This window comes from Streptomyces sp. NPDC054783 (genome assembly GCF_053611725.1).
This window is the reverse complement of the sequence record NZ_JBSHAY010000026.1, coordinates 1-55,682: the sequence shown is the minus strand read 5'-3', so window position 1 is coordinate 55,682 and position 55,682 is coordinate 1. Positions and strand designations below refer to the sequence as shown.

The window sequence follows — 55,682 nt, the reverse complement described above, 5'->3', positions numbered from 1 at the left end:
GGGACACGATCTTCCGTATCGCGTCCATCACCAAGCCCGTCGCAGCGGCCGCGGTCCTGATGCTGGTCGAAGAAGGGCGACTCGCCCTGGACGCTCCGGCCGAGGAGTGGCTGCCGGAGCTGGCGAAGCCGAGCGTGGTCCGTGCCCCCGACGCACCGGTCGCAGACGTCGTCCCGGCCGCCCGCCCGATCACGGTCGAGGACCTGCTCAGCTCCCGCACCGGCTGGGGCTTCCCCGCCGACTTCTCCCTCCCGGCGGTGCAGTTGCTGTTCACAGTGCAGAAAGACGGCCGCGCCCTGCAGGACTGGCCGGACCCGGACACCTGGTTGGGCCTCCTCGCGCAGGTACCGATGCTGCACCAGCCGGGAGACGCCTGGCTGTACGGCACCTCCTCCGACCTCCAGGGAATCCTGGTCGCCCGGGCGTCGGGCCGCACGCTGCCCGACTTCCTCGCGGAACGGATCTTCGAGCCGCTGGGCATGGAGGACACGGCCTTCGAGGTCCCCGAGTCGAAGCGGCACCGCTTCACCTCCTCCTACACCCCGACCCCCGACGGAACCCTGGAACTGACCGATACCCCCGACGGCCAGTGGAGCCGCCTGCCGCGCTTCCACTCGGGTGGCGGGGGCCTCGTCTCCACGGCCGACGACTGGCTGGCCTTCGCCCGCATGCTGCTGAACGAGGGCGAGGGCAACGGTCACCGCCTCCTCACCCCCGCTTCGGTCAGCCGCATGACCACCAACCACCTCACGGCCGAACAGCGCGCGACCGCCACGCTCTTCCTGGAGGGCCAGGGCTGGGGCTACGGCGGCCAGGTCGACGTCACCCCTGCCGATCCCTGGAACGTCCCCGGCCGCTACGGCTGGGTGGGCGGCACGGGAACGACGGCCCACGTCGTCCCGTCCACGGGCACGGTGGCCATCCTCCTGACACAGGTGGCGATGACGAACCCGACACCGACGCCGCTGATGCGGGACTTCTGGAGGAGCGCGGCGCGCGGCTGAGGGAGCGATCTCCACGACGGTCTGCGCCCTGCGCAGGCGGCGGCGATCCCCACCGGCGCGGGACCGGGTGCGCCCCCGGCTCCGGCCGCCGACGTCAGGCGCGCCGTCTCAAACTCACTTCCGAAGAACTGTTATCCGGGCCGCCTCGAGTGATCTCCCAGGTATCGGACACAATCGTTCGGCCTCGATGACGGGAAGCATGGGTATGAGTACGCACGACGCGGTGGAGACAGCGATACTGGTCACAGCCGCCCGAGAGGGCGACACGCAAGCTCAGGACGCGCTGGTCAACGCCTACCTCCCGCTGGTCTACAACATTGTGGGCCGGGCCCTGAACGGCTCGGTGGATGTCGACGACGTGGTGCAGGAGACCATGTTGCGCGCCCTGGACGGGCTGGGCGAACTGCGTACTCCCGAGCGCTTTCGCTCCTGGCTGGTCGCCATCGCGATGAACCAGGTCCGGGCGCACTGGCACAACCGGCAGTCCGCCCCGGGCACGATGGAGGAAGCCGAGGACCTGGCCGATCCGGGTGCCGACTTCGTTGACCTGACGGTGGTCCAGCTCCAGCTCGCCGGACAGCGCCAGGAGACAGCGCAGGCGACGCGCTGGCTGGAGCCCGATGACCGGGGACTACTGTCACTGTGGTGGCTGGAGTGCGCCGGCGAACTCACCCGGGCCGAGGTGGCCGCGGCTCTGGACCTGTCGCCCGAGCACACAGCGGTCCGGGTGCAGCGGATGAAGGCGCAGCTGGAGGCGGCCCGCGTGGTCGTACGAGCGCTCGACGCACGGCCCCGGTGCGAGGAACTCCGCATCGTGCTGGCTTCCTGGGACGGCAGGCCCTCGGCTCTGTGGCGCAAGCGAATAGCCCGGCACGCGCGCGGCTGTTCCCGCTGCAGCGGACTGTGGAGCGGTCTGATGCCCGCGGAAGGCCTGCTCGCCGGTCTGGCGCTGGTCGCCGTGTCACCCGCGCTGCTGGCAAGGATGTCCGCCTCGGCGGGGAGCACTGTCCCGGCGGGGTCTGCCACACCGCTCGGCGTCATCGGTGACGACACCGGATCGGGCCCGGGCACTGCACGAGGTGACATACGGGGCGGCACTGGCTCGCGCCGCCAGTCCCGCCGGCGTCGGCGCATGCGGCGCCGGGCCGTCGGCGGAGCCGTCGTTGCGGCGTGCGTCGCGGGTAGTGGTCTGTGGTATTTCAGTACGGATTCCCGCACCGGCCACGACAGCGCGAACGCGGAGCGAAGAGCGGCGGCCCCCGTCCCGGACCTCGCCACGCCCAGCGCAAGTGGAGTCTCGCCGTCGGCCTCGCCCTCCCCGACGCCGTCGAAGCCGAAGAAGCCGCGGGCTCCGAAGCCGGCGAACCACGGCAGGAAGAGCGGACCCATCGGCCGGCAGACCACCCCGCCCGCTGCGCCCCCCGTGAGCACAGCGCCGTCTCCCGCGGACCCGGCCGACGTCGCCGGCCAGGTGGTTGCACTGGTGAACAAGGAGCGGGCGAACGTCGGTTGCGGACCCCTCACCGAGGACGCGCAACTTCAAAAGGCCGCCCAGAATCACTCCGACGACATGGCCACTCGGCACTTCTTCGACCACACCAACCCGGACGGCGCGGACCCCGGGCAGCGCATCACGGCCGCCGGCTATCGCTGGTCCACGTACGGCGAGAACATCGCCCAAGGCCAGCAGACCGCCGCAGCTGTCATGGAGTCCTGGATGAACAGCCCCGGTCACAGGGCGAACATTCTCAACTGCTCGTTCAAGGACATCGGTGTGGGTGTTCACAAGGGTGCGGGCGGCCCGTGGTGGACACAGGACTTCGGCGCCAAGCTGTGACGGAGGGCCGGATCGGGTCCCGAGCGGGCACCGGAGGCTGGTCCGGCCAGGTGAACGCGTACCGGGGATCGTCCCCGCGGCTCAGCCGTACGAAGCGCAGGAGTTCGCGGACGATGCCCGCGTTGCCCATCGCCCAGCCGGTGCACGGTTCGAGGCCGCTCGGCGTGGCCCGGTGCTCGACGTTGGACCAGCGGGCGCCGTCGGCATCCCGGATCGCGCGGGCGGCGAGGTCCGCGACGAGGACGTGGGCGAAGTCGTCCCCGTCGTGCTGTTCGGCGATCCGGTCACAGGCCAGGGCGAGCACGCCTGCGGTGCCGCAGCAGCGGCCGCTGTTGTCCCAGAAGCCCGGGCGCAGCCGCTGGGGCAGGCCGGAGCGGGTCACCGTGTGCCAGCAGCGGTCAGCGAGGGAGGGCCAGACCGGGTCGGTTGTGAGGTCCCGCAGCAGCCGGAAGACCTGGGCATCGCCGGCCGGACCGTGGCACCAGCCGTAGCTGATGGGTTCGATCACGTCGGGACGGTACTGCGGGGTGGAATGCGGCACCAGAAACCCCTCCGGCCCCGCATCGTCACGCGCCACGACGTCCGCGGCACCGGCCAGCGCCAGCTCGACCAGGTCCGTACGGCCGGTGGCCCGGCCGACCCGGGCAAGGGCCAGGACGATGCCGAGTGTGCCGTGCGAGATGTGGTGCAGACGGGAGTCGATGCCCGTGCGATGGGCCCACTGCACGCCCGCCGGGGTCTGCTCGACCGTCCGCAGGTACGGCTCCACGGCGAGTACGGCGAGTTCGGCGTCTCCGGCCACGAGCGCGCCGAGGCCGATGCCCGCGTTGCCGCCCATCAGCTCGAACAGCTCGCTCCAGCGCGTCCCGTCGAAGCGTGACCGTACGACTTCCAGCGCGCGGTCCGCGGCGGCGCCGGCGGCGGTGTCACCGAGTTCGTCGCCGACGGCCCGCAGGACGAGGGCCATTCCGGTGCGGCCGAAGTAGAGGGAGTCGTCGTCGAATCCGTCCACGGAGGCGGCGAGGCTGCGGGCCGCGCGCAGGGCGCTGTCGGCGTAGGAGTCGTCGCCGAAGTGCCGCCACGCCTCCAGGAGCACGGGGACGATCCCGGCCGTACCGTTGTAGAGCATCGGGTTGGGCTCGTCGTCCGAGGGCCGGGTCGTCCAGGCAAGGCCTCCGCCGACGGCCTCCCGCGCCGCAGCGGTCAGCCACCGCAGCCCGTCCACCGCGAGTCCCTCGACCTCGTCGATCGCCACGACCGCTGCTTTCGGTGCCGTCATGGGCCAACTCTCGCAGGATCGTGGTGACTTGCCCAGAGGACGGTGGCTCTCGGCGGGGACGAGCGGGGCGGCTGCCTCAGCGATTGGGTGGCGCGGCGCTGATGTCGGCCAGGGCCGAGCGCGGGTCCTCCTCGACAGCCAGGTCGCCGAGGCTGAGGGCGCCTACGAGGTGGCCCTCGTCGACGACCGGCAGCCGTCGCAGGGCGTGCTCGCGCATCAGCCGGACCGCTTCGTCCACCGCATCCTGGGGTGAGCAGGTGATCAGGTCGGTGCTGCACACGTCCGCGACGGTGGTGGCGTCGGGATCACGGTGCTCGGCGATGGCCCGGATCACCAGGTCGCGGTCGGTGACCAGGCCGCGGACATGGTCCGCGTCCCCGACGATGATGTCGCCGATGTTCCGCTCCCGCATGAGCCGTGCCACCTCGGTGATCGGTGTCCGCTCGCTCACCGTCACGGGATCGGACGTCATGATCTCCCGCACGTGCTGAGCCATGGCACCACCTCCGCCTGCCTTCCGGGACGGGCACCGGCCTGTGCCCGCGACGCCGGCCGAGTACCCGGCCGTCACCCCCGCCATGCTCGCCACGCCGAAAGGGGGTGTGAGCCGCATGGCGTCGGCGTCACCACGGATCCGGGCCGCGGCCATTGTGGAACTCTCCGGTGGGGCCGTCGTCGCCGAGGTTCGCGAGTCCGACGACGACGGCCGCGCCTTCGCCGACGGTCCAGGTGCCCTGTCCCCGGTTCATGTCGGTCGCGACATAGCCGGGTGTCACCCGTCTCCGGCCGAGGACAGGCACAGCGGCGGACACCGGTGGTGCACGGGTTCCCGAGAGCCCGCGGGCGGCACTGACGTGTGCGGGATCGCCCTCCATGGGTACGCGGCTGCTCTGTCGGCATCAAGGAGTCGGCACGGTGCTGTCGGCTGCCAGGAGGAGCGGGCATGGCCGGGCTGCTGGAGACGGACCGGTCCGGGCCACGGCGGCTGCGGGAGCTGCTGGGCGGGCGGCGGCCGGTGGTCGCGCCGGGGGCGTACGACGCGATGAGCGCGCTCCTCGTCGAGCAGGCGGGCTTTCCCGCCGTCTACATGACCGGCTTCGGGGCCACGGCCTCCCTGCTGGGCCGGCCCGACATCGGCCTGCTCACCATGAGCTAGGTGACGGACGCCGCCCGTCGCATCGTCTCGGCCGTCGACGTCCCGGTGATCGCCGACGCCGACAACGGCTACGGCAACGCGATCAACGTCGTCCGCACCGTCCGCGAGTACGAGGCCGCGGGCGTCGCCGCGATCCACCTGGAGGACCAGCCCGCCCCTAAGCGCTGCGCCACATGGAGGGCAAGGAGGTCGTCCCGGCGGGCACCATGGCCGGCAAGATCGAGGCCGCCGTCCAGGCCCGTGACGACCCCGAGCTCGTGATCATCGCGCGCACGGACGCCCGTGCCGTGGAGGGCTTCGACGCCGCCGTGGAACGCGGCCGCCGCTACCGCGACGCCGGCGCCGACATGCTGTTCATCGAGGCGCTGACCAGCGACACCGAGATCGAGGCGGCCGCGGCGGCGTTCCCGGACAGCCCGCTGCTGTTCAACTGGGCCGAGGGCGGTAAGACCCCGCCCACCGGCCTGGCCCGCCTCACCGAGCTCGGCTACCGCCTGGTGATCTGCCCCCTCTCCACCCTCCTCGCGGCCACCGCCGCCGTGCGGGACGTACTCGCCGAGATCGCCGAGGCGGGCACCCCCGTCGACGCCGTGCGGCATCTGCCCGCCCTGGGCCACTTCTTCGCCACCGTGGGCCTGCCGGACGCACTCGACCTGGGAAAGCGCTACGACCATGGCTGACAACCTCGCCCGGCAGTTGCTCGTCGCCCACCGCGCGGACGGCGAGCTGCGCCCCGGCACCGAAATCGCCCTGTCCATCGACCAGATCTTCCCGCACGACGCCAACGGCCCCTTGTGTGCACTGCAGTTGGAGGCCATGGACCTGGACGACGTACGGGCCGAGAGTGCCGTCGCCCATGTCGACCACCTCATGCTGGAGGGCGACAGCCGCAGCGCCGCAGCCCATGCTCAGTAACGCAGTGCCGTGCCAACGGCCGCGTGCACTTCACCGTTCAGCTTGCGGTTGCTGCGGGCCGTGCCTTCGCCTGAGGCACCGGCCGCCACGTCCTTGAGCGTCACCACGACGACGTCCAGCAGATTGCCGCTCTTGTCGGTGAAATTGACCTGGACGGCGAAGGACTTGGCCGAGCCGGCTGTGTTCTTGGCGGTCACCTTGGCCGCGGCCCGGCCGTCGCTGTCGATGGCGACGGCGCCGAGCGTCACCTCATTCCTGGCGTTCACCCCGCCCTTGGCCTCTTCGAGCTTGCGCCTGGCCTCCGCCGAGGCCGAGGCCAGCGCGTCGGCTCCCCGGGAGGCAAGGGAAGCGGCGGCGGAGGAGGCTGCCGAAGCCGCCTTGCTGGCGCCGCCGAACGCATTTCCGGAGTGGTCGGAGCACCCGGTAACCGCGACCGCGACCGTAACCACGGCCACCACCGCGCCCGCCGCACCCCCTTTCCCGTGCCCATTCATAGCGCGACTCCCGTCACCTCGGAACGATCTGCTCCTCCCAGTGAAAAGTGCATGGCGGTGGCTCGCACATCGAGTGAGTGGCACGGGTGTCACAGGACCCCGAACGGTCCCCTCGGAGTCCTGTGATCCGAGGGCACTTCATCGCGCCGGGGATGTCCCCCCGAGCGTGGCCGACGCCGTGGCGAACCATGGGCAGCGTGCGGTGGCCGGAACGGGGTGCCGGGTTCTGTTGCTGTGAGTCCCTTGTGCACGGGGCCGTTCGGCGGCATTCTCACTGATCGGTGCATGCCAGGAACACGTCATTCCTCGCACGTCTCACGGGCCCCCACCCCGTAGGGCCTTGCGCTTCCCAAGAGGAGGATCAGTGAGAACCAAGCGCACCCGACTGCTCGCCGTCGCCGCAGGTCTCGTCGCCGCCACCCTGGCGGGAGCCCCCACCGCTGGTGCCGCGGGCAACCCGGCTCGTGGCGCGGCCCAGCTGGCCCGCGTTTCGGACAACGTCGCCCGGGCCGGTGTCGACGGCATGGCCTGGTACGTGGACCAGGCCTCCGGACGCGTCGTCGTCACCACCGACAGCACGGTCACCAAGGCCGGAATCGCCCGCATCGAGAAAGCCGCCGTCGGTGAGCCGGGCGCCGTGCAGATCCGGCACACGGACGGAGTCTTCCGGCCGCTGCTGGGCGCCGGCGACGCCATCTACGGTGGTCAGTACCGCTGTTCGCTCGGTTTCAACGTGGTCAGCGGCAGCACGTACTACTTCCTCACCGCGGGCCACTGCGGCAAGGTTGCGAAGACCTGGTACACCAACCAGGCACACACCACCCTCATCGGCCCGACCATCGGCTACGACTTCCCCGGCAACGACTACGCCCTGGTCCGCTACGACAACACCGCCCTCAGCCACCCCGGCGGCTACAGTGCGGCGAACGCCTACGTCGGCGAGAACGTCAAGCGCACCGGCTCCACCTCCGGCACCCACAGCGGCACGGTGACCGCGCTCAACGTCAGCGTTCGCTACCAGGGCGGCGGCACGGTCAGCGGCATGATCCAGACCACCGTGTGTGCCGAGCCGGGCGACTCGGGCGGCCCCCTGTACGACGGGACGAAGGCGCTGGGCATCACCTCCGGCGGCAGCGGCGACTGCACCACCGGCGGCACGACGTTCTTCCAGCCGGTTCCCGAGGCGCTCAGCGCGTACGGCGTCAGCCTGTACTAGAAAGCCGGTCGCCGGCGTTTGCCGGACACCGCGGGAATGACCGTCGAGCCGTCCTGCCGTGACAGCTGAACGCGCGCAGGCGGCTCGGCGGTTGAGGACTGCAGGAGCGGAAGGCATCCGCCGAGGCACAGACCAGCTCCGCCTTTGACCACTTGCTTGTGCCGGGGCCCGGCCATCAGCATCGGCAGGCTCGCGCCCTCGGCCTCGCCGCGAAGCAGGTGTCGATCAGGGCGTCAAGGCTGTGGTGGGCGAGGTGGGCGAGGTGGGCGAGGGCGGGCGCGCAGGACCGGTCCGGTGCCGGGATAGGGGATCCAGGCGTCCGGGGCGGTGAGTTCCCGGTAGGCCGCCTCCTCCACGCCGCGCAGGAACTCCACCTGTTCCCAGCATCCCCGCATCGCTCGGCGGTGCAGTTCCGAGGACAGGTCCCGCCTTCTGGGAGTGCGACGACGGACGGCAGCCCGAACGCGTCGCGCAACTGGCAGATGGTGTTGCTGAAGTCGAACAACACGCCCTGAACCGTGGGGACGGGCGCGGCCGTCTCGGCCTCGCTGGGCGGCAGGCGCTCGGTGCCTCGAACAGGGTGTGCATCAAGGCGAGGGTTCGTCGGGCTCGATCGTCTCGACGGTCACTCCGAGGCCGCGTATGGCCGCGAGTTCCGTCTCGGGGGTGCCGGTGTCGGTGATGACGGCGTGGTAGTCGGCGACGGTGCCGTACGCGTACGTGGCGGTCTTGCCGAACTTCGAGTGGTCCGCCAGGAGCAGCGCCCGGTCGGCGGACGCGAGCATGGCCAGCTTCACCTCGACGTAGTCGCTCAAGGGGTGGAAGAGGTGGCCTTCCAGGACGGCGGTGGCGGACATCAGGGCGAGGTCGGCCCGGATGCGGGACAGGGCGCGGGTGACGGCGGGCCCGGTGCAGGAGTTGAAGTCGCTGCGGTAGTCGCCACCCAGGAGGGTGACCTTCGCGCCGGGGACGGGCCCGAGACGCTGGGCGAGACCGACCGAGTTGGTGACGACATGGAGCTGTTCCAGCCGGGCCAGTGCGGGAGCCAGCGGGAAGAGAGTGGTCGAGTCGTCCATGAGCAGGGTGCTGCCCGGTCGGATCCGTCCGGCGACGGCCGCGCACAGCGCGTTCTTCGCCGCGAGGGCGCTGCTCTCCCGGAAGCGGGTGGCCGTCTCCATGGTGAGGGCGGGGAAGGCGACGGCCCGCCCGCGCTCCTTGCGCAGCAGATGCCGCCCGGCGAGGTCGTCCAGGTCCCGGTGCATCGTCATCAGGCTGACGCCGAAGTCCCGGGCGAGGTCGTCGATGCGGGTCTCGCCGTGCTCGGCGACGTACTGCAGCACGGCCTGGCGCCGCTCCTCGACAGCCGCCTGTGACAGTCGCGTACGGGCGGTCACAGCGTCCCTCCTTGCCGTTCGCATCGGTCTCGCAGTTTCCCACACCGGCTGGTGGAGGCCTGCTACGGACCGTCCACCGTGACCAGCACCTTGACCTGCCCGGGGTCGACCGATGCGGCGAAGGCCTTGGCGGCGTCCGGCAGCGGGTAGACGGCGGTGACGATCTCGGTGGTGGCCACGGCGCCCGAGGCGATCAGGGACATGGCGGTGCGGTAGTCCTCACCGGTGTACATCAGGGTGCCCTCGATGCGGATCTCCCGGTCCTGGACCAGGTCCAGCCGGATCGGGGTCGTGCCGGGGGCGCCCACGCCCACCACGACGATGTGGCCGCCCTTGGTCACCAGGGCGGTGGCCTGGGCCATGGACTGCTCGCGGGAGACGCAGTCGAAGACGACGTCCACCGGGCCGCCGAGCGCCGCGTGGACCTGCTCGACGAGGTCGGGGGCGTCGGCGGGCAGGGCCGCGTCGGCGCCGAGCCGCATCGCCCTTGCCCGTTTGCCGTCGAGGAGGTCGGTGACGGCGATCCGGGCGGCGCCGGCGTGCCGGGCGGCGAGCAGGGTGAGCAGGCCGATGGGGCCGGCGCCGAGCACGGCGACCGAGCGGCCGGTGAGGTCACCGGCCCTGGCCACGGCGTGCACCGGGGTGGCCAGGGGCTCGATGAGGGCGGCCTCGATGTCGGTCAAGCCGTCGGGGACGCGGTGGACGCGGTCGGCCGGGATGGTGAACAGGTCGGTCATGGCGCCGGGCGTCTGGCAGCCGAAGACCTTCAGCTCCCGGCAGATGTTGTAGCGGCCCGAGCGGCACTGGGGGCATCGGCCGCAGTACAGGTTGGGCTCGACGACCACACGGTCGCCGGGCGTGAAGTCCGCCGCGGCTCCCGACCCGGTTGCGGCGACGACGCCGACCGCCTCGTGCCCGGGGTGGTAGGGCAGGTCGATGAAGGGATGGTGGCCGGCCGCAGCGTGGGTGTCGGAGCCGCACACGCCGACGACCGTGGTGCGCACCAGGAGCTCGTCGTCCCCGGGTACGGGGGCGGGCACCTGCTCGAGGCTGATGTCGTCGAGGGAGCGGACGAGGACACGACGGACCTGGGGAGTCCGGTGGCTCTGGTGGCTCTGCTGGTCGTGCTGGGGCATGGTGACGGGGTTCCGTTCAGGTCGGGGGTTCACGCGGTGGCGAGGCCGGGCTGGATCTGGATCTTGCGTCCGGCGCCCGCCTGGCAGCGGGCGATCGCACGGCCATGCCGCGGCCGCTGGAGTTCGTCGGCGGTCATGGCGCTGGACGAGTGACCCAACGGCCGTGCCATTGCCAGTCGTTCGGTGCCGATGCTCGCGTCGCCGGTGGTCTTGGCGAGCTGGAGCATCATCAGTCCCGTGGTTACGGCGTCGTAGACGAGCACATGGGAGGCGAGCAGGCTGCGCAGGACGTCGGGGAGGTTCGGATCCGCGGCGACGCGGGCGCCCACCGCCACCTCGGTCACCCGGGAGCCGACGGCCGGGTCGTCGACGGTGGCGAGTTCCGCCGTGCCCGGTGCGGCGATGGCAGCGGACCTCATTTGACGGCTCCCAGGGACAGGCCGCGTACGAGCTTGTCCTGCGCGGCGAAACCGGCGACCAGGACGGGCAGTGACACCATGGTGGCCGTGGCGCAGAGCCGGGCCAGGAACAGGCCCTCGTTGGCGAGCAGGGCGGTCGCGGCGGCGCCGGCGATGAGGGCGGATCCGGCCGTGCAGATGCCGGCGTAATTGGTCGTGCGCATGACCGGGACCTCTCGTGCGGGCGGTTCGGGGAACGGCGTAGGGGACTCCCGCGGCGGCTCCGCTTGCCGGTGGCGGCCGCTCAGCGTGGTTCGTGGAATTATTATCAGCAGACAGCGCTATTGTTAACACATTTTGCGAGAAGATCTGCGACTACCTATCACGAGGTCGTCGCTGGGTGACGCTGAACGGCGGTCGCGGGACGGTCGCCGTACCGCGGTGGCAACGGGGCGCTCGGCAGTAAGGGGCGACTCACGGCGAGGGCGACTCGGGGCAAGCGCGCGTACGGCACCCGAGGGGGGAGGGAAGCTGGGCCGGATTGACGTAGACGTCGGTGGGCAGGCGTGCCGCGAACCCGCGGCCGGGCGCCGCGCCGGGCGTCGGCGTGGGTGTTGCTGTCGACCGATGGTGACCGAAATCTGTACATTTGCCTGACAGCGCCTTGACTGTCAGCTGTGCGACGGTCGCAACCACGCTCGCGAACCTCGCAGGCGAGGACAACATGTTCCACTTGAGCGCGCCGATCGTGGCCACCTTCCTCGTGTACGTGGCCGTGATGATCGGAACAGGAGTCTGGGCCTACGGCCGCACTCACACGTTGGCCGACTTCGCCCTGGGGGGCCGCAGGCTCAGCGCATTCGTGGCCGCCCTGTCCGCAGGGGCCAGTGACATGTCCGGCTGGCTGTTCCTCGCGTTTCCGGGAGCGGTGTACGCGGCCGGCGTCGGCGCCAGCTGGATCGCGGCCGGCCTGGTGGTCGGCACCTATCTCAACTGGCTGTTCGTCGCGCCGAGGCTGCGCACCTACACCGAGCGCGCGGGCAATGCCGTAAGCCTGGCGGCCTATCTGGAGGAGCGGTTCGAGGACCGCACCCGGATGCTCCGGATGGTCTCGGCGGCGGTCACCCTTGTGTTCTTCACGGTCTATGTGGCCAGCGGGCTGGTGGCCGGCGGGCTGCTGTTCGAAGATGTGTTCGGCCTCAGGTTCGGGCTCGGGGTGACCCTGACCGCCCTGGTGGTCGTCATCTACTCGTGCCTGGGCGGCTTCCTCGCCGTGAGCCTGACGCACGTGATGCAGGCCACGCTGATGTTCCTCGCCCTGCTCGTGGTCCCGGTCGTCGGTATCGGCGCGCTGGGCGGGTTGGGGGAACTGCGCGACACCCTCAACAGCAAGACCCCCGGCCTGCTGGACATGGGCGCCAGGGTCTCCTACGCGAACGGACAGTGGTCGGCAGACGGGTCGCTCGGCGCCGTCGCGATCATCTCGCTGCTCGCCTGGGGCCTCGGCTACTTCGGCCAGCCGCACATCCTGGCCCGCTTCATGGGCATCTGCAGCACCGACGCCGTGCCCGCGGCCCGGCGTATCGAAACGGGGTGGGTCGTGGTCGTGCTCGCCGGGGCCACGCTCGTCGGCCTGGTGGGCATCGCGCAGCCCGGAGTGTCGCTGCACGACCCGCAGTCGGTGTACGTCAGCCTCTGCCGGATCCTGCTCAATCCCTGGAGCGCCGGGGTGATGCTGATCGCCGTACTCGCCGCGATCATCTCCACCGCGGACAGCCAGCTGCTGGTGTCGTCCGTCGCTCTCACGGAGGACTTCTACCGCGCCTTCCTCAACCGGCGCGCCCCCGACAAAGCACTGGTGTGGGTCGGGCGCGCGACCGTCGTCGTCGTGACCCTGGTGGCCTTCGTGATCGCGCTCAGGGGCGGGGGACTGCTGGGCATCGTCGCCTACGCGTGGGCGGGCTTCGGAGCCGCCTTCGGGCCGGTCGTCGTCCTCTCGTTGTACTGGCCACGCATGACCTGGGCGGGGGCCATGGCCGGGATCGTGTCGGGTGCGGCCACGGTGCTGCTGTGGAAGAAGATCGATCCACTGCTCGGTCCCCTCCAGTCGGGCATCTACGCGATGGTCCCGGGCGTCCTGGTGGCCACGGTTGCCGCACTGGTCTTCGGCAGATTCGTCGGCCGGCCTCCGAGACGGGCCTTCTGGCGGATGCCGGGCGGCGGGGTGAGCCAGCTGATGCTCACTCCCTTCCTCACGCACGCGCCGGTCGGCATCGCCGTCCTCGACACGGATCTGCGGTACGTCTGGGTGAACGAGACCTTGGACCGCCGGGTCCCGCACGAACGACGGCTGGGGCGACGCACGGCGGACGTGCTGCCGAAGGAGGAGGCCGATGCCTTCGAGGAGAAGATGCGCGAGGTTCTGGAGACCGGTGCTCCGGTGATGGACTACGAGTACCGGGGCGTCGGTTACCAGGACCCCGAGCGCAGCCGCGCGATCTCCGCGTCCTTCTTCGCCATGAAGGACCGGCACGGTCAGAACGTGGGTGTCTGGTACATGGTCATCGACGTCACCGAGCGCTGGCGGGCCCAGGAACGCCTGGCCCTGCTCAATGACGCCGCTGCCCGGATCGGCAGCACCCTGGACGTGGCACGGACCGCGCAGGAACTCGCCGACGACGCCGTGCCGTCCGTCGCGGACTTCGTCGCCGTGGACCTGCTGGACTCGGTCATGAGGGGCGAGGAACCGGCACCCGGGCCGGTCGGCATGTCGCCCGTCATCCGGCGTGCGGGGCAGCAGTCGGTGCGTGAGGGCTGCCCCGAGGCGTCGCTGGCCGTGGGGGAGACGGTACGGCGTGCCCCCGCGTCGCCCGTGACCCGCTGTCTGCTGGAGAGCAGGACGCTCGTGGAACGGATCCTGGACCGGACCAACAGCCCGTGGGTGACCGAGGACGAGACGCTGGGTGCCTCCCTCCTCGACTACGACTTCCGCTCGGTGATGGTGATCCCGGTGCGCGCACGCGGCGTCACCCTGGGCGCCGCGACGTTCGCCCGCTCCCGGCGGCTGGGCCCCTTCGAGGACGACGACGTCCGCCTGGCCGAGGAACTCGTCTCCCGTGCGGCGGTGTGCATCGACAACGCGCGCCGTTTCACCCGCGAGCGCACCGCGGCCCGTTCCATGCAGCGCTTCCTGCTGCCGCAGGAACTGACGGGAGGATCCGCTCTGGACGTCGCCTCGTGGTACCTCCCGGCCGATGCCCCGAGCGGCGTGGGCGGCGACTGGTTCGACGTGATCCCGCTCTCCGGGGCACGGGTCGCGCTGGTCATCGGGGACGTGGTCGGGCACGGCATCAACGCGGCGGCAACCATGGGGCGCCTGCGCACCGCGGTACGCACGCTCGCCAACCTCGATCTCTCCCCGGACGAACTGCTGGCCCATCTGGACGACCTGGTCATCGGACTGATGGGAGCGCACGGTGACGACGCCTCGACGGCGGCCGAGAGCGAGGCCCCGGGTACCGCGTTCATGGGCGCCACCTGCCTCTACGCCGTCTACGACCCGGTCAGCAGGCGCTGCACACTCGCCCGTGCCGGTCACCTCCCGCCGCTGATCGTCGGTCCCGACGGCGGCGCCGACATCCTGGACCTCCCCGCCGGCCCGCCGCTCGGCCTCGGATACCTCCCCTTCCAGTCCGTCGACCTGGAGCTGGCCGAGGGCAGCCTCATCGCGCTCTACACCGACGGCCTGATCGAGTCCTACGACCGGGACCTCGACGTCGGGCTGACCCGGCTGAGCGACATCCTCGCCGCGCCCCGGCCGACACTGGAGGAGACCGGCCGCAGGGTGATCGACGAACTGCTGGCCGGTCCGGCGTCCGACGACGCGGCCCTGCTCCTCGCGCGGACTCGCGTCCTGGCACAGGACCATGTCGTCTCCTGGAACCTGCCCACCGATCCAGCGGTCGTCGCGCACGCCCGCACCGTCGCCGCCCAGCAGCTGACGCAGTGGGGCCTGCCCGATCTGACGTTCACCACGGAGCTCATCGTCAGTGAACTGGTCACGAACGCCATCCGCCATGCGACCGGGCCGGTCTGTCTCCGTCTGATCAGGGACCGCGGCCTGATCTGCGAGGTCTCCGACACCAGCAGCACCTCGCCACGCCTGCGCCATGCCCGGACCACCGACGAAGGCGGACGGGGCCTGCTGATCATCGCCCAGCTCGCCGGCCGGTGGGGCACCCGCTACACGACGACCGGCAAGATCATCTGGACGGAGCAGGCCATTCCGACGGCCCCCCCGACCCGGGGCCACAGGTGACGTCCCCGATCGTGCCGTGCGCGACGCCGAGTTCGGCCGGCACCCGGCTGCCGACGGCGGCACGCCGCTCGGACGCCTCCGCCGAGTCCGGCTCGGCGACGATGCGAGAAGGCACGTCACGTCGTTCCGCCTTGCTCCCCTTCCCCCACTTGGGCAGCGCGCGAGCGGAAGACGTCCGCCGACCTGGCCACAGGTGGGAGGACGGCGGCGACGTTCGGGGCCTGGCTGGTGTTTGAAACGGAACGCGCTCGAGGTCAGCAGGCGTCCGGGTGGGCGGAAGCAGCGCGATCGGGCTTTGCGACGGCTGCTCCGGCGGTCCGCTCGATCATCGCGCGCCGGGCTTCCCAGAAGGCCGTGTCGCGCTGCGGAGTCGCGTATGCGGCTGTGGTCCCCGTCGATTCGTCGAGTTGTTCGCGCAGGATGTCGGCGTGTCCGGCATGCCGGTTGGTCTCGGTCAGCATATGGACCAGGATGTTGAACAGCTTCACGTCGGGGCGTGGCCACCAGGGCACGTAGCCGGGGGAGTCGATGGCGAGGGCGGTGATGGTCGCGTCCGAGTGCTCCCATACGCGACGGTAGCGGTCGATGATCTCCTCGCGCGTCTCGTGCTCGGTCGCCCACATGTCGGCGCCACGTTCCCCGGCGTCGTCCCAGCGGGGCAGAGGTTCGGGGAACGGCCGGTCGAAGACCTCGCCGAAGTACCTGGACTCCCAGACCGACAGGTGCTTGACCAGACCGAGCAGGTTGGTGCCCGTCGAGGTCAGTGGGCGGCGGATGTCGTACTCGCAGAGCCCGTCGAGCTTCCAGAGCATCGCCTCGCGTATCTCTCGCAGATCGCTGTGCAGGTACTCTTTCGCGAAATCGTCGATCATGGCCGTGAGCCTGGCATGCGCGGCTGGTGAGCTCAACCTGCGGCCAGAGCTACTGCCCTGTGGGCCACCTGTACGGGGAAGTCACCGCGGAACGGGCTGATGCGAATGGCCAGTTCGAGATCGACTGGGACGAGGCCGAGGAAGACTGGTCGGTCGACGAGGCGTCGGTGAAGGCGCCGACGGATGGCACCTTCCAGCAGGCCGCATGCGCGCACAGCGTCCTCAGGCGACGGCGAGCTGCTGGAGCTCCACGCTCGACCGGGATCAGGACCGGGCTTCCTTGAGCGCGGTGACGAGCTCATTCGTGGCGACGATGGCATGGGCGAAGGTGGGGCCGTTCAGCTCATGTGCGGCGTGCATCATCTCGGGGAGAAAGGCCGCGGTGGCGTCGCGGACCAGCGTCACGTGGTAGCCGAGTTCCATGGCGAAGCGGCTGGTGGATTCGATGCAGGTGTTCGCCAGCACGCCGACGACCACCACGTGGGTGATTCCGTGCTGCTTGAGCTGGAAGTCCAGGTCGGTGTTGGCGAACCCGCTCTGCGCCCAGTGCTCCCGGGCCACGATGTCGCCCTGCTGCGGCTGGAAGTCGGGGTGGAACTCCCCGCCCCAGGTACCGCGGGCGAACGTGTGCCGCTCCTGGATGCTCCGCTGGGTGGGATTCGGGTGTGCCCAGGTCTCGTAGTCGCCCGGTTCCCAGCGGCGGTGTGGGACGAACACCACTTGGATGCCGGCGTCGCGGGCGGAGCCGATCACGGAACGCAGGTTGTCCAGCAGGCCCACCTCCTTCGCCACGGGCTCCAGGCGGGGCCAGTTCTTGCCGCCCTCGGAGAGGAAGTCGTTGTACGGGTCGACCAGCAGCACCGCGGTATGGCGGGGGTCGTGGGTCTCGGTGTCGGCCATGGGATCTCCTCGGATCCGGATGTCGGGCGTCGTTCGGATCATGGATTGCCTCCATCGTCGCGCGACCTTGCTCACCGCGCGCGAAAGGGAGCGCCGAAAGGACGACGGACATGAATGCCTGAACGCTGCTCGTCACCTCTCGAACGGGTGACGAGCTGCCGCGCGCTGGCTGGATGTGTCGGCCAGGCCTGACGCCGACGAGATGGGCCCGGTCGCTTCACCACCGGCCGAACGCCACTCCGACTGGAAATGTCGGGGCGGAGGTCAATGAGAGGTTGCCGCAGGTGCGGTCCTCTTGCGGGCGCGGTATGCGGCTGCCTTGATCTTGTTGCCGCAGGAGTCCATGCCGCACCAGTGCCGGCGTGTGCCCCGCGAGCGATCGATGTAGACGCGGGTGCACTCCGGGTTGCCGCACTCCTTGAGCAGGGGCACATCCGGCCCGCTCAGGAGCTCGATGGCGAGCCGTGCCACCGTGGACAGCGCCTCTTCGGGCGTGGCCGCCGTCCATCGCCCGGCCGGAGTGAGCTGGGGTACCGCGGGAGGTTTGCGTGCCGCGCTGTTCACCACGGCGAGTGCCCCATTGTCGTACTCCTCGCCGAGTCGGCGAGCCGTGACCAGCCGGTACACGGCTTCCCGTACGGCCTTTGCCTGCTCGACGTCGGTCTCCCGGCTGGGGGAGACCGCGTCGACGATCCCGGACTCCACGTACCACGCGTCCAGCCTGTCCGGCGTCGGGAACATGTCGAAACGTGCCGAACGTCGCGCTCGGAGCGTCGCGGCGAAGTCGAGGGCCGGGTTTCCGCAGACGAAGGCGTGGTCGAGATTCACGTCACCATTTTGGCGGGTGACTGCTCAACCAGCCAAGGCGTCACGCCGGTCTCACAGGCCCAGGTCGGCGGCCAGGCAGGAGAAGGACATCCATGATCCTTCCGGGTCATGGGCGTCCCTCGCTGCGTCGCGGGGCGTGGCCGCCTTCTCCTCGACCATGTCCTCGTACCGGATGCGCTCCGGCAACGCGCCGAAACGTGCGCGGCGTACGGCCGCAGCGCTGTCCGGGGTGCTCTGACTTTCCACAGTCGGCCTCCGCTGAATCGGTGGCGGATCGAGCCCTCTGGCTCTGTGATGTCAGATTCCCCCAGCATGCGTCACCTGTCAAGGTGGTGACGAGATGCCCCTGATACTCATCCAGTGCTCCGACCGGGCCTGACGTGAGAGGTCGCGAAATCGGTGTGAGACTGGGCGCGGAAGGGGTGATCCCGTGTCGGACCCACCGCACGTGTCCGCCGGCTCCGACGCCGCCGTCGACGAGAGTCGGCTGGAAGAACTGCTCGTCGAGGCACAGACGGCCCTGCCGTTCGAACTGTCCGATCTGGCGAACCGGTGCGCTTCGGCTCTCGGCCTGGACACCGCGCTGATCTACGTCGTCGACCTGCAGCAACGGGTGCTCATCCCACTCGACGAGACCTTGGAGCCGCTGTCGGTGGTCGACTCGTCGGCCGGCTGGGCATACCGCACCATCACCCCACGTGTGGTCGACGCCGACGGTGGCCTGATCATCTGGATGCCTCTCGTCGACGGTGCGGAGCGGCTGGGCGTGCTGGCGGTGGGGACCGCCACGCCCGACGCGGTACGGATGCGCCGGATCAGGATGCTGGCTCATCTGTTCGCCATGCTGATCACCTCCAAGCGCGCCTACAGCGACTGGCTCGCCGCCCGCACCCGCACCACGGCCATGCGGTTGCCGGCCGAGATGCTGCGGGCGTTCCTGCCGCCCCACACCGTCGGCAGCAGGAGATGCGTCTCGACCGCGGTCCTGGAACCGGCCTACGACGTCGCCGGCGACGCCTTCGACCACTCAGTGGTCAAGAACGTGCTGCACACCATGATCCTCGACTCCATGGGTCACGATCTCGTCTCCGGCCTGACCACGTCGGTCGCCATGGCGGCGGCGCGGAACACCCGCCGCAGCGGCGGCGACCTGGCCGACGTGGTCGCCGCCGTCGACGAGGCGCTCACCCATTGGCTCCCCGACCATTTCTGCACCGGCGTGCTGTGCCGGCTCGATGCGGAAACCGGGGTGCTGCGCTGGGTCAACTGCGGTCACCCTCCGCCGCTGCTGATCCGTTCCGAGCGGGTGGTCGAGGGGGCGCTGGACAGCCCCCCGCAGCCCCCGATCGGCCTGGCGGGCGAACTCGCCCCGGCAGCCCGGCAGGTCCATGAGACGGCACTGCAGCCGGGCGACCACGTCCTGCTCTACACCGACGGGGTCGTGGAGGCACGCGACGCGAACGGAGCGGAGTTCGGCCTCGACCGGTTCACCGACTTCATCATCCGCTCCTCGGCCGCCGGGCAGCGCCCGGCCGAGGTGCTGCGGCTGCTCATCCACGACCTCCTCGACCATCAGCGCAACGAACTGCGGGACGACGTGACCATCCTGCTCTTCGAATGGCGCCCGCAGTGCCGGTGAAACGAGTCACGGGCGGGAGGAGGGCTGGTGGCACCACGAAGTCGGCTGCGGCACCGACGACTGGTGGAACGCCGAGGCCGAGGGCGGGAACGCACCCCCGTGCGGTACCGAGCACCGATGAGTGTTCGTGGGTGAAGCAGTCCGCGACGAAGAGGAGCGCCCGTTTGTTGTTGTCTTGACAAGTGTTGTCATGACAACAATGATGGATCCGTGAGCAGCACCAGCGGACTCCACGACCACCTCGGCTACTGGCTTCGCCGTCTGTCCGACGAGGTCCACGGCCGGTTCGAGGCCGAACTCGGCAGGCACGACGTCACGGTGTCCCAGTGGGGCGTGATGGTCAGTGTCTTCCACGGCCACGACACCACCAAGGCGGTGGCGGCGCACATGGACATCGATCCGGGAGCCGTCTCCCGCCTGGTCGACAGGCTGGTGGCCAAGGGCCTGATCCGGCGCGAGCCCGACCCCGCCTCCCGGCGCTCGGTCCGGCTCGTACTGACCGAGCAAGGGCAGGCCCTCGTACCCGAACTGGCCGAGATCGCCGACCGCAACGACGCCCACTACTTCGGCTCGCTCGACGCCGGTCAGCGGCGGCAGCTGGAGGAATGGATCCGGCGTCTGGTGGGCGCGGCCCACCCCGCCCAGCCTCCCGGTAACCCTTGAAAGAAGCGCAAGATGAGCGTCCAAGCCTCCATCACCAAGACCGTCAGCATCGACTGCCCTTACGAGCAGGTCTACGCCTTCCTCGCCGACCCCGCGAACTGGCCCACCTGGGCCGTGGTCAACGTCCGGTCGATCGAGCCCACCGACGACCCGGACTGGTGGCGCATGTCCACCCCGCTGGGCCCGGCCAGGCTGCGCCTGCGCGCCAACGCCGAGTTCGGCATCCTCGACCACGACTACGTCGACGACACCGCCTCCTGGTGCGTACCCGCCCGCGTGGTCCCCAACGGCGACGGCGCCGAGTTCATGATCACCTTCCATCGGCCGCCGGCCTTCACCGACTCCTTCTTCAAGGAGCAGACCGACCTGGTCGACACCGAACTGGCCACCCTGAAGAAGGTTCTGGAGACCGGGCGGGCAGGCGTCACAGCATGACGTGCTTGACCTGGGTGTAGTCGAGCAGGCCCGTGAGGGAGAGGTCGCTTCCGTAACCGGAGTGCCGCACGCCGCCGTGCGGCATCTCCGACACGGTCGTGCCATGGGTGTTGACCCAGACGATGCCGGTGTCCAGGGCCCGGCTCGCGCGCATCGCGCGGTCGTGGTCGCGGGTCCACACACTCGCGGCCAGCCCCTGGGGCACGGCGTTCGCCATGCGCAGAGCCTCCGCCTCGTCGGTGAAGGACTGGACGGTGACGACCGGCCCGAACACCTCGCTGCGTACGATCTCGTCCTCCTGCCGGGCCCCGGCCACCACTGTGGCCTCGTGGAAGTATCCGGGGCGCGGGACACGCGAGCCCCCGGCGACGACCTCGGCATGCGCCGGCAGGCGCTCCAGCAGACCGCGCACGGACGCGAGCTGGGCGGCGTTGGCCAGTGGGCCGAAGTCGGCGCGGGCGTCGGCGGACGTGCCGGGCACGCGCTGCGCGGCCCGCTCGGCGAAGGCGTCCAGGAAGGTGTCGTGGACGCGCCGGTGGACCAGGATCCGCCCGGCGGCCGTACAGTCCTGCCCCGCGTTGTAGAAGGACAGGTACGACAACTGCTCGGCAGCCTCGTCGAGATCGGCGTCCTCGTGGATCAACACCGGTGCGTTTCCGCCGAGTTCGAGGTGAAGCCGCTTCAGGTCGGCCGCCGCGGCGGCGGCGATCTCCTGTCCGGCGCGGACGCTGCCGGTGACGGCGACCAGCCGGACGTGGGGATGGGCGACGAGCAGGCGCCCGGTGTCCCGGTCGCCGCACACGACGTTCAGCACGCCGGGCGGCAGGTGCTCGGCGGCCAGCCGGGCGAGGAGCGTGGCCGTGGAGGGCGTGGAGTCGGACGGTTTCAGGACGACGGTGTTGCCGGCGGCCAGCGCCGGAGCAACCTTCCACACGGCCATCATCAGCGGGTAGTTCCACGGCGTGATCTGGGCGCAGACGCCCACCGGCTCGCGGCGCAGGAGGGAGGTGCGCCCCGGTGAGTACTCCGCGGCCGCGGCGCCCGGCAGGTTCCGGGCGGCCCCGGCGAAGTACCGCAGCACATCCACGATCGCGGGCAGCTCGTCCGCCAGGAACAGGGCACGCGGCTTGCCCGTGTCGGTCACCTCGGCGCTCGCCAGGGCGTCCGCCTCCCGTTCCAGGGTGTCGGCGATGCGCAGCAGCGCGGTCTGCCGGTGCGCCGGGGTCGTGGCCGACCAGCCTTCGAAGGCGTCCTGCGCCGCCCGGCAGGCCCGGTCCACGTCCTCGGGGCCGGAGAGGGGGGCCAGTGCGTGGGGGAGTGCGGTCGCGGGGTCGACCAGTCGCAGCGTGGCTCCGGAGACGGCCGGTACGTCCTTGCCGCCCACGTGGTTCGGAACCGCCGTCGAGGGAGCGGTGTCAGCCACGGCGCAGTGCCTCCTCGGCGGCGGCACGGCCGGTGCGGACGGCGCCCTCCATGTATCCGGCGACCCACTGGTCCGAGCCGCAGACGTAGAACGGCGGTTCGTGGGTGCCGTGCAGCGGACCGACCGCCATCACCTCACCCGGCGGCCACTGGGTGACGTAACCCTGCGTCCACGGGTCGGTGCCCCACAGCCGCAGGTGACAGGCGGTGGGCCGCAGTGCCTCGTCGCCGAACATGGCGGCCGTCTCGGCGAGCAGCTCCGGTATGCGCAGGTGCGGCGGGGTGCCCAGCAGGACGCCGTAGCGCTCGGGGGGAACGAGCGCCGACAGCACGCCCTCGTTCTGCGGCCAGGTGCTGCCCAGGACCCCCTCCGCCTCGGACAGGCCGCTGAGGCCGTCGGCGCGCCAGAAGGGACGGTCGTAGACGGCAGCGAACTTCGCGGCCGTCGCCTGGCGTTGCCGGTGCAGCGAGGCCAGGCGGGCGTCGCTCACCCCGGTGACGTGGACCGACCGCAGCGGTCCCACCGGCAGAGCGCTCACCACGGTCGCCGCGGTGAGGACCTCGCCGGTGACCAGGCGCACGGTGCAGCGGCCGGGGCGCACGTCCAGCGCGGCAACGGGCGCGCCGAGGCGGATGCGCGGGCCCAGCTCGCGGCCCATGACCTCGGCGAGGGTCGCCGAGCCCTCCGCCGGCCGCAGCCCCTCCCAGTTGTCGTAGTCGTAGTCGCCGCCACCGGGCACCGCCGCGCTCTTGCGCAACGCGGCGAGCAGGGAGATCCGCTCGTACGACCCGCCCGCCAGGGCCAGTTGGCCGATGTCCCACAGCCGTACCACCGCGGGCGTGGCGTGGCGGGAGCGCAGCCAGTCGGCCACGGACAGCCGGTCCAGGGCGGCCGCCTCCGGGTGCGACCAGGGGTCTTCGGGATCGAGCGTGGCGGCGAGCTCGCCGAAATCCCCGCCGAGTTGCTCGTGTTGGGCCATGTCGCCGGGGCCGAACCAGTGCGGTGGATCGCCGGCCGAGAGGCCCTCGGGTGTGGAACGGGTGATGCGGCCGGGTTCGGCCACGTAGCTGGGAACCAGTTCCAGGCCCAGTTCCTTGGCGAGTTGCAGGTAGGCGGTGTGGGCATGGCCGACCACCTCGCCGCCCAGCTGGACCGTGCGGCCGTCGGGCGTGCGGGTCTGTTCGACCCTGCCGCCGACGCGGTCCCGGGCCTCCAGGACGAGCACGTCGGTGCCGGCGGTGGCCAGGTCCCGGGCGGCGGAGAGTCCGGCAAGACCCGCGCCGAGCACGATCACGTCGTGATGCATCGCAGTCGCTTTCGTCATGGGGCGGGGTCAGGCCAGGACCAGGCAGTGTTCGGGCCGCCAGCCGAACTCCACCGTCTCGCCGCCGCTCCAGCGGTCCTCCATGCGGGCGCGGGCCGTGTTCTGCTCCAGCACGGACAGCGTGACACCCGGGGCGAGTTCGATCAGGTAGGTGGTCGTCGGGCCGCTGTAGACCGTCTCGCGGATCACCCCGGAGAGCACCGACATGCCCGGTTCGAAGTCGGACAGCCAGATCTTCTCGGGGCGCACGGACACGCTGACGGCGGTGCCGTCCGCGAGGCCCCCGCGGGAGCCCACCGCCAGGGCGGGGCCCTGGTCCAGGGCGACCTCACCGCCCCGGTAGGTGCCGGTCATCAGGTTGGACGTGCCCATGAAGGAGGCCACGAAGCGGCTGGCGGGGTGCTCGTAGACGTCCTCGGGCGTGCCGCACTGCTCGATGCGGCCCTCGCTCATCACGGCGATCCGGTCGGACATGGTCAGCGCCTCGTCCTGGTCGTGGGTGACGAACACGAAGGTGATGCCGACCTCGCGCTGGATCTGCTTCAGCTCCACCTGCATCTGCCGGCGCAGCTTCAGGTCGAGGGCGGCCAGCGGCTCGTCGAGGAGCAGCACGGCCGGACGGTTGACCAGCGCACGGGCCAGGGCGACGCGCTGGCGCTGGCCGCCCGAGAGGGTGCGCGGCTTGCGGTCGGCGAGGCCGGCGAGCTGGACCAGCTCCAGCATCTCGCCGACGCGCTGCCGCATCTCGGCCTTGCCGACGCCCTTGCGCTTGAGGCCGAAGGCCACGTTGTCGGCGACGCTCAGATGGTCGAAGAGCGCGTAGCTCTGGAAGACCGTGTTGACGTTGCGCCGGTTCGGCGGCAGCGCGGTCACGTCCTCTCCGGCGAGCAGCACCGAACCCTCGGTCGGGTCGCTGAACCCGCCGATCATGCGCAGCGTGGTGGTCTTGCCGCAGCCGGAGGGGCCCAGCAGCGAGAAGAAGTGGCCGGCCTCGATGTCGAGGTCGAGACGGTGAACGGCGTAGGAGTCCGCGAACTGCTTGGAGACGCCGTCGAGCCGGACGGCCGGGATCACGTCCATGGGTCACTCTCCGGAGAGGATGTCGAGGCCGCCGCGGCGGCCGAAGAGGCGCGGGATGAACAGGGCCAGGGCGATCAGGACGACGGAGCCGGCGAGCATCAGGGTGCCGACGGCGTTGATGGTGGGCTTCACCCCGAAGCGGATCGCCGAGTAGATCCGCACCGACAGCGGCTGGGGGTCCACGCCGGTGGTGAAGTAGGCGAGGACGAAGTCGTCGAAGACGAGCGCGAAGATCAGTACCGCGCTGGCCAGCACGGCGGGCAGCAGGGCGGGCAGGGTGACCAGGCGCACCGCCTGCCAGCGGCTGGCGCCGAGGTCCATGGCGGCCTCCTCCACCTCAGGGTTCAGCGCGGCGACCCGGGAGCGGAGGATGACGGTGACGTAGGAGATGGAGAAGGTGATCTCGGCGAGCATCACCGTGCCGGTGGACAGCGCCACGCCCAGTCCCTTGAAGAGCAGCATCGAGGCGACGCCGGTGACGATCTCCGGTGTGATCAGCGGCACCAGCATGATCAGGCCGGCCAGCGAGCCGAGCCGGGTGCGGCAGCGGACCAGGCCGAGCGCGAGCGCCACGCCGAGCACGACCGAACCGGCCATCGCCACCAGGGAGATGCGCAGGCTGGTGCCGAGGGAGGAGATCAGGACGTCGTCGTGGACGAAGGCGCGGTACCAGCGCAGGCTGAACCCGCCGAAGACGGTCAGGGACTTCTTGGAGTTGAAGGAGAACAGGGCCACGACCGCGATGGGCAGGTAGAGCAGCGCGAAGAAGAGCGCGGTGACGGCGATGAGGAACCGGGGCTTGCGGTCGGCGCGGCCGCGTCGCGCGCGGCTCCGGGCGGCCGGGCGGGCGGGTGTGGTGGCGGAGGGCATGCGCAGCAGGGTCATCGGCGGGCCTCCGCCTCGTCCTTGCGGGTGCGGCGCAGATAGCCGAACATCCCGATCAGCAGGACCAGCATCAGCAGCATCGTGAGCGCGGAGCCCAGCGGCCAGTTCTGGCCCTGGAAGAACTTGTCCTGGATGAGGTTGCCGATCATGATCTGGTCCGGTCCTCCCATGAGCTGTGCGCTGACGAAGTCGCCCATGGCGGGCAGGAAGACCAGGACCAGCCCGGCCGCCGCGCCCTGCCGGGTGGCGGGCAGGGTGACGAAGAAGAAGGTGCGGACCGGGCCGCCGTACAGGTCGCGGCCGGCCTCGATGAGGGAGACGTCGAGCCGCTCCAGGGCTGCGTACAGCGGGATGATCATGAAGACGACGAAGCCGTAGACGAGTCCCGCGACCACCCCGGTACCGGTGTTGAGGATCTTCGTGTTGCCGTCGGCGAATCCCACCGCGCGCAGGGCACGCAGCACGGGGCCGTCGTCCGACAGCACCACCGACCAGCCGTACATGCGGACCAGGTAGTTGGCGAAGAACGGCACCACGATCGCGGCGATCAGCGCGTGCTTGTAGCGTCCGCCGTGCAGGGCGATGGTGTACGCCACCGGGTAGGCGATCACCAGGCAGATCAGACAGGTCAGCACGGCGTAGCCGAGGGAGCGGGCGAGGACCTCGGTGTAGGCGGGGTCGGCGAGGGCGCGCACGGCGGACAGGTCGAAGCCGAAGCGCGGGTTGCCGAGGTCGTCGGTGGTGCCCACGGCGAGGACGGCGACCAGGACCAGCGAGGCGATCATGAACCCGGTCATCCACAGGGTGCCGGGCAGCATGAGCCAGGTCCAGATGCGGCCCTCGTCGGCCCCGCGCCGGCGGGTGCGGGAGGAGGAGCGGAGCAGTGCCATGTCAGCCCGCCTTCACATGGGTCCAGGCGGTGTCGCGGGCGTCCTCCGCCGCGCGGCTGCCGTTGCGGAAGAACAGGCCCCCCTTCAGGTCGTCCTGGGTGACGAGGCACTCGGGGAAGGGCCTGACCAGCTCGGCGTACGTCTTCTCGGTGCCGGCCACCGGCATCGGGTAGCCGATGTACTCGATGTTCTTCTTCACGTTCTCCGGCCGCAGCATGTAGTCGATGAACAGCATCGCGGTGCCGGGGTGCGGGGCGTTCCAGGGGATGGCGTAGCAGTCGGAGTTGATCGGCGTGCCCTCCTTCGGGGCCTCGAAGCCGAACACCGAGGGGTCCTTGGCCTGGTTGAGCATGGCGGCCATGTCACCGCTCCAGGCCTGGGTCATGACGGCGTTGCCGTTGAGGAGGTTGTTGTAGCTGTCGCTGGAGAAGCCGCGCAGCCGGGGGCGCAGGCTGCTCAGCAGGGAGGTGATGCGGTCGAGGTCGTGGCGGTCGCCGGTGCTCACGCCCAGACCCAGTGCGAGGGCGCCCATGCCGAGGACCTCGTCGCGGTCGTCCAGCAGGAAGACCCTGCCCCTGACCTTGTCGCTCCACAGGTCCCGCCAGGAACCGGTCAGTTCGCCGATCCTGTCGCGGCGCCAGCCGATGCCCGTCTTGTACGCGGTGAACGGCACGGTGTGCGCGGAGCCGGGGTCGTACCAGGGGTCGGAGAAGTAGGTGTACGTGCCGAAGATCGCATGGGCGTTGGGGAGTTGGGAGTGGTCGACGCGGCGCAGCCGGCCTCCGCGCACCAGGCGCTGGGCCCATTTGGCGCTCGGGAAAATGATGTCGTAGCGGTTGCCCGCGTTGAGCTTGGCGACCATGCCTTCCATCGAGTCGAAGTTCGACTGGACGACCTTGACGCCGTACTCCTTCTCGAAGCCCTTGAACACGGACGGGTCTACGTAGTCGGCCCAGTTGAAGTAGACGAGATCGCCGTCGACGCGCGCCTTGACGGGGGCGAGCTGCTGGGCGCTGGGCGTTTTGGCGGGCATGAAACCGCAGCCGCCGGCCGCGGCACCGAGCAGGCCGCAGGCGCCTGCCCGCAACACGGCGCGCCGGGTCGGTGGAAGTACCTCGGGGGACACGGGACGTCCTCTTTCGTCGAGGAACGGCACAACTCCAGGGCTGGACCGGCTGGTCGGCTCACGGAGGCCCTGACTCCGTAGGAAAGACCGGTCTGGGGAGGGTGCGAGCGTGCGTCAGCGGGGGAGGGGTAAGCCCGTGCGGAGGCGTACGGTGCGGGGTGCGCGGGAGGACGTCACTGCGGGTCCCCCTCCAGGTCGTCCCGGATCCGGCGGGCGAACCAGCCGACGGCCGCCTCGCGTTGTGAAAGCGGTCCCGGCTCGAAACCGGGCGTGCTCAGGCCGGCCTGTACGCGCTCCACCAGCTCGGCGTCCTCGTCGTTGGTGACCCAGCCGATGTGAATGTTCAGCCGGCGGGCCAGCCGGGTGCGGACACTCTCCCCGTGCTTCGTGTAGAAGGCGCCGGGGATCGCCGCCCGGTCCTGGGCGGTGGGCAGGGCGGTCCAGGCCAGCACGTGGTCAGGGTAGAAGTCGATGAGGGTGTTCGGGTAGATCACGGCGTACCGCCACACCCGCCGGTCGGCCTCGGTGAGCCCCGGCATGGGGGTGGCCAGCCGCTGGTAGAGCCGCTCGGTCCAGTTCGAGGACGGCTTGTCGCGCAGCGGTGACTCGAACAGGACGTAGTTCTCCTGAACGTCCACCGTGTACGCCTGGTAGTCCAGCAGTCGCATGAGCGCGGGGTGCGCGACCGGGACGTGGTAGCCCTCCAGATAGTTGTCGACGATCACCTTCCAGTTGGCGTTCTGCTCCTCGCCGCCCGCCGGATCGTGGATGCGGTGCCTGCCGACGGGTACGAGGCCGGGCCCGGCGTAGCGGCCGACGGCCTCGGCGAGCCCGGCACAGGTCTCGGCGAGCGGGGTGGCCTCCATGTCGAGGTTGACGAAGACGAATCCGAGGAAGGACTCCACATTGACCGGGTGCAGGCCGAGACGCGGCTTGTCCAGGCAGGGGATCCGGCGCGCCTCGGGGGCACCGACGAGGCGTCCGTCCAGCTTGTAGGTCCAGCCGTGGTACGGGCAGCGGATCGCCTTCTGCGCGGGTTCGGGTCCGGTGACCAGGCGGGTACCGCGGTGCCGGCAGACGTTGAGGTGGGCGGCGAGGCTGCCGTCCTCGGTCCGGACGACCAGCACCTCCCGGCCGGCCGCGGTCGCGGTGAGACGTGCGCCGGGGCCGGGGAGGTCGGATTCGTGGCAGACGAGCTGCCAGGACTTGGCGAAGATGCGTTCGGTCTCGGCGTCGGCGACGGCCGGATCCGTGTAGTAGCGGGCGGGCAGTGCGTCCCCGGGGCGCTCGGCCGGCGGCCCCGGTGGGGCAGCAGGGAGAGCGGCTTCCCGCGTGGTCGAGGGGTTCATCGGGTCCTCCTCCGCGCCGCGGCGGCGGCGATGGGCGGTGAGGCTGTGCCGGGAAAGGGTGGCGGGCCGGGCAGCGCACTGTCGCGCCGGACCAGCCGCTTCGGCTGACTAATTGGTTAGTCAGAGTGCGACCGGTCGTCCGGCAAGTCAAGACTTGTGAGCTGACTAATTAGTTAGTTAGTGTCGTGACAGGCGGACAGCCAGGGCATACGGCCCGGCCGCACGCCTCGCACCGATACGGACACCGCTGGTCCCCCTGCGCACGGCCCCGAGGACCTGCCCCCCCACACGCTCCCCGCCCCCGTCTCGTCCGGCGCCGGAGCACCTCCCGTCCACGCCATCGCCGCGCCACCCCGTTCCCGGGCCGTCCGGGAACGGCGCGACCCCGGAGGCACGCATGAGCGCTCGCCGAAGTCTGGTATGGCTCGGCCTCACGCCGGAGCCCGAACAGGAACTGCCCGCCGCGGTGGCCGCCCTGCGGTCCCCTGCGGCCGGCCGGCCACCGGCGGCCCTGGTCACCGCCGAGCGACGCCGTGTCCAGCGGCTGGTCCTGCGCGGCACCCAGCGCGGCTGGCTGCGCTACCTGAGCGAGGTCACCGACCTGGTGGTCGAGGCCGCGGCGCGATCGCCGGCCTCCGACCCCGGTCCGGCGCTGGTGGCCGGCGAGGTCGTCCTCGACCACCACCGCATGCTGATCGGCCTGCCCGGCGCCGCCTACACGCGCACCGCCACACAACGCCGCGACCTCGAACGGGCGCTGGCCCGCCTGCGGGACCGTCGCCACCCCGCCCTCTCCGCCCTCTCCGGCCACTCTGGCCACTCCGGCCACTCCGAGCCCAGGAGCACCGCATGACCGGCGTCTACTCCCTCCTCCCCGGCGGACAGCCCGGCCTCCTCGTATCGCCGGTGTTCGGTGCCGAGCCGTGCCACGGGGCCGAGGACCTCGCCCGATACCTCGCCGCAGGCGGGTACGCGCCGCTGAGCCCGCGCGACCGGCTGCCCGACCGGATCGCCGCCGTCGGGCTGCGCGGCCGCGGCGGTGCCGGATTCCCCACGGCCGTGAAGCTGCATGCCGTCCGCGACGCCCCCGGCCGTCCCGTCGTCGTCGCCAACGGCGAGGAGGGCGAGCCCGGCTCCGTCAAGGACCGCTGGCTGCTGCGCCACCGACCGCACCTGATCCTGGACGGCCTGCGCCTGACCGCGGCCATGACCGGCGCGCTACGCGGTGTCGTCTACCTCTCGGACGCCCTCGCCGAGCAGGCCGTCCGTTGGGCCCTCGCCGAGCGTCCCGTCGGCCTGCCCGTCGACGTCGTACGCACCGAGCACACGTACGTGGCGGGGGAGGAGACCGCCGTCGTACGGCGCATCGACGGCGGTCCGGCCCTGCCCACGGCCAAACCCCCGCGCGCCTTCGAGGCGGGAGTCGGCGGCGCGCCCACGCTCGTCAGCAACGTGGAGACGCTGGCGCGGATCGCGGTGATCCACGCGTGCCCCGACGCGGCGGCCGCCGTCGCCGGTGCTCATCTGGTGACTCTCTCGGGGCCGGCCGCTGCTGCGGCCGCGCTGGTCGAGGTGCCCGCCGGCACGCACCTGAAGATCCTCGCCGACCTGGTCGGACTCGGCAGGGCCGCGGCGGTCCTGCTGGGCGGCCTGTTCGGCGGGCTGTACGGCGCCGGGTGGACGGACCTCCGGCTCGACCACGACCGTCTGACGGCAGCCGGCGGTGCGCTCGGCTGCGGAGCGCTGCACTTCCTGCACCCCGAGGAGTGCCCGGTCGCCGTGGCCGCCGAGGCCACCGCCTACCTCGCGGCACAAAGTGCCCGGCAGTGCGGGGTGTGCGTCTCCGGCACCGGCGCGCTGGCCCGGACCCTCACCGCCGCCGCACACGGCGGGGCGGCCCACGACACCACCGACAAGCTGCGCCGCTGGTCGGTGCAACTGCCCGGCCGCGGGGCCTGCGGGCTGCTCGATGCCGCCGCCCGCATCGTCGCCACCCTGCTCGCCCACTTCCCCGACCGGATCGATGCCCACCGCGGCGCCGGCTGCCCCGCGTGCCACGGCGAGCGGCCCGAGGACGGCCGCCGGTTCACGGTGCCGGTGCCCTGACCCGTAATCCCTGCCCCCCTTGCCCTCCTTTGCCCCCCTTGCCCCGTTTCCCCTCGCCCCCGTCGCCCCTCACCTCCGTCGCCCCCCACCTCCGTCGAGCCGCCCGAACCCGGCGCACCGAAAGGACCGCACCATGAAACTGCTGCTGGACTCCACCCGCTGCCAGGGCTACGGCCTCTGCCAGGAACCCGCCCCGGAACTGATCGACGTCGACGAGTGGGGCTATGCGCAGGTGCGGGAGCACGACGTGCCGCCGGGCACCGAGGACGTCGCCGAGGCCGCCGTCGCCGCCTGCCCCAACTCGGCTCTTCGGCTGGTGAAATGAGATGGGACGCGACCTCTCCGCACTCTTCGACCCCGTCTCCGTCGCCGTCGTGGGAGCCAGCGACGACCCGGCCAAGTACGGCCACGCCATCGCCGCCCAGGCCCTGCGGGCGAACGGCCGCCGCCCCGTCCACCTGGTCAACCGCCGCGGTGGCACGGTGCTCGGCCGGACCGCGGCCACCAGCCTGGTCGCCATCGGCGAACCCGTGGACCTGGCGGTGGTCTCCGTGCCCGCCGGCGGCTTCGAGGACGCCGTGGAGGAGGCCCTGCGCTGCGGGGCCCGGGCGATCGTCGCGATCACCGCGGGGTTCGCGGAGACCGGGGACGCGGGACGCACCCGCCAGCACGCCGTCGCCGAACGCGTACGCGCCGCGGGCGCTGTGATGGTCGGGCCCAACTGCCTCGGGTTGGCCGACAACACCACGGATCTCTTCCTGGCCTCCGACACCTTCACCCCGGGCGGTGTGGCCCTCCTCAGCCAGAGCGGCAACCTGGCCCTGGAACTCCAGCTCCGCTTCCGGCCGCACGGCCTCGGCTTCTCCCGCTTCGTCTCCCTGGGGAACCAGGCCGACGTGACCCTCGTCGACCTGCTCACCGACTGCGCCCGGCACGACGGCACCCAGGCCATCGCCGTCTACGCGGAGGACTTCACCGACGGACGCGCCTTCGCCGAGGCCGCCGCAGGGGCCGGGAAACCCGTGGTGCTCCTCACCGGCGGACGCGGCGACGCCTCCGCGCGCAGCGCCCAGTCGCACACCGGGGCACTGACCACCTCGGCCGACGTGGTGTCCGCGGCATGCCGGGACGCTGGCGTGGAACTGGTCGCCACCCCACGCGAACTCACCGTCGCCCTGGCCGCGTTGACGAGCGGACGCAGGGCGGCCGGCCGCCGGGTCGCCGTGCTCACGGACGGCGGCGGCCACGGCGTCATCGCCGCCGACGCCGTCGAGGCCGCCGGGCTGACCGTGCCCGAACTCCACACGTCGACCCGCGCACGCCTTCGCGCGGGTCTGTGGGAACAGTCGGCCGTCGCCAACCCGGTCGACCTCGCCGGAATGGGGGAGCAGAACCCCGGCTCGTACGCACAGACCGTCGCCGCTCTGCTGGCGGCCGAGGAGGTCGACTCCGTCCTGATGACCGGCTACTTCGGCGGCTACGCGGCCGCAGGCGGCGGGCTCGGGGGAGGAGGTACGGCGCTCGCGCACGGGGAACAGGAAGCAGCGCGCCTGATCGCGACCCGGCACCGCGCCACCGCGAAGCCCCTCGTGGTGCAGTCGATGTATCCCGAGTCGCCCAGCTGCCGCACCCTCGCCGCAGCCGGCATCCCGGTCTTCGCCGCCACCGAGGACGCCGCTCGCGCCCTCGCCGCCACGGCACCCGACGCACCGCGCACCGGCGTCGCACCCCTTCCCTCGCCCGCGGCTCCCCTGCACGAAAGCGGCTACCTGCAGACCCGCAGCGCCCTCGAAGCCGCAGGTCTCCCGTTCCCGGCCGCCCGGGAGGTCCACGACGAGACCGAACTGCTCGCCGCCGCCGGGGAGTTCGACGGACAATACGTCCTCAAAGCCCTCCACCTGCTGCACAAGTCCGACGCGGGCGGGGTGGCACTGGGCCTGGCCGGGCCCGGTGAACTCCTTGCCGCCTTCCGCGAGATGCACGCCCGGCTCGGCGCCCCCTCCTACTCCGTCGAGGCCATGGCGGACCTGACCGACGGCGTCGAGCTGATCGTCGGCGTCAATCGCGACCCCCGATTCGGCCCCGTCGCCATGGTGGGGCTGGGTGGAGTGCTGGCCGAGGCCCTGCGCGACACCGTCTTCGCCCTCGCCCCGGTACGCGCCGACCGTGCCCTGCGGCTGCTGCGCGGCCTGCGCACCGCCGCCCTGCTCGACGGGGTGCGCGGAAGGCCCGCCGTGGACATCACCGCGGCCGCGGCGGCCGTGGAGACGATCACGGCGTTCGCCGCCGCCCACCCGGAGATCGCCGAGATCGAGGTCAACCCCTTGCTCGTGAGCCTTCACGGAGTCCTCGCCCTCGACTCCCGCGCCGTACTCGCCTGACCCACCCCTTTGCGACACCACCGAAGAGGCCCCATGGACATGCGCTACACCCCTGAGCAGGCCGACCTCAAGCGCCGCGCCGCCGACTACGCACGCCTGCTGATGCGGTACGAAGACCAGTCCGAGCAGGCCGGCGGCCCACTGCCGCAGCAACTCGTCAGCGAACTGACCCGGGCCGCCATGGACGCCGGCGTCTACGCCATCAACATGCCCGCCGAATGGGGCGGAGCCGGCCTCGGCCTCCTCGACCAGGTCATCGTGGAGGAGGAGTTCGGCAAGGTGACCAACTGCCTGTGGGACATCCCCTGGCGGCCCGCCAACGTGCTGGCGTACGGCGACGAGCGGCAGCGCGAGACGTACCTGCTGCCCGTGATCCGGGGCGAGAAGTTCGACGCGTTCGCCGTCACCGAGCCGGGCGCCGGTTCGGACCCGTCCTCCGGCACCGCCACCGCCACCCGCACCGACGGCGGCTGGCTTCTCAACGGCGAGAAGTGGTTCGTCACCTGCGGCGACATCGCCGACTTCCTGCTGGTGCAGGCGGACGCCGGGCCCGAGCGGCTGCCCACCCTCTTCTTCGTCGACAAGGCCGCGCCGGGCGTCGAGATGACACGCGTCCCGCGCTTCATGCACTCCGCGGTCAACGGGCACCCCGAGTTCACCTTCAGCGACGTCCTCGTGGCCGACGAGGACGTGCTCGGCGGCGTCGGCAACGGCTACGAGCTGACCAAGGAATGGTTCACCGACGAACGCCTGATGATCGCGGCACGCACCGTCGGAGCCGCCGAGCGCGCCCTGCAGCTCGCCCGTGACTGGGCGGTGGAGCGGGAGCAGTTCGGGGCGCCGATCGCCTCCTACCAGCTGATCCAGGGCATGCTCGCCGACTGCGCCGTCGACGTCGCCGTCAACCGCGCCTACACCCACCAGGTCGCCTGGGAGGCCGACCAGCCGGACACCGACCGCAAGACGCTGCACGCCAAGGCCTCCACCGCCAAGCTCGCCGCCAGCGAGGCCGCCGGCCGGGTCGCCGACCGCTGTCTGCAGATCTTCGGCGGCCGCGGCTACGACCGGAGCCACCCCGTCGAGCGCATGTACCGCGAGCTGCGGGTCGACCGGATCTGGGAGGGCACCTCCGAGATCCAGCGGCTGATCATCGCCAACGAGCTGATCAAGCGCGGCACCCGCGCCCTGGCCCTGCCCACGCACTGAACCCGCCCCTTCATCACCGCACAGCGAGGACATCCATGGACTTCCGTCTCACCCCGCGCCAGGCACAGCTCAAGGCCGACGCGCGCGCCCTCACCGACTTCATCGCCGCCTACGAGCTCCCGTGCGAGGAGAACAACGGCCTGCCCGCCGACGCGCACGCCAAGATCCGCGACGCGGTCCTCGACGCGGGGCTCCAGGCCGTCAACATGCCGGCCGAGTGGGGCGGCGCCGGACTCACCATCGCCGAGCAGGCCACCGTGCAGGAGGAGCTGGGACGGCTCACCGGCGCCCTGTGGGACACGGTGTGGCGTCCGGCCAACGCCCTGCGCTTCTGCACTCCGGAGCAGCGCGAGCGCTTCCTCGTCCCGGTGATCAGGGGCGAGCGGCGCGACTGCTACGCCGTCACCGAGCCCGGCGCCGGCTCGGACCCGCAGAACCTGGCCACCACGGCGACGAAGACCGACCACGGCTGGGTGATCAACGGCGAGAAGTGGTTCGTGACCGTCGGCGACCACGCCGACTTCATGATCGTGCTCGCCGCCGCGGGACCCGAGCGCGCGCCGACGCTGTTCCTCGTCGACAAGGACACCCCCGGCATCGAGATGACGCGCGTCCCGCGCTTCATGCACACCTTCGTCTACGAGCACCCCGAGTTCACCTTCAGCGACGTCCAGGTCGGCGAGGACGCCGTGCTCGGCGGCATCGGCGAGGGGTACGACATCACGCGCTCGTGGTTCACCGAGGAGCGCCTGATGATCGCCGCGCGCACCACCGGCGCCGCCGAACGCGCCCTGGAACTGGCCCGTGACTGGGCGGTGGAGCGGGAGCAGTTCGGGGCGCCGATCGCCTCGTACCAGCTGATCCAGGGCATGCTCGCGGACTGCGCGGTGGACATCGCGGTCAACCGCGCCTACACCCATCAGGTCGCCTGGGAGGTCGACCGGGCCACGGCCGGCGACCGCAAGACGCTGCACGCCAAGGCGGCCATCGCCAAGCTCGCGGCGAGCGAGGCCGCCGGCCGGGTGATCGACCGGTGCCTGCAGATCCACGGCGGCCGGGGATACGACCGCACGTACGCCGTCGAGCGGCTCTACCGGGAACTGCGGGTCGACCGGATCTGGGAGGGCACCTCCGAGATCCAGCGACTGATCATCGCGGGCGAGCTGATCAAGCGCGGCTCGGGCGTCCTGGACCTGCCCACCGCCTGACGACACCGGCCGACACGGACCGAAGGGAACCTTGCATGACCGCCATCGAACGCGTCGGAGTGGTCGGCTGCGGCCTGATGGGTGCGGGCATCGCCGAGGTCTGTGCGCGGGCCGGCCTGCCGGTGACCGTGGTGGAACGCGACGCGCAGGCGGCCCGCTCGGGCCGCCTGCGCATCGCCCGCTCACTCGACCGGGCCACCGCGCACGGCAGACTCACCGCCGAACGGCGCGAGACCGCCGCCGCCCTGATCACCGTCGCCGACGAGATCGAGGCCGTGCACGACCGCGACCTGGTGATCGAGGCCGTGGCGGAGGACGAGCGCCTCAAGACCGACGTCCTCACCCGCCTCGACGCCGTGGTCACCGGTGACGACGCCATCCTCGCGACGAACACCTCCTCCATCCCGGTCATCCGGCTCGCCGCCGCGACCGGACGTCCCGGACACGTCGTGGGGGTGCACTTCTTCAACCCCGTACCGGTACTGCGGCTGGTCGAACTCATACCGTCCCTGCTCACCTCGGACACCACCGTGACCCGGGCCGAGACCTTCGTGACGCACAGGCTCGGCAAGGAGGTCGTGCGCACCCGGGACCGAGCCGGATTCGTCGTCAACGCGCTGCTCGTCCCTTACCTGCTGGCCGCCATCCGCATGGTGGAGTCGGGCGGCGCGAGCGTCGAGGACATCGACCGCGGCATGGTCCTCGGCTGCGCGCACCCGCTCGGCCCGCTGGCCCTGACGGACCTCATCGGCCTGGACACCACCCGGGCCATCGCCGAGTCGCTGTACGCCGAGTTCCGCGAGCCGCAGTTCTCACCGCCCCCGCTGCTGTCCCGGATGGTGGAGGCCGGACTGCTGGGCCGCAAGTCCGGGCGCGGCTTCCACGCGTACGACGCGGAGCCGCAGCGTGCGGCGGCGGCACCGGGGACGACGCGGTGAGGGAGAATGGCCACGGCGTACGACCACCGGACGAGGGGAGCGGCAGGGTGTCCACCAAGGTGCGCACGGCAGACACGCGCGAGCGCATCCTGACCGCGGCGTGCGAGGTCATCGCCGAGATCGGCTTCGAGAAGATCCGCATGCGCATGGTCGCCGAGCGCGCCGGCGTGTCGACCGCGCTGCTGCACTACCACTTCGACACGCGGGAGAAGCTGTTCACCGAGGCGATGACGCACTCCTTCGCCCACACCGCCGTCGACGTCGAACGCGACGCGGAGACTGCGCCGGCCGCGGTCGTCCTGGCCCGGATCCTGCGCAGCCTGCTGCCCAGTGATCCCGAACTGCGCCAGGACTGGCGGCTGTGGCAGGAACTGTGGGCCCGGGCCCTGCGCGACGAGACCACCCGGGCCTTCGCCGTGGACCTGTACGCGCAGCTGCACGCCTGGGTGTCCGGAGCGGTACGGCGTGGCGTCGCGTCCGGCGAGTTCACGCCGACCGACGTGGACGAACTGAGCACGCTGGTCCTGTCGCTGAGCGACGGCTACGGCATCCGGCTGATGCTCCGCGACCCGACGGTCACCCTGGACACGGCCCTCACCGCCATCTGGCGCCAGGTGTCCGCCGCACTGGACCTGCCGGACACGCTGCCGCCGGAGTGAATGCCGGCCGAGCGCGACTGCGCGGCGGTCCGGTCGCACCGCTGTACTGGTACGCCGGTCACGCCGATGCCGTGGTGTGTGGCAGTCGGCCTCATGAACCGGCTGCCCCGGGGCGGGGCAGCTGCCCCGGCGTCGGGCGGCAGTGCTCGACGAGGCGGCCTTACCAGGGGAGTTCGTGGTCGTCCTCGTGGAAGGTGCCGGTGGGGCCGTCCTCGCCGATGGTCGCCATGCGCACGACGACCTCGGCGCTCTCTTCAGGTCGGCATCAGGTGCTACCTCAGGAGCCACCTCCGGGTCAGCTCCATCACTTCCGCGCGGCTGCGACCGCCGTGGTCGGCGGCGATGAAGTGGCTGGCGATCCGCACCGAGTAGGTGATCAGGGAGCGGACTTCGACGTCGTCCTCGTCGTCGCAGAAGGAGCCGAACAGCGAGCGCAGATAGTCCATGCGCCGGTTGTCGACGCGTCGGAGTCGGTCCGCCACGGCCTCGTCGCGGCGGGCCCAGTCGCGGATCGCGAGGTCGATCGCGGTGCCGGTCACCGGTCCGTCGGCGAATGAGGCGACGAGCGTGAACAGCCGGTCCAGCTTGGCGCGCGCGTCTCCTCCGCCGCTCTCGACCTCCTCGATCACCGCTTCGGTGACCTCACGCTCCCATGTGTCGAGCATCTCGCCGAGCAAGGCGTCCCGGTTACGGAAGTAGCCGTAGAAGCCGCCCTTGCTGACCCCGAGCGACTGCGCCAGCGACTCGATCCGTACGGCCTCCGGGCCACCGACGGCGAGTTCGCGCAAGCCCTCCTCGATCCATCTGCCGCGGGGCGTACGGGCCTTGGCCATGGTGTGGCTCCCCTCACGTCTCCCCCTATCTATACGGTGCCGTATAGGAGGGTCTAGTCTTGTCTATACGGCATCGTATAGACAGGAGCCGGCTCATGAGACTCCCCAGTACCGCACACACGTCCCGCCCCTGGCGGATCCACGAGATCACCGGCGACTTCCACCTCGAGGACGTGTGGGCACTTCCGACACCAGGCGGTCCCGACGATCTCGCGCACCTCGTGCGCCAGATCGCGCACGAGGGAGGTGACGAGACAACGATCTCCTCCCCCGGGTACCGCGGGCTGTTCGCGATCCGCCGGAAGCTCGGGAGGCTGCTCGGCTGGGACGAGTCCGCCAGCGGCATCGGTGCCCGGGTGCCGAGTCTGCGTGACCGGTTGCCGGCGGACCTCCGTGAGGGTCCCCAGGGGCCGGACTCCCGCTCGCTTCCGTTCACCTCCGTGTACCAACTGCACGACGAGTGGGCGGCCGAGGTAGCCAACCGCACCGTGCACGCGGTGATGCACATCGGCTGGGTCCCGGACGCGGCCGGCGGCCACCGCGGACAGATGGCCGTCCTGGTGAAGCCCAACGGGCTGTTCGGCGTCCTCTATATGGCTGCCATCAAGCCGTTCCGGTACCTGGGGGTGTATCCGGCCCTTTTCCGGGCGATGGGACGCAAGTGGCAGGTAGACGCCGCCGAAAGAAGGGCCGGATGACCGGACCCGGGGGAGCGCGTGACCGCCGCCACGGCGAGCGCGCACGGCGGCACGCTCTCAGCCTTCCGTCGTTGTGCTTGCCGTGGCGCTGCCGGACGGCGGCGTCCGGTCGGGCCCTCCGGTGCGGAAGACCGGCCAGCAGACTTCGGTCCGCCAGAGTGTGCTGTCACGGGTCTGGCGCTGGCCGACCAGGTAGTACTCGCGGATGGGGCCGTCGATGGCGAGGGCGTGCCGTGAGACGTAGGTGGCCAGCGCGCCGTAAGCGCGGTCGACCTCCGAGGGCGGGCCGCAGTGCTCGATCACGGCGAGTTCCGCCGATGGCACGTGGAGCGGCTCGACCCGGCCGAGCGGTCGGAGGGGGCCGTTGCAGGGCACGAACACGGTGGCCTGCCCCCGGTGCAGGGTGAACAACTCGTCGGCGTACATGCCGCCGGCAGGACCGGTCTCGCTCAGCCCCTGGCCGGCCAGGGTCGCGAACAGTTCGCCGAGGGCGCCTTGGAACCAGGTCCCCACGTCCTGGGCCTCGACCGTGGCGGTGACGGCCGCGGCAGGTACGGCGTCGACGCTGCGCAGTTCGATCCGGGGTGCGTCCCCCGCCACGGGTGGGGCCAGCAGGTCGTGCAGCGCGGCGACCGCGCGCCGGGTGCGGTCGAGCCGTTGCTCCAACCGGCGCAGGTGCGCGCTGATGTGCCGGTTGCGGGTTGCCACGTCCGAGGCTGCCAGGATGGTCCTGATCTCCTCCAAGGGCATGCCGAGGTCCCGGAAGCGGCGCACCACCTGGGCCGTGGGGATCTGCTCGGCCGAGTAGCGCCGGTACCCGGTGTGCGGATCCACGTCGGCCGGTTCCAGCAGGCGGATCTCGTGGTAGTGGCGCAGGGTCTTGACGGTCATGTGGGTGGCGCGCGAGAAGTCGCCGATCGACAGGTAGCTCGTCACTCCTCGATTGTGCGGCCTCCCCCAGGGGGAGGGTTCGGCCGAGCAGTTGTCCTTGACCCTCCCGCGACGGTAGCCCGCAGCGTGGTGCCCACGGCCGGATCCCGGCCGTGCACGCGCCGAGTGAGGGAGTTGACCGATCATGCCGCAGACCACCGTCACGGACGTCGACCAGATCGTGCAGCGATATGTGGCCGTCTGGAGCGAGCCGGACGTCGCCGCACGCAAGCGCGCCGTCGCCGAGCTGTGGACCCCGGACGGCGTCGAGTTCGTCGAAGGCACCCAATTCCGCGGACATCAGGGGATGTTGGAACGGTTGACGGAGGCGTACGGGCTCTTCGTTGCCTCCGGGGAGTACCACGTCACGCACGACGACCACGTCACCGTGCACGACGACGTCGTCATGTTCACCATCCAGTTGACGTACGCCACGGGCCCACACCTGGGCGAAGTGGCCTGGGCGGCCCGGGTCTTCCTCGTGCTGGACGACGACGGCCGGATCGTGCAGGACTACCAGCTGACCGTGCAGCCACTGCCCGATGCGTAGGGTTTCCTCCGGCCACACCGCCTCCGGTATCAGCGGAGTACCGTTCCTCTCCACCGCGTGGGTCCCCATGAGTTCCGCGTCCCTCGGCCATCGCCGGCCCGGTCGATCGCATCGCGGGTCGGCGAGCGGAGGGTGTGTCTCCTCGCCCGCTGCATGGGGCCGACCACCCGCTAGCAGCCGGGGGCGACGGCGTTGCGTCGGGTCTGCGCGAGGTGAACGTCGATGTACCGGGTGAGGGCCAGCGCGTCCTGGGGCTCGTCGGCCTGGAAGGCGACGCGGCGCAGCAGGCTGACCCCGTCGAGTGCGACACCTTCGCGGGCGAGGACGAAGACGAGGGCGAGGAGGGCGGATCGGGCGTTTCCGTCGTCGAAGGGATGGAAGAAGCAGACGTCGAGGTAGGCACGTGCGGCCCGGGCGGTGAGGGGGAGAGGCCGCTCGGCGTCCTGCACGCTCTCCGCCAGGCAGGCGTCGAGGCGGGCGCGGGTGTCCGGGCCGATGCCGTAGCGTTCCCGGCCTTGCTTGGCGAAGGCCGGCAGATCGCGGAACGGCGGCGGCTGCGGTGTGCCCAGGACGTGTTGCTGCCAGCTCCGGAGCAACTCGAAGTCGAGGCAGGCGCCGCGCGTCGCGTCGGCCCGCAGCAGCTCCAGGGCGGCGAGCAGGCCCTGGGCGCGGGCGGGGTCCAGGGCCCCGTCGAAGGTTCGGATGTCCTCCGCCACCCCGTCGCGCGACGGGGTCACCGGTCCGTCCCCGCCGCCTTCGGGAGCCTCCTGCCACGGCACGGTCCGGCGCACCGCGAGCCAACGCTCGAGATGGTCCGGCGCGGGTCCGGTGGCCGGCCGTATGCCGTCGTCCGGCCGCAGCGACAGCGCGAGCCGTTCCGCGACGTCTTCCACCAGCACCGGGTCGGGCCCGGTCCAGCTGGCGAACCGCCCGCCGATCGCCTCGTCGACCAGCTCCCTCGCGAGGTCGGGTGCGACGCCCCAGTGGCTGAGGAACCAGCTGAGCACCTGATGACAGTGTCCGTGCCAGCCGCTGCCGCAGCCGGTGCGGTCGGTCACCTGCAGGATCAGGTTTCGGGCGGCGCGCTCCCACAGGATCCGCTGCTCCTCGACGTCGGCCAGGTCCAACGGGTACGCCTCGAACCACCTGGCAAGACTCTCCAGCCACCCGCGCCACTCGCACAACGCCGCGACGACGCGGTCGAGCGTCTCCTCCGGGATGGTGATCGAGTCCCGCGGGCAGCACCAGTTCCCGACCGGTCCTCCGTCGAAGTCCCCTTCGTCGTGCGCCCAGCGCCAGCCCACGCTCCAGCGGCCGTAGTGTTCGGCGAGGGCGTGCGACATGGCGTCGGCCCAGGGCTTGCCCTCGTCCCAGCTCCAGGCACTCATCGCCGGGTCGGCGAAGGGGACATCGGGGCGGCTGGGCACCCTACGGGCGGGACCGAGTGACCGCACCACCTGCGGCGCCGACACCCCGTCGAAGGGATGACGGTCGGGATCCACATCGGCCCAGGCCAGAAAACGGGGGGACAGCTCGACAATCACCGCGCAAGCCTGCCACGTCCACCCGACTGTCGTTCAAGCGGATTTCCGCGGGACCGCACTCCCAGTCTCGTTCGTGTCCTTGGACCGCGCCCGAGCTGTACGGGAGGGTGACTCATGCCGCGTCGGGGTTGAGGAGGACGATTTTGCCGATGTGGTGGGCGTCCAGGATGCGATGCGCTTCCGCTGCCTGGTCCATGGGCAGGGTGCGGTCGATGACGACCTGCACCGTTCCGTTCTCGATCAACGGCCACACGTGTTCCTGGACTTCGGCCACGATGGCTGCCTTCTGCCCGGCTTGGCGCGAGCGCAGGGTGGTGCCGTGCACGGATGCGCGCTTGGCGAGGAGTTCGACGAGGTTGAGTTCCGCCGTCAGGCCGCTCTGCAGCCCGATGACGACCAGGCGCCCGTCGAGGGCCAGGGATGTGACGTTGCGCGGAAGGTAGTCGCCGCCGATGACGTCGAGGATCACGTCGTAGGGGCCGTGCTCGACGAAGTCCTCGGTGCGGTAGTTGATCGCGAGGTCGGCGCCGAGTTCTCGGACCCTGGCGGCCTGCTCGGGGCCGCCGACGGTGGTGACGACGCGAGCGCCGTGGGCCTTGGCGATCTGAACGGCTGCCGTGCCGATGCCGCCGGCTCCGCCGTGCATGAGGAAGGTCTCGCCTGCCTTCAGCCCGCCGGTCATGAAGACGTTGGACCACACCGTTGCGGTGGCCTCCGGCAACGCTGCCGCCTGGACCAGGCTGACGCCCTTGGGCACCGTCAGCAGCTGCCCTGCGGGGACAGCGACCTTCTGTGCGTATCCGCCTCCCGTCAGCAGTGCGCACACCTCGTCGCCGGACCGCCAGCTCGTCACCCCCTCGCCGACAGCGCTGATCCGTCCGGAGACCTCCAGGCCCGGATAGGCCGATGCTCCCTCCGGAACCGGGTACAACCCCAGCCGCTGTGCCACGTCGGCCCGGTTGACGGCGCCCGCAACGACATCGATGACCACTTCACCCGCTGCGGGGACGGGGTCCTCCACATCGATCCACCGCAGGACTTCCGGCCCCCCGGGTTCCTTGATCGATATTGCTTTCATGATGTTCCTCCAACGGTTTGAGCGACGCTTGGTCAAAGGCGGTGCAGCGTCTCGATGATCTTTGCCGTGACGGCCTTGGTGGAGTACGGATTCTGTCCCGTCACGAGCCTGCCGTCGGCGGTGGCGAAGGGGGTCATCGGAATGGTGTTCCTGGCATAGTGCGCGCCCCGTTTGCGGAGTTCGTCCTCCAGCAGGAACGGCACCCGGTTCTTCACCATGGCGACTCGCTCCTCCGCGGTGGAGAATCCGGTGACCGTGCGGCCGGCGACGAGCAGGGATCCGTCGGAGAGCGTGATGTCCAGCAGCCCAGAGGCACCGTGGCAGACCGAGGAGACCACGCCGCCGTGCTCGTAGATCTGCCGCGCGGCCTGCTGGAGCGCGGCATTGGAGGGGAAGTCCCACAGCACGCCGTGCCCGCCGGTGTAGAAGATCGCGGCATACCTGGCCGGGTCGACGTCGGCGGCCTTGCCGGTGCGGTCCAGGCCTGACATGAACGCGTGATCGTTCATGTAGTCGCGCACCGCTTTGCCGGCCCATCTGGTGCTGCGGGGATCCAGCGGTACCTGTCCCCCTGCTGGACTGACAATGTCGACCTCGAAGCCGGCCTGGCGGACCCCGTCGTAGAAGTGAACCAGCTCTGCGATCCACAGTCCGGTCCGGTGTGGATTCGTTCCATAGGTCGCCTGGTTGGTGACCACGGCGAGGATCCTGCTCATCTGTGTCCTTCCGACGGCAAGGGACCGGTTCCGGTTGACGAACGCGGTGTCCAGTCCCCCCGTTCGATCGGTGCTGCGGGTGTCAGGCCAGCTTCCTCAGGAGCTCCGCGGCCAGCGGTGCGGAGGAGGAGGGGTTCTGACCGGTCAACAGGTTGCGGTCCGCGACGATGTTGGGGACCCAGGGCTCGCCTACCTGAACCTGCACGCCCGCCTCGGTGAGGCGATCTTGCAGCAGCCACTTCGCCTTGTCCGCAAGACCCGACTGGGCCTCCTCCGTATTGGTGAACGCGGCCACCTTGTACCCGGCGAAGGAGTTGGTGCCGTCCTGCTCGATCGCGGCGAGGAGAGCAGCCGGGGCATGGCAGACCACGCCGAGAGGCTTGCCGGACTTCAGCGCCGAGGTGAGCAGACGGCCGGACTCGGCGTTGACCGCCAGGTCCTCCATCGGGCCGTGGCCGCCGGGGTAGAAGACGGCGGCGTAGTCGTCGAGGTCGACGTCCTGCAGGCTGATGGGGTGCCGGATCTCGCTGATCGAGGCGACGGCGTCCGCCATCTTGCTCGCGCCCTCCTCGCCGCCGTTGAACTGTGGCGCCAGGCTGCCCTGGTCCAGAGGCGGGACGACGCCGCCCGGCGTGGCGACGACGATCTCGTGACCTGCGGCCGTGAACGCCTGGTACGGGGCGACGGCCTCCTCGGCCCAGAAGCCGGTGGGGTGCTTGGTGCCGTCCGCCAGTGTCCAGTGGTCGGCGCCGGTCATCACAAAAAGGATCTTCGACATTGGTGCGGTCTCCGAAAGCTGGGGTTCACGCTCTGACGCTCAGAGCCTCAATGCTTCGGATCTCGAAATTAAAGGCACTGAAGTATCGGCGCCAATGAAGAGACCGATATCAGGTATCGATGAACCGATGTCCGTCCGGGCGCTGAGCGCACGTGGCTGCCGCAAGTACCTCGTAGGCTCGACGCCGTGAGCGATCATGACACTCATGGATCCGGTCCGCTGGACCTGAACCTGTTGCGCACCTTCCTGGCGGTGCACCGCCTGGGCTCCTTCACGGCCGCCGCCCGTCGGCTCGGCCTGTCGCAGTCCACGGTCACCATGCAGATCCGAGCGCTGGAGAACCGCCTGGGCCACGAGCTGTTCGAACGCCGGGCCCAGGGCGTGACCCCGCTGCCCCACGCGGACGAACTCGCCACACAGCTGTCGGCCCCTCTCGACCAACTGGCCGCGATCACCGGCGAGGAGCCCAGCAGCACCGTGGCGCCGGTGCATCTGGCCGGGCCCGCAGAGTTCATGAGCGTCGCCGGCCTCCACGTGCTGGCCCCGCTCGTCGCCCAGGGCGTCCGGCTACGGGTGGCCATCGGACTCACCGAACCGCTGCTCGACGAACTGCGGGCCGGACGCCACGACCTCGTCGTCGCCACCCGCCGCCCCCGCGGCCGTACTCTCCACGCCGAACTCCTCGCCGACGAGGAATTCGTCCTGGTCGCCGCACCTGTATGGGCCGAACGGCTCAAGGGCCAGGATCTGCCCACTGCCCTGGAGAGCCTGCCACTGATCACCTATGCCGAGGACCTGCCCATCGCCCGCCGCTACTGGCGCCACGTCTTCCACCGCCGCCTGCATGCCCAGGCCGCGATCACCGTCCCGGACCTGCGCAGCGTCCTCACCGCCGTCACCGCCGGCGCCGGCTGGAGCGTCCTGCCCAGCTACCTGTGCCGCACCGAACTCGCCTCCGGCGCCCTCCGGCTACTCCACCAGCCGGAGGACCCCCCGATCAACACCGCCTACCTCGTCCAACGACCGGGCAGCTCCACCAACCCCCACGTGACACTCGTCCGCGAGCGCCTCCTCGCCGCCGCCAAGACCTGGTGAGCCCACCCCCCGCCCCGCGGTCGCGTCGGTTTGCCGGGAGGTCGAGACTGGCGACGAGAGGTGACCACGACGCCGAGTTCAACCAGAGAGGCCTGTACGGGGGCGAGCGCGGGGCGGAGATGCACGAGGAGGTACCACGGGTCGAGGTCTGCGCCTCAGCCGGATGGGTTGCCCTGGTCCGGGGCCCGGGGCCCGGGGTCCGGTGTGCGGGGCAACCCTCCGGCAGGTGAATACGAGGAACGGAACAGCCGCCGGCTGCCAACGCCTGTTCGACGGGTCTTCATTGCCGGACACCTGAAGGCCGCGGCGGCGCACCCCTACTCTCCTAACGCCTGATCAGAAAGGACCTGATCAGTGGAGAACCTCCCCGCTCACCGCACCCACAGGAGGTCCACCGTGTCCTTGCTGTCCCGCGTCAAGCGCTCGCGCCGGGCGCTCTCCCTCGCCGTCGCCCTCCCCGCCTCTCTGGTCGGGGTCTGGGCCGCCGCCCCGGCTGCACAGGCCGCCGCTCTGCCCACCCCCGACCACGTGGTCGTGGTGGTGTTCGAGAACCACTCCTACGAGCAGGTCATCGGCAGTACGAGTGCCCCGTACCTGAACAACACGCTGAAGGCCGGCGGCGGCAACCTCACCAACTCGTTCGCCGTCACCCACCCCAGCCAGCCGAACTACCTGGACCTGTTCTCCGGCAACAACCAGGGCATCACCAACGACAACTGCTACACCCCGCAGTTCAGCAGCGCCGCGAACCTCGGCTCCGAGCTCATCGCCGCGGGCAAGACCTGGGGCAGCTACAACGAGGGTCTGCCCTCCCAAGGCTCCACGGTCTGCACCAACTCCGCCACCAAGTACGCCCGGAAACACAATCCGTGGTTCGCCTTCAGCAACGTCCCGCTGAACACGGCACACACCTTCACGCAGTTCCCGACGGACTACACCACCCTGCCCAAGGTCTCGTTCGTCGTTCCGAACCTGTGCAACGACATGCACGACTGCTCCATCACGACCGGTGACAACTGGCTGAAGAACAACCTCAGCGCCTACGCCACCTGGGCCCGGACGCACAACAGCATCCTGGCCGTCACCTTCGACGAGGACGACAGCTCGCACAGCAACCACATCGCCACCGTGTTCTACGGCGCGCACGTCGCGCCGGGCAGTTCGACCTCGACGCGCTACAACCACTACAACACGCTGCGCACCCTCGAGGACCTGGCCGGACTGACCACCCACGCCGGGGCCGCGGCAAACGCCTCCGACATCACCGGCATCTGGAACTGACCTCACGTCAGGCTCCGCACACGGCCGGCCAGCGGCGGTGAAACCGCGGCAGGACCGCAGCCCCGCACGAGGCTGCGGTCCTGCCAACCGCCGCACGGGACCTCGGCAGGTCTGGGCGCCCCGCCGGACCTCCGCGCCCCGTTCACCGGTTTGCGGCAGCCAGCGCCGGGACGGCGTCGACCGTCAAGGTGACGGCGCCGACCAGGGCCGTCGCGGCGACGGCCGGTCCCATGACCACGGAGCGGGGTGGCGTCTGCATGCCTGCGCCCGCCGTTGCTCCAGCCCAGCACGGCTGATGAAGCACGCTCGCCAAGAGTTTCCGAAATGTCGGGCGAAATTACGCCCGCCATCCCTGGGACTACGGTCGAAAGTTTCGAGCCGCCAGACCCCGGAAGGCGGACGGAGTACTTCGGCTCACAAGGCTGCATCGTCGAACTGGTCGAGGTCGAACTGGTCGAGGAGCAGGTCGACCGGTGCGAGGCCCGAGGCGACGGACGTGCCGTCGTGAAGAACCAGTTCCGCCCAGATGACCTTGCCGCCAGTCGTGTACCGCGTTCCCCATCGCTGGGCGAACTGCGCCACCAGGAACAGCCCCCGTCCGCCCTCGTCCGTGGTCGTCGCCCGCCGCAGGCGCGGCGAGGTACCGCTGCCGTCCGACACCTCGCAGATCAGACAGCGTCCGTGCAGCAGCCGTACGCCGACCGGCGGTGAGCCGTACCGGATCGCGTTCGTGACCAACTCGCTGACGATCAGTTCCGTGGCGAATGCGATCTCCTCGAGCCCCCACTGAAGCAGCGTCTCCCGGCAGCGCGCCCGCACCGAGGGCACCAGCGCCGGATCGGCCGGCACGTCCCACTCGGCCACGCGCGAGGGCGGGAACATCCGGGTACGTGCCGTCAGCAGAGCGATGTCGTCGGAGGAGTGCGACGGCTCCAGCGCGTCGATCACCGCCTGACACGTCTCCTCCGGAGTGCGGCCCCCGGAGCCGCCCAACGCCCCACGCAGCCTCTCCATCCCGGCGTCGATGTCCTGGGTGCGGTTCGCCAGCAGGCCGTTGGTGTACAGCACCAGTTGTGAACCCTCCGGCAGGGCCACCTCCGCGGTCTCGAAGGGGTAGCCGCCCAGACCGAGGGGCGCCGAGGCCGGCACACCAGGACTCGTGACCGTCCCGTCCGGGCGTACCACCACCGGTTCCGGGTGTCCGGCACGAGCCATCGTGCAGGCCCCCGCAACCGGGTCGTAGACCGCGTACAGACAGGTCGCTCCGGTCACCCCCTCTCCCTCGTGGCTGTCCGCGGCATCGCCCGTGTTCTCCTCGTTGTCCATGCGGCAGACGAGGTCGTCCAGATTCCCGAGCACCTCGTCCACGGGCAGGTCCAGGGTGGAGAAGTTGTGCACCGCAGTGCGCAGCCGGCCCATGGTCGCCGCCGCGTGGAGCCCGTGACCGACGACGTCCCCCATCACCAGGGCCACGCGCGCCCCCGGAAGCGCGATGACGTCGAACCAGTCCCCGCCCACCCCCGCTTCCGCGGGCAGATACCGCCAGGCCACCTCCAGCGCGTCCTGCTCCGGCTGCCCCCGCGGCAGCAGACTCCGTTGCAGGGTCACCGCCATCGCGTGCTCCCGGGTGAACCTCCGGGCGTTGTCGAGGGCCACCGCCGCCCGCGCGGCCAGTTCCTCCGCGAAGGTGAGATCCTCCGGATCGAAAGCCGGGGAATCCACCGTCCGGTAGAAGTTCGCCACGCCCAGCGCTACGTTCCGCGCCCGCAGCGGCACGGTCACCAGCGACTGCAGCCCGCACTCCAGGGCCTTCAGCGCGCGCTCCGGATCCTGTGCCCGCCAGCCGTGGGCCTGCCGCAGGTCGGCCTCCAGTACGGCCCGCCCTTCCTGCAGCGTGCGCATCTGCGGGGTGCCGGCCGAGAAGGTGATCACTTCGCCCAGTGGATACACCGGCATCATCCGCTGTCCTCCGCCGATCGCCGCCCGGCGCAGATGCCGCCAGCCCTCCGCCGTCGGCTCCCACCCCCGCAGCACCGAGTCCAGCAGATCCACCGTCACGAGGTCGGCGAACTGCGGCGCCGCCACGTCGGCCAGCTCCTGGGCCGTACGCCCCACGTCCAGCGTCGTCCCGATCCCCACACCGGCCTCGTACAGCAGCTTCAGCCGCTCCAGTGCGACCTCGGCCCGCCCCGAGACCGCCGCCAGCTCCGTGGTGTCCCGGAGGGTCACCACGCTGCCTCCCCGGTCGGCCTGCGGGAAGGTCGGCCGCTTGTTCACCGCGAGCAATCGGTCCCCTGCGAGATGCACCTCATCGGTGACCGCCCCCGGCGACGACAGCAGGCGCATGACCGGTTCCGGCAGCCCCAGCTCCCGCACCGGGCGTCCCTGCACGTCTGCCGGCAGTCCGAGCAGCCGCGCCGCCTCGTCGTTCGCCAGCAGCAGTCGCGCGTCGGCGCTGGTGATCAGTACCCCTTCCCGCACCGCGTGCAGAACCGCGTCGTGGTGCTCGTACAACTGCGCCAGATCCACCGGGGCCAGTCCGTGCGTCTGCCGCCGCAGCCGCCGGGACACCAGCGTCGTTCCCGTCACGGCCAGTGCAAGCGAGGCCGCGCCGCTGGCCACGATGATCGGCAGCTGCGGCAGCCACAGTCCGGCCACGGCCCTGACCGTGATTCCGGCGGAGACCAGACCGACCACCTTGCCGCGCGAGTCGGTCACGGGGACCACCGCCTGCACGTCCGTCCCCTTGCCCGCGGGCAGCGGCGGCCCGCCGGCCTGCTCGACGACGGTATGGCCCCGCAGTGCCGGTGCGATGGTGCCGACGAACTTCTTCCCGATCTCCTGCGGATAGGGGTACGTGTAGCGAATCCCTTTCGTGCTCATGACGACGATGAAATCCACACCCGCGCGCCGGCGCGCCGCCTCGGCCCGCGGCTGGAGCACCGCTGACGGGTCCCGGCTCTGCAGCGCCGCCGCCACGCCGGGGGCACTCGCGAACGAGTGGGCCGCGACGACCGACACCCGTCGCCCCTGCTGCAGAGCGTCACTCGCCGCCTGGAGCACCATGCCCACCACCGCGGCCACGACCAGCAGGACCACTATGACGACCTGGAGAAGGAACACCTGACCGGCCGCACTGTGCAGGTCCAGCAAGGAGGCGCGACGTTCGCGCGAGCGTCCGCCGGGCGGATGATGTTCCGGGCTCCGAGAGTGCCCGGAAAATACCTCCATACACCCTTGATAGCACCAGTGCGGGGAAGCCGACGCTGATCAAGCCCGTCGCGCGGCCGCCGCGTCACTGCCAGCCGCAGGGCCTTCGTCGTCGCGCCTCGTCCACGACCGGGCACAGGGCCCGCACCCGCGGCTGCTGTGGCTCCAGGCGCTGGTCGGGCGTGCTCTGGAGGCGTTCTTCCGGTTCGGGGCAGTACTCGGCGTTCGGCAGGGCGGACTGTGCCGTTCCGCGCGCCGATTCGCTGACCTCGGCTTTCAGGTTCGCTGGTGGATCACCGCCGTGAGGAACGGCCGTGACTGTCATCGGGGCGATCGGCCCTGCGCTTTGCGGTACGGGCAGCAAGCAGTTTGTCGGCGGCTGCGGGCATGCCTTCGTCCCTGAGGATGTCGGCGAGGCCGGTGACTTCCCAGGCGGATGCCTGGCGTGCGACGTGGAGGAGCAGCGCGTGGAGGTGGTGGTCGCGGCCGGCCGTGCTGAGGGCGCGTGCCAGATCGGGCACGACGTCGCCCGCGACAGTAGGGGCTGGGGCCCGAGGCCCAGACAAGCGCTGGACGCACGGGCGCGGGCTCGGCGTCCGGCCGGCGCTGAAGCACCGCACTCCGCATTGGGCGCGGTGCGGCCATCGGGGAGGCAGGCGTCGTCGCACTTCGCGTTCTCGTACGTGTCCTTCGGCCTTTGGTGGTGCGTCCAGCGACTTCCGAGGCGTCAGAGCATCAGCAGCAGCCGCGTGTTCGGGACGAGCTTCCGGTTCACGCTGGTGCTCTGCACGAAGATCGTGAAGTCGTCGTTGTGGTCCGGCTTGATGCGAACTTCCACGTCCGGCAGGCCGAGCAGGACTCGGGCCTCGGGCCCCGTGTACACCCGGTCGGTCTTCTTCTCCAGCACCGCAATCTGCTTCTGCGCCTGGATCTTCTCCGACTTGCTCAGCTGGTAGAACGCACCACCGGTACGGTAGGTGTGCCCGCATTCGATGACCCAGTCCCGGATCGCCGCGTCACGAGCCACCGGGATCAGCTCGTACTGCGAGGGATCCACCGGGGTGAGGCCGACCGCCTCGATGGTGTCCTTGTTGACCGCCTCGGCACCCGTGGAGAACACCGCCCGCGATCCCCGGATGCCCTGGGAGCGACCCACCATGAATTTCTCGGTGGCCTGCCGGATCACCTGCCCGGCCTCCTCCAGCCCCTGTGTGCTCGTGGCGTCCCAGATGGCGATGTTGTCCTTCGGGAAACCGCACTGCATGGCCTCCCGCTTGCCCATCTGGTCCGGCACGAGGACGGCCAGCGTCCAGTTGTCCCCCTGTGTCTCGATCATCTCCGCCACGGCCTCAACCAGTTCACGCTGGTCCCTGGCAGGGGCATCCGGGCAGCGATGACTTGCGTTCTCCTGCCCGTCGGTGAGTATGAACGTCAGGAAGCTGTGGTCGCCGTACAGTTGAGCCGTCTGCGCCAGTTCCTGCTGTGACTTCAGCGCGGCCGCCAGCAGAGCCGTCATGCCACCGACCCGGTACAGCTGCTTCAGCGACGGCATCCGCAGCACGTCCTTGTCGTAGATGACGCACTCCACCTTGTCGGCGAAGACATACACCGTGACGCGGGTTTCCTGGTCCAGTTCCCCCGATCGGCGGGCAAGATATGCAATCTGCTGGTCGGCGACCTCGACGACCTTGCGGCTCAGATGCGACATGGACGAACTGGCATCCAGCACAAGAGCAACGTGATTGATGTAGTTCTGGTTTCCGGACATGAGCAGCGCCCCCTCTTTCCGACTCGATGCTCCTATCGTCTCACCCACCACTGACAATCGATCTTGGCTCCAGCTTGGAGAGCCCACCCGACCAGCAACGCAGCCGTGACGCAGCACGAGACCCCGGGTGCGGTCACGGCCCGGAGCCGGTTGTCATGCCACCGGCCCTCGGGCATCGGACGAGCGTCGACCAACAGCCGACCAACTGGGCTGACGGCGCAGCCCGTCGCTCGTGGGGGCGGCACGCCCCTCGGCCGGGGGGGGACAGCCATCAGGCGGCAGGCGGGGTGAGGACGGTGCGGTCGAACGGCCCGCCATGAGCGGCGGCGCACTCGGCGGCGTCGTTGACAGAGTCGAGGTTGACAGAGTCGAGGAGGAAGGTCCGGACCCGTTCGGGACCGGCGTCGAGCGCATGTGACGCGACGAGTCGGATCATGCCGACGTTCGCCGTGCGTGGTTACATCCACTGCCCGCGCACGGTGACCGAGTTGCGCATGATCCACGGGTAGGGAAGGGCGAGGTCGGCGCCGCCGAGCATGCCGACGCCGCCCATGAGGACGACGCGGCCGTACTCGCGGACGGTCATGGCCGTCGCGCGCACCGCCGAGCTGGGGGCGGCGGGCGGGAGCAGGTCGAGCACCATGTCGATCGGGCCCTGGGCAGCGGCGGACACAGCCGCGCGGTCGGTGTCCTCGTCGCCGGTCAGTTCGAGCGGGCGCACACGCGGGCCGCATTGGATGTGCCTCGATGCCACCTTGCCGACTCCCGTGAACAGAGCCACCGACCCCCACCCCGGCACAGTGGACGCTCGACTTCAGCTGAGCTTGCTCTTCGACCTCTGAAGCCGGTTGAGCCGGGCGGCTCGAGACCCGCGGCCCTGAGCGTCCCGCCTCCACGGAAGGATGCTCGGCCGGGCCGACGTACCGACCGTCACCCTGCCTCGGACGGACATGGCATACCGGCCCCGTCGTCATCATCCGGCGTCAGCGCTCGGCGGAGCGGAAGGGCCGTGACCAAGACGAAGATACCGAAGAGCGTGATCGGCAAGAGCCCTACTGGACGGAGAAACGCGGTGGGATGCGTCAGGACGGCGCTCCATGCGGCGCTCCAGTTGCCGAGCACGTCCGCGAGCATGACCGCGGCGGCGAGCAACGGTGCACCAGGTTGAGCACGCGTGATCAATACGGCGACGAGCGGATCGAGCAGCAAGAGCACGTGGAAGAGCAGCTGGACGAGTATGGGTGCGTAGCTGTAGGCGTTCAGCCCGCCGGTCACCAGAAAGTACGCGTGCGCTCCCGTCCCTTCCAGAAATCCGATCACGTACACCACCACCGTGCACCGGATCCATACCGGACGATCCCCCCATCGCATAGTGCCCACCCTAGCTCGTCCTGGAACGGCATCCCCGAACGGGCCGACTCCCGCTCATCGAGGGCACGTTGACCGGCCGAGGGCCGAGTACTTGCCCAGCTGATCACCGTCGAGGTCGGGTCAGATCAGATCAGACGTGGCCGCCCACGATGTCCCAACAGTCGGGGAGGGGCCGCCGGCCGGGGCTGCGTCTCTGGGCGTAGGCCAGCCCCTCCCGGTCGAGAATCACCCCGCCCACCGCCCACAGCTCGCCGTCGGCGGGGACGGGCCTCTCGACGCCGCTGCTGATGACGACATCCGGGTGCCGGGCTGCTGACACGGCACCACTGTACGGGCCCGTCCGATCACTGTCCTGGCGCGTTGACCGGAGCGCGTCGGGACGAGGAGAGCTGTCGAACGGAGTCGGGCGGGGGAGGGCCTGGCTGCTCACGCGGCGGGTCAGCACCAAGCCGCAGCTGAGCGCGGACGGCTCCGGCCGGCCCTTGTGCGGGATCGTCTCGCTGAAGCAGATCTGCACCTGCCTGCGTCGTCGCGGTATCCGACACGTCATCCCGGAGGACAAGAACCACAAGGACGCCCGCTTACGCCGTTGTTCACGGTGTGGCAGGCCGCCGGGCCTTTGACAGCGAACGCTGCAGAAGGCACCTGCGGCCGTATCAGGGGCCGACTGGGGTGTGGGCATGACAGGACGGCCATGAGCCGGCGGACGAAGCTGGGCGGCAGTCGTAGAGGCTTCGCTCAAGGAGCCGGTGCCGCCGGGCACTTGGAGTTGTCGGCCGGGAGGCGTCCGGTGAGCAGGTAGCGGCTGCCGTGCTGGTCCATGCAGGTGTTGCCGTCGAACAGGTACTGGCCGTGGTTGCCGCCACCCGCGACGACGAGGCGGGAACCGGCCAGCACCCGGTGCATGCGCCGCGCGCCCTCGACCGGGGTCGCCGGGTCGTCCTTGGCCTGGAGCAGAAGGATCGGCGGCACCTTGGCCGAGCCGATCTTCACGGGCCGGGCCGTCGGCGCCTTCCAGAACGCGCACGGCGCGCTGTACCAGGTGTTCAGCCACGCGAACAGCGGAGACTTGGGGGCCGCCGCCCCGGTGTCCCGGTGCCACGTCGCCCAGTCGCGGGGCCAGGCGTCGTCCACGCAGTTGTAGGCGAGCTGGGCCGGGTCGACGCCGCCGAGGGCGAGCTGGTCGGTCGCGCCGAGCAGTGTGCTCGCGTCCCCGCGCCGGTAATCCGAGACGGCCTGGGCCACATCGCCCCAGTCCAGATCGGTGTACATGGCGGAGGCGAGCAGATCGTCGATCTCCGCGCTGCCCGCCCTGCCCCCGGCGGGACGGGCGTCCAGCTTCTGGCGGACGGCGTCCCACGCGGCCGACACCTTCGACGCACTGGTGCCCAGGTGATAGGTCCCGTCCTTCTCGGCCGCCCAGGCGAAGAACTGGTCGGCCCGGTGCTGGAGCGCCGGATCCTGCTCGTACTGCGAGGCGTATGTGGTCACGGTCGGATCGACGACACTGTCGAGGATCATGCGGCCGGTGTGCGTGGGGAACAGTGTCGCGTAGGTGGCGCCGAGTCTCGAGCCGTACGAATACCCGAGGTAGTCGAGTTTGTCGCGGTGGAACGCGGTACGGATCCGGTCCATGTCACGGGCCGCGTTCTCGGTCGTGATGTACGGCAGCAGGTCCTTGGAGTTCGCACGGCACTGGTCGGCGACCTCGCGGGCCACGGTCAGCCGCGCCTGCTCGTGGGCGTCCGTCGTCGGGGTGTACGGCGCGGCCGGATGTCTGAGCAGCTTGGTCGTGTCCCCGCAGGAAACCGGGGTGCTGGCGCCGACGCCCCGCGGGTCGAAGCTGACAACGTTGTACTGCGCGGCGACATCCTGGGGCAGCGAGCTCCACACCAGCTTGGCCGTGCCGATACCCGGTTCGCCCGGACCACCCGGGTTGACCACGAGGGTGCGGGGGGCGTTCAGGTCGCCGGCCATCGACAGGGTGAGCTTGATCTGCCGGCCGTTCGCCCTGGAGTAGTCGAGGGGCACCTTGAGGGTGGAGCAGTAGGTACCGCGAGGGGCGTCGGAGCCTGCGGGGCAGGTGGACCAGTGGAGGGCCGCGGGCCCGCCGGCCGTGGCGGCGGCCGGCGCCGCGTCGGCCGCCTGGGGGCCGGCGAGGGCGACGAGCCCGAGAGCGGCGGCGAGGGCCGCACTGCGCCGCATGAGGGGAGAGGTCGTGTTGGGCAAGTGTTCCTGCTTTCGGGTCAGTTCTGCTGCTGCCGGAATGCAAGATGGGGAGGCGGGCCGATGGGTTGGCCTTGAACCTGCAGTCCTCGGCCCGGGGCGGCCCCGAAGTTCCCCGCGTGCTGCCTGCCGCCGTCGCCGTATGCCACGGCCGGCCTCACCACACCCTGGACGGTGCGTTGATGCGGAGCCGGGCCGGCGACAAGGCCGTGTGCCCTGTGAGGCCCTCGCGGTTCGGTGTCTGCGGGGCTGCCAGGCGTGACGGTGCCCACGAGAGCGGGATCACATCCTAACCAGCATCGTAGGACGAGATGCCCCTGAACAGGGCAGATGTCACTACAGTTTCCGATTTAGGGCCATTTGCCCGCAGTGGGGTAGTAGGTCACATCATTGCCTTCCGCCCTGGCCGCCGCTAACCATGGCTGTCGTCGCCGGGAGCCGGAACACGCGCCCAGCGAACCCCCCGAGGTCTGCCCCGCATCCGCGCGGGCAGATCGACGCCGCCGCAACGAACAGCGGCCGGCACCGCCCATGTCCCCGCCGGA

General features: G+C 70.6%; 52 protein-coding genes and 2 pseudogenes (1 of these 54 running past the window's edge). 22 read left to right on the top strand and 32 right to left on the bottom strand.

All coding sequences use genetic code 11. The features are described 5' to 3' along the window. Positions 1–1,004, top strand: the 3' portion of a protein-coding gene (locus ACWGJ5_RS34010) for a serine hydrolase domain-containing protein (protein ID WP_453313481.1). It extends 142 nt beyond the left edge of the window; 1,004 of the gene's 1,146 nt are visible here — the last part of the coding sequence; its start codon lies off the left edge, out of view; it ends in the stop codon at positions 1,002–1,004. Positions 1,005–1,209: 205 nt separating this feature from the next. Further along, the gene (locus tag ACWGJ5_RS34005) at positions 1,210–2,841 is read left to right on the top strand and encodes a sigma-70 family RNA polymerase sigma factor (protein WP_453313480.1); all 1,632 of its coding nucleotides are present in this window, start codon (positions 1,210–1,212) and stop codon (positions 2,839–2,841) included. Here ACWGJ5_RS34005 and ACWGJ5_RS34000 read toward each other — a convergent pair. The 3 genes from ACWGJ5_RS34000 to ACWGJ5_RS33990 all read right to left on the bottom strand — a co-directional run bounded on the left by ACWGJ5_RS34000 (position 2,765) and on the right by ACWGJ5_RS33990 (position 4,896). After that, positions 2,765–4,120 (bottom strand): lanthionine synthetase LanC family protein, encoded by a 1,356-nt coding sequence (locus tag ACWGJ5_RS34000; protein WP_453313479.1) that lies wholly within the window; start codon positions 4,118–4,120, stop codon positions 2,765–2,767. The two genes, ACWGJ5_RS34005 and ACWGJ5_RS34000, sit on opposite strands and share 77 nt — an antisense overlap. 76 nt (positions 4,121–4,196) lie before the next feature. Beyond that, positions 4,197–4,616 (bottom strand): CBS domain-containing protein, encoded by a 420-nt coding sequence (locus tag ACWGJ5_RS33995; protein ID WP_453313478.1) that lies wholly within the window; start codon positions 4,614–4,616, stop codon positions 4,197–4,199. Positions 4,617–4,743: 127 nt separating this feature from the next. Further along, a complete protein-coding gene (locus ACWGJ5_RS33990; RefSeq protein WP_453313477.1) occupies positions 4,744–4,896 on the bottom strand; it encodes a hypothetical protein in 153 nt (50 codons plus the stop codon). Between the two features lie 167 nt (positions 4,897–5,063). Between ACWGJ5_RS33990 and ACWGJ5_RS33985 the strand changes: the two are divergent. The 3 genes and pseudogenes from ACWGJ5_RS33985 to ACWGJ5_RS33975 all read left to right on the top strand — a co-directional run bounded on the left by ACWGJ5_RS33985 (position 5,064) and on the right by ACWGJ5_RS33975 (position 6,191). Next, a pseudogene (locus tag ACWGJ5_RS33985) lies at positions 5,064–5,537 on the top strand (isocitrate lyase/PEP mutase family protein). Next, entirely contained in the window at positions 5,450–5,956 is a 507-nt protein-coding gene (locus ACWGJ5_RS33980; protein ID WP_453313476.1) for an isocitrate lyase/PEP mutase family protein, read from the top strand. Before ACWGJ5_RS33985 ends, ACWGJ5_RS33980 begins: the two are co-directional and overlap by 88 nt. Next, a complete protein-coding gene (locus ACWGJ5_RS33975) occupies positions 5,949–6,191 on the top strand; it encodes a hypothetical protein (protein WP_453313475.1) in 243 nt (80 codons plus the stop codon). The genes ACWGJ5_RS33980 and ACWGJ5_RS33975 overlap by 8 nt, the downstream gene beginning before the upstream one ends. Here ACWGJ5_RS33975 and ACWGJ5_RS33970 read toward each other — a convergent pair. Continuing rightward, complete coding sequence (locus tag ACWGJ5_RS33970; RefSeq protein WP_453313474.1) at positions 6,185–6,685, bottom strand: hypothetical protein; 501 nt, start codon at positions 6,683–6,685, stop codon at positions 6,185–6,187. The genes ACWGJ5_RS33975 and ACWGJ5_RS33970 overlap by 7 nt on opposite strands. 364 nt (positions 6,686–7,049) lie before the next feature. Between ACWGJ5_RS33970 and ACWGJ5_RS33965 the strand changes: the two genes are divergently transcribed. Further along, positions 7,050–7,901 carry a S1 family peptidase gene (locus ACWGJ5_RS33965; RefSeq protein WP_453313473.1) on the top strand — a complete coding sequence of 284 codons (852 nt, stop codon included), beginning with the start codon at positions 7,050–7,052 and terminating at the stop codon, positions 7,899–7,901. A gap of 587 nt (positions 7,902–8,488) precedes the next feature. On the opposite strand, the gene ACWGJ5_RS33960 is transcribed toward ACWGJ5_RS33965, so the two are convergent. The 4 genes and pseudogenes from ACWGJ5_RS33960 to ACWGJ5_RS33945 form a co-directional block, all read right to left on the bottom strand. Then, complete coding sequence (locus ACWGJ5_RS33960) at positions 8,489–9,295, bottom strand: DeoR/GlpR family DNA-binding transcription regulator (RefSeq protein WP_453313472.1); 807 nt, start codon at positions 9,293–9,295, stop codon at positions 8,489–8,491. Positions 9,296–9,357: 62 nt separating this feature from the next. Continuing rightward, complete coding sequence (locus tag ACWGJ5_RS33955; RefSeq protein WP_453313471.1) at positions 9,358–10,431, bottom strand: zinc-dependent alcohol dehydrogenase; 1,074 nt, start codon at positions 10,429–10,431, stop codon at positions 9,358–9,360. A gap of 29 nt (positions 10,432–10,460) precedes the next feature. Beyond that, a complete protein-coding gene (locus ACWGJ5_RS33950) occupies positions 10,461–10,850 on the bottom strand; it encodes a hypothetical protein (protein ID WP_453313470.1) in 390 nt (129 codons plus the stop codon). Continuing rightward, positions 10,847–10,969: pseudogene (locus ACWGJ5_RS33945) on the bottom strand (carbohydrate ABC transporter permease); the annotation flags it as partial. The gene ACWGJ5_RS33950 and the pseudogene ACWGJ5_RS33945, both read right to left, overlap by 4 nt. Before the next feature lie 584 nt (positions 10,970–11,553). On the opposite strand from ACWGJ5_RS33945, the gene putP reads away from it, so the two are divergent. Then, positions 11,554–15,147: a sodium/proline symporter PutP gene (gene putP / locus ACWGJ5_RS33940; protein WP_453313469.1), complete on the top strand. Its 3,594-nt coding sequence runs from the start codon at positions 11,554–11,556 to the stop codon at positions 15,145–15,147. Between the two features lie 254 nt (positions 15,148–15,401). On the opposite strand, the gene ACWGJ5_RS33935 is transcribed toward putP, so the two are convergent. From ACWGJ5_RS33935 to ACWGJ5_RS33920, 4 genes are all read right to left on the bottom strand, one after another. After that, the gene (locus tag ACWGJ5_RS33935; protein ID WP_453313468.1) at positions 15,402–16,019 is read right to left on the bottom strand and encodes a DinB family protein; all 618 of its coding nucleotides are present in this window, start codon (positions 16,017–16,019) and stop codon (positions 15,402–15,404) included. A 264-nt stretch (positions 16,020–16,283) separates the two neighbouring features. After that, entirely contained in the window at positions 16,284–16,919 is a 636-nt protein-coding gene (locus ACWGJ5_RS33930) for an isochorismatase family cysteine hydrolase (RefSeq protein ID WP_453313467.1), read from the bottom strand. Between the two features lie 264 nt (positions 16,920–17,183). Beyond that, positions 17,184–17,747: a CGNR zinc finger domain-containing protein gene (locus ACWGJ5_RS33925; RefSeq protein WP_453313466.1), complete on the bottom strand. Its 564-nt coding sequence runs from the start codon at positions 17,745–17,747 to the stop codon at positions 17,184–17,186. A 51-nt stretch (positions 17,748–17,798) separates the two neighbouring features. Further along, positions 17,799–17,993, bottom strand: a complete 195-nt coding sequence (locus ACWGJ5_RS33920; RefSeq protein ID WP_453313465.1) for a hypothetical protein — start codon at positions 17,991–17,993, stop codon at positions 17,799–17,801. A gap of 184 nt (positions 17,994–18,177) precedes the next feature. Between ACWGJ5_RS33920 and ACWGJ5_RS33915 the strand changes: the two genes are divergently transcribed. The 3 genes from ACWGJ5_RS33915 to ACWGJ5_RS33905 all read left to right on the top strand — a co-directional run bounded on the left by ACWGJ5_RS33915 (position 18,178) and on the right by ACWGJ5_RS33905 (position 20,484). Next, positions 18,178–19,386 (top strand): PP2C family protein-serine/threonine phosphatase, encoded by a 1,209-nt coding sequence (locus ACWGJ5_RS33915; RefSeq protein ID WP_453313464.1) that lies wholly within the window; start codon positions 18,178–18,180, stop codon positions 19,384–19,386. 210 nt (positions 19,387–19,596) lie between these two features. Continuing rightward, positions 19,597–20,049 carry a MarR family winged helix-turn-helix transcriptional regulator gene (locus tag ACWGJ5_RS33910; protein ID WP_453313463.1) on the top strand — a complete coding sequence of 151 codons (453 nt, stop codon included), beginning with the start codon at positions 19,597–19,599 and terminating at the stop codon, positions 20,047–20,049. Between the two features lie 12 nt (positions 20,050–20,061). Further along, entirely contained in the window at positions 20,062–20,484 is a 423-nt protein-coding gene (locus ACWGJ5_RS33905; protein WP_453313462.1) for an SRPBCC family protein, read from the top strand. Here ACWGJ5_RS33905 and ACWGJ5_RS33900 read toward each other — a convergent pair. From ACWGJ5_RS33900 to ACWGJ5_RS33870, 7 genes are all read right to left on the bottom strand, one after another. Then, the gene (locus tag ACWGJ5_RS33900) at positions 20,474–21,907 is read right to left on the bottom strand and encodes an aminobutyraldehyde dehydrogenase (RefSeq protein WP_453313461.1); all 1,434 of its coding nucleotides are present in this window, start codon (positions 21,905–21,907) and stop codon (positions 20,474–20,476) included. The genes ACWGJ5_RS33905 and ACWGJ5_RS33900 overlap by 11 nt on opposite strands. Further along, positions 21,900–23,231 carry a flavin monoamine oxidase family protein gene (locus ACWGJ5_RS33895; protein WP_453313460.1) on the bottom strand — a complete coding sequence of 444 codons (1,332 nt, stop codon included), beginning with the start codon at positions 23,229–23,231 and terminating at the stop codon, positions 21,900–21,902. Before ACWGJ5_RS33895 ends, ACWGJ5_RS33900 begins: the two co-directional genes overlap by 8 nt. Before the next feature lie 9 nt (positions 23,232–23,240). Then, a complete protein-coding gene (locus ACWGJ5_RS33890) occupies positions 23,241–24,311 on the bottom strand; it encodes an ABC transporter ATP-binding protein (protein WP_453313459.1) in 1,071 nt (356 codons plus the stop codon). Positions 24,312–24,314: 3 nt separating this feature from the next. Then, a complete protein-coding gene (locus tag ACWGJ5_RS33885; protein ID WP_453313458.1) occupies positions 24,315–25,196 on the bottom strand; it encodes an ABC transporter permease in 882 nt (293 codons plus the stop codon). Continuing rightward, positions 25,193–26,086, bottom strand: coding sequence for an ABC transporter permease (locus ACWGJ5_RS33880; protein WP_453313457.1), 894 nt, complete (start codon positions 26,084–26,086; stop codon positions 25,193–25,195). Before ACWGJ5_RS33880 ends, ACWGJ5_RS33885 begins: the two co-directional genes overlap by 4 nt. A 1-nt stretch (position 26,087) precedes the next feature. Next, positions 26,088–27,212 (bottom strand): polyamine ABC transporter substrate-binding protein, encoded by a 1,125-nt coding sequence (locus tag ACWGJ5_RS33875; protein ID WP_453313456.1) that lies wholly within the window; start codon positions 27,210–27,212, stop codon positions 26,088–26,090. Positions 27,213–27,385: 173 nt separating this feature from the next. Beyond that, entirely contained in the window at positions 27,386–28,561 is a 1,176-nt protein-coding gene (locus tag ACWGJ5_RS33870; protein ID WP_453313455.1) for an aromatic ring-hydroxylating oxygenase subunit alpha, read from the bottom strand. A 397-nt stretch (positions 28,562–28,958) separates the two neighbouring features. Here ACWGJ5_RS33870 and ACWGJ5_RS33865 point away from each other — a divergent pair, with 397 nt between their 5' ends. The 8 genes from ACWGJ5_RS33865 (at position 28,959) to ACWGJ5_RS33830 (ending at position 37,059) form a co-directional block, all read left to right on the top strand. Then, complete coding sequence (locus ACWGJ5_RS33865) at positions 28,959–29,414, top strand: hypothetical protein (RefSeq protein WP_453313454.1); 456 nt, start codon at positions 28,959–28,961, stop codon at positions 29,412–29,414. Beyond that, the gene (locus ACWGJ5_RS33860) at positions 29,411–30,667 is read left to right on the top strand and encodes an NADH-ubiquinone oxidoreductase-F iron-sulfur binding region domain-containing protein (protein WP_453313453.1); all 1,257 of its coding nucleotides are present in this window, start codon (positions 29,411–29,413) and stop codon (positions 30,665–30,667) included. The genes ACWGJ5_RS33865 and ACWGJ5_RS33860 overlap by 4 nt, the downstream gene beginning before the upstream one ends. A 133-nt stretch (positions 30,668–30,800) precedes the next feature. Then, the gene (locus tag ACWGJ5_RS33855; RefSeq protein ID WP_453313452.1) at positions 30,801–30,992 is read left to right on the top strand and encodes a ferredoxin; all 192 of its coding nucleotides are present in this window, start codon (positions 30,801–30,803) and stop codon (positions 30,990–30,992) included. 1 nt (position 30,993) lies between these two features. Further along, the gene (locus ACWGJ5_RS33850; RefSeq protein WP_453313451.1) at positions 30,994–33,048 is read left to right on the top strand and encodes an acetate--CoA ligase family protein; all 2,055 of its coding nucleotides are present in this window, start codon (positions 30,994–30,996) and stop codon (positions 33,046–33,048) included. A 33-nt stretch (positions 33,049–33,081) separates the two neighbouring features. Further along, positions 33,082–34,254 (top strand): acyl-CoA dehydrogenase family protein, encoded by a 1,173-nt coding sequence (locus ACWGJ5_RS33845; RefSeq protein WP_453313450.1) that lies wholly within the window; start codon positions 33,082–33,084, stop codon positions 34,252–34,254. A gap of 35 nt (positions 34,255–34,289) precedes the next feature. Then, on the top strand, positions 34,290–35,462 hold the full coding sequence (locus ACWGJ5_RS33840; RefSeq protein WP_453313449.1) for an acyl-CoA dehydrogenase family protein: 1,173 nt from the start codon (positions 34,290–34,292) through the stop codon (positions 35,460–35,462). Positions 35,463–35,497: 35 nt separating this feature from the next. Then, positions 35,498–36,400, top strand: a complete 903-nt coding sequence (locus ACWGJ5_RS33835) for a 3-hydroxybutyryl-CoA dehydrogenase (RefSeq protein WP_453313448.1) — start codon at positions 35,498–35,500, stop codon at positions 36,398–36,400. 47 nt (positions 36,401–36,447) lie between these two features. After that, positions 36,448–37,059 carry a TetR/AcrR family transcriptional regulator gene (locus ACWGJ5_RS33830; RefSeq protein WP_453313447.1) on the top strand — a complete coding sequence of 204 codons (612 nt, stop codon included), beginning with the start codon at positions 36,448–36,450 and terminating at the stop codon, positions 37,057–37,059. Between the two features lie 272 nt (positions 37,060–37,331). On the opposite strand, the gene ACWGJ5_RS33825 is transcribed toward ACWGJ5_RS33830, so the two are convergent. Further along, complete coding sequence (locus tag ACWGJ5_RS33825) at positions 37,332–37,892, bottom strand: TetR/AcrR family transcriptional regulator (protein ID WP_453313446.1); 561 nt, start codon at positions 37,890–37,892, stop codon at positions 37,332–37,334. 95 nt (positions 37,893–37,987) lie between these two features. Between ACWGJ5_RS33825 and ACWGJ5_RS33820 the strand changes: the two genes are divergently transcribed. Next, complete coding sequence (locus tag ACWGJ5_RS33820) at positions 37,988–38,590, top strand: DUF2867 domain-containing protein (protein WP_453313445.1); 603 nt, start codon at positions 37,988–37,990, stop codon at positions 38,588–38,590. Between the two features lie 57 nt (positions 38,591–38,647). On the opposite strand, the gene ACWGJ5_RS33815 is transcribed toward ACWGJ5_RS33820, so the two are convergent. After that, positions 38,648–39,526 carry a MerR family transcriptional regulator gene (locus tag ACWGJ5_RS33815; protein WP_453313444.1) on the bottom strand — a complete coding sequence of 293 codons (879 nt, stop codon included), beginning with the start codon at positions 39,524–39,526 and terminating at the stop codon, positions 38,648–38,650. 139 nt (positions 39,527–39,665) lie between these two features. Between ACWGJ5_RS33815 and ACWGJ5_RS33810 the strand changes: the two genes are divergently transcribed. Continuing rightward, positions 39,666–40,070: a nuclear transport factor 2 family protein gene (locus ACWGJ5_RS33810; RefSeq protein WP_453313443.1), complete on the top strand. Its 405-nt coding sequence runs from the start codon at positions 39,666–39,668 to the stop codon at positions 40,068–40,070. Between the two features lie 170 nt (positions 40,071–40,240). Here the strand turns inward: ACWGJ5_RS33810 and ACWGJ5_RS33805 are convergent, their stop codons facing one another. The 4 genes from ACWGJ5_RS33805 to ACWGJ5_RS33790 all read right to left on the bottom strand — a co-directional run bounded on the left by ACWGJ5_RS33805 (position 40,241) and on the right by ACWGJ5_RS33790 (position 44,186). Next, positions 40,241–41,614, bottom strand: a complete 1,374-nt coding sequence (locus tag ACWGJ5_RS33805; RefSeq protein WP_453313442.1) for a Fic family protein — start codon at positions 41,612–41,614, stop codon at positions 40,241–40,243. 112 nt (positions 41,615–41,726) lie between these two features. Next, a complete protein-coding gene (locus ACWGJ5_RS33800; protein WP_453313441.1) occupies positions 41,727–42,692 on the bottom strand; it encodes an NAD(P)H-quinone oxidoreductase in 966 nt (321 codons plus the stop codon). Positions 42,693–42,724: 32 nt separating this feature from the next. Continuing rightward, the gene (locus tag ACWGJ5_RS33795; RefSeq protein ID WP_453313440.1) at positions 42,725–43,408 is read right to left on the bottom strand and encodes a type 1 glutamine amidotransferase domain-containing protein; all 684 of its coding nucleotides are present in this window, start codon (positions 43,406–43,408) and stop codon (positions 42,725–42,727) included. 82 nt (positions 43,409–43,490) lie between these two features. Next, positions 43,491–44,186 (bottom strand): type 1 glutamine amidotransferase domain-containing protein, encoded by a 696-nt coding sequence (locus ACWGJ5_RS33790; protein ID WP_453313439.1) that lies wholly within the window; start codon positions 44,184–44,186, stop codon positions 43,491–43,493. Between the two features lie 186 nt (positions 44,187–44,372). Here ACWGJ5_RS33790 and ACWGJ5_RS33785 point away from each other — a divergent pair, with 186 nt between their 5' ends. Next, positions 44,373–45,281, top strand: a complete 909-nt coding sequence (locus tag ACWGJ5_RS33785; RefSeq protein ID WP_453313438.1) for a LysR family transcriptional regulator — start codon at positions 44,373–44,375, stop codon at positions 45,279–45,281. A gap of 396 nt (positions 45,282–45,677) precedes the next feature. After that, positions 45,678–46,562 carry an alkaline phosphatase family protein gene (locus ACWGJ5_RS33780; protein WP_453313437.1) on the top strand — a complete coding sequence of 295 codons (885 nt, stop codon included), beginning with the start codon at positions 45,678–45,680 and terminating at the stop codon, positions 46,560–46,562. Between the two features lie 414 nt (positions 46,563–46,976). On the opposite strand, the gene ACWGJ5_RS33775 is transcribed toward ACWGJ5_RS33780, so the two are convergent. The 7 genes from ACWGJ5_RS33775 to ACWGJ5_RS33745 all read right to left on the bottom strand — a co-directional run bounded on the left by ACWGJ5_RS33775 (position 46,977) and on the right by ACWGJ5_RS33745 (position 55,140). Next, entirely contained in the window at positions 46,977–49,793 is a 2,817-nt protein-coding gene (locus tag ACWGJ5_RS33775) for a SpoIIE family protein phosphatase (RefSeq protein ID WP_453313436.1), read from the bottom strand. Between the two features lie 706 nt (positions 49,794–50,499). After that, a complete protein-coding gene (locus ACWGJ5_RS33770; RefSeq protein WP_453313548.1) occupies positions 50,500–51,540 on the bottom strand; it encodes a vWA domain-containing protein in 1,041 nt (346 codons plus the stop codon). Between the two features lie 271 nt (positions 51,541–51,811). Then, a complete protein-coding gene (locus tag ACWGJ5_RS33765; RefSeq protein WP_453313435.1) occupies positions 51,812–51,976 on the bottom strand; it encodes a hypothetical protein in 165 nt (54 codons plus the stop codon). A 21-nt stretch (positions 51,977–51,997) separates the two neighbouring features. After that, entirely contained in the window at positions 51,998–52,321 is a 324-nt protein-coding gene (locus ACWGJ5_RS33760) for a hypothetical protein (RefSeq protein ID WP_453313434.1), read from the bottom strand. A 149-nt stretch (positions 52,322–52,470) separates the two neighbouring features. Continuing rightward, complete coding sequence (locus tag ACWGJ5_RS33755; RefSeq protein WP_453313433.1) at positions 52,471–52,872, bottom strand: hypothetical protein; 402 nt, start codon at positions 52,870–52,872, stop codon at positions 52,471–52,473. A gap of 169 nt (positions 52,873–53,041) precedes the next feature. Continuing rightward, on the bottom strand, positions 53,042–53,230 hold the full coding sequence (locus ACWGJ5_RS33750) for a hypothetical protein (RefSeq protein ID WP_453313432.1): 189 nt from the start codon (positions 53,228–53,230) through the stop codon (positions 53,042–53,044). Between the two features lie 419 nt (positions 53,231–53,649). Then, a complete protein-coding gene (locus ACWGJ5_RS33745; RefSeq protein ID WP_453313431.1) occupies positions 53,650–55,140 on the bottom strand; it encodes an alpha/beta hydrolase in 1,491 nt (496 codons plus the stop codon). Positions 55,141–55,682 lie beyond the last annotated feature (542 nt).

What these genes read in the sequence shown, in the direction of transcription:
- ACWGJ5_RS34005 (WP_453313480.1), top strand. Translation starts at nt 1,210, where the DNA reads ATGAGTACGCACGACGCGGTGGAGACAGCGATACTGGTCACAGCCGCC.
- ACWGJ5_RS34000 (WP_453313479.1), bottom strand. Translation starts at nt 4,120, where the DNA reads ATGACGGCACCGAAAGCAGCGGTCGTGGCGATCGACGAGGTCGAGGGA.
- ACWGJ5_RS33995 (WP_453313478.1), bottom strand. Translation starts at nt 4,616, where the DNA reads ATGGCTCAGCACGTGCGGGAGATCATGACGTCCGATCCCGTGACGGTG.
- ACWGJ5_RS33980 (WP_453313476.1), top strand. Translation starts at nt 5,450, where the DNA reads ATGGAGGGCAAGGAGGTCGTCCCGGCGGGCACCATGGCCGGCAAGATC.
- ACWGJ5_RS33975 (WP_453313475.1), top strand. Translation starts at nt 5,949, where the DNA reads ATGGCTGACAACCTCGCCCGGCAGTTGCTCGTCGCCCACCGCGCGGAC.
- ACWGJ5_RS33970 (WP_453313474.1), bottom strand. Translation starts at nt 6,685, where the DNA reads ATGAATGGGCACGGGAAAGGGGGTGCGGCGGGCGCGGTGGTGGCCGTG.
- ACWGJ5_RS33955 (WP_453313471.1), bottom strand. Translation starts at nt 10,431, where the DNA reads ATGCCCCAGCACGACCAGCAGAGCCACCAGAGCCACCGGACTCCCCAG.
- ACWGJ5_RS33950 (WP_453313470.1), bottom strand. Translation starts at nt 10,850, where the DNA reads ATGAGGTCCGCTGCCATCGCCGCACCGGGCACGGCGGAACTCGCCACC.
- putP (WP_453313469.1), top strand. Translation starts at nt 11,554, where the DNA reads ATGTTCCACTTGAGCGCGCCGATCGTGGCCACCTTCCTCGTGTACGTG.
- ACWGJ5_RS33935 (WP_453313468.1), bottom strand. Translation starts at nt 16,019, where the DNA reads ATGATCGACGATTTCGCGAAAGAGTACCTGCACAGCGATCTGCGAGAG.
- ACWGJ5_RS33930 (WP_453313467.1), bottom strand. Translation starts at nt 16,919, where the DNA reads ATGGCCGACACCGAGACCCACGACCCCCGCCATACCGCGGTGCTGCTG.
- ACWGJ5_RS33905 (WP_453313462.1), top strand. Translation starts at nt 20,062, where the DNA reads ATGAGCGTCCAAGCCTCCATCACCAAGACCGTCAGCATCGACTGCCCT.
- ACWGJ5_RS33895 (WP_453313460.1), bottom strand. Translation starts at nt 23,231, where the DNA reads ATGACGAAAGCGACTGCGATGCATCACGACGTGATCGTGCTCGGCGCG.
- ACWGJ5_RS33890 (WP_453313459.1), bottom strand. Translation starts at nt 24,311, where the DNA reads ATGGACGTGATCCCGGCCGTCCGGCTCGACGGCGTCTCCAAGCAGTTC.
- ACWGJ5_RS33885 (WP_453313458.1), bottom strand. Translation starts at nt 25,196, where the DNA reads ATGACCCTGCTGCGCATGCCCTCCGCCACCACACCCGCCCGCCCGGCC.
- ACWGJ5_RS33880 (WP_453313457.1), bottom strand. Translation starts at nt 26,086, where the DNA reads ATGGCACTGCTCCGCTCCTCCTCCCGCACCCGCCGGCGCGGGGCCGAC.
- ACWGJ5_RS33870 (WP_453313455.1), bottom strand. Translation starts at nt 28,561, where the DNA reads ATGAACCCCTCGACCACGCGGGAAGCCGCTCTCCCTGCTGCCCCACCG.
- ACWGJ5_RS33865 (WP_453313454.1), top strand. Translation starts at nt 28,959, where the DNA reads ATGAGCGCTCGCCGAAGTCTGGTATGGCTCGGCCTCACGCCGGAGCCC.
- ACWGJ5_RS33860 (WP_453313453.1), top strand. Translation starts at nt 29,411, where the DNA reads ATGACCGGCGTCTACTCCCTCCTCCCCGGCGGACAGCCCGGCCTCCTC.
- ACWGJ5_RS33855 (WP_453313452.1), top strand. Translation starts at nt 30,801, where the DNA reads ATGAAACTGCTGCTGGACTCCACCCGCTGCCAGGGCTACGGCCTCTGC.
- ACWGJ5_RS33850 (WP_453313451.1), top strand. Translation starts at nt 30,994, where the DNA reads ATGGGACGCGACCTCTCCGCACTCTTCGACCCCGTCTCCGTCGCCGTC.
- ACWGJ5_RS33845 (WP_453313450.1), top strand. Translation starts at nt 33,082, where the DNA reads ATGGACATGCGCTACACCCCTGAGCAGGCCGACCTCAAGCGCCGCGCC.
- ACWGJ5_RS33840 (WP_453313449.1), top strand. Translation starts at nt 34,290, where the DNA reads ATGGACTTCCGTCTCACCCCGCGCCAGGCACAGCTCAAGGCCGACGCG.
- ACWGJ5_RS33835 (WP_453313448.1), top strand. Translation starts at nt 35,498, where the DNA reads ATGACCGCCATCGAACGCGTCGGAGTGGTCGGCTGCGGCCTGATGGGT.
- ACWGJ5_RS33825 (WP_453313446.1), bottom strand. Translation starts at nt 37,892, where the DNA reads ATGGCCAAGGCCCGTACGCCCCGCGGCAGATGGATCGAGGAGGGCTTG.
- ACWGJ5_RS33820 (WP_453313445.1), top strand. Translation starts at nt 37,988, where the DNA reads ATGAGACTCCCCAGTACCGCACACACGTCCCGCCCCTGGCGGATCCAC.
- ACWGJ5_RS33810 (WP_453313443.1), top strand. Translation starts at nt 39,666, where the DNA reads ATGCCGCAGACCACCGTCACGGACGTCGACCAGATCGTGCAGCGATAT.
- ACWGJ5_RS33800 (WP_453313441.1), bottom strand. Translation starts at nt 42,692, where the DNA reads ATGAAAGCAATATCGATCAAGGAACCCGGGGGGCCGGAAGTCCTGCGG.
- ACWGJ5_RS33795 (WP_453313440.1), bottom strand. Translation starts at nt 43,408, where the DNA reads ATGAGCAGGATCCTCGCCGTGGTCACCAACCAGGCGACCTATGGAACG.
- ACWGJ5_RS33790 (WP_453313439.1), bottom strand. Translation starts at nt 44,186, where the DNA reads ATGTCGAAGATCCTTTTTGTGATGACCGGCGCCGACCACTGGACACTG.
- ACWGJ5_RS33775 (WP_453313436.1), bottom strand. Translation starts at nt 49,793, where the DNA reads ATGGAGGTATTTTCCGGGCACTCTCGGAGCCCGGAACATCATCCGCCC.
- ACWGJ5_RS33770 (WP_453313548.1), bottom strand. Translation starts at nt 51,540, where the DNA reads ATGTCCGGAAACCAGAACTACATCAATCACGTTGCTCTTGTGCTGGAT.
- ACWGJ5_RS33765 (WP_453313435.1), bottom strand. Translation starts at nt 51,976, where the DNA reads ATGATCCGACTCGTCGCGTCACATGCGCTCGACGCCGGTCCCGAACGG.